This is a genomic window from Brockia lithotrophica (assembly GCF_003633725.1).
Classification (GTDB): Bacteria; Bacillota; Bacilli; order Thermicanales; family DSM-22653; genus Brockia; species Brockia lithotrophica.
In genome coordinates, this window is sequence record NZ_RBIJ01000004.1 from 57,672 (window position 1) to 115,342 (window position 57,671).

The following is a 57,671-nucleotide window of genomic DNA, read 5'->3' on the forward strand; positions in this document are numbered from 1 at the left end:
TTCGTCCTCCTCGTCCTCCTCGGTACCCTGGGGGCGAGAGGCACGCTTGCGGCCGCCGCATCTGGGGCGCGCGTCGTGGGGGAAGCCGCATTGGCCGCGTTTTCTGCCCTTCCCGCGCCGCTTTGCGGAGCTGCTCTCGTCGGTGTGGGTGCCGTCTTCGGGGCGCGTGCAGCTCTCCGCATCGTCCGTCGGAAGTAGGGCGCGTTTAGCGGCGTCCACCTCGAAGGAGGGGAGGTTCGTCGCCGCCGCGCCAGAGGTCCGTAGCTTCCCACCAGGCGGAGAAGGCCAAAAGGAGGTCTTCCCGTCCGCGGGGGGCGAGGACGTGCACCCCGACGGGGAGCACCCTTTCTCCTGCCGAAGGCTCTTGGAACACGTCGGGGTACGCCGTCCCGAGGGGGAGGGAGGCGGCGGGAAGGCCGGCCATGTTTGCCGCCTGAGTGTACGGCGTGCGCGCCGTGAGCGCGGTGACGAAGGCGTGAAGTCGTCCGTCCCTTCGAAGCGCTTCTCCCCCCGAGGCGGCAAGGGAGAGGAGGTCGCCTTCGAGGGCTTCGCCCATGCGCCAGCTGCCGATAGGAGGCGGGAGGATCGCCGCTGCCGGCGTGAGGAAGAGGTCCCATCGGGTGAAAAATTCGTCCAGCCTGGCGGCGAGAGCGTCCCAGCGCTCGAGGAACTCCACGGCTTCCGCGGCCGAGATCGCCTCCCCCAGCCGACCGAGGAGGTAGGTGGCCGCCTCCACCGAAGGAGGGGCGAGGAGGTCTCCGCCGTCGGAAGCGGGGGAGGGGCGGAGGCGCCGCGCAAGGGCGCGGAGGGTACGGTACGTTTCCGCGTACACGAGGGGGAGGAAGCCCGCGACGAGGTCTTCCGACGTGTAGGGCAGGGGGACTTCCTCGACGACAAAGCCGCGTTCCGCGAGGTAGGCCGCCGCCCGTTCCACCACTTCCCGCACGCCCGGATGCGGCGTTTCTCCCGGAAAGGGGTGGGCGGTGGAGAAGGCGACGCGCGGCTTTTGGTGCTCCACTGCCTCCGGACGGGCCGCCTCCGCAAAACTGCCCGCAAAGGGGACACCGGGGAACGCACCGCCGGGCTCGAAGGGCCTCGCCTTCTGCCAGAGCACGTCCAAGACGAGGGCGGAGTCGCGGACGCTTCGCGTGAGCACGTGATGGGCCGCCGCCCCCTGCCAGCCGCGACCGCGGGCAGGACCTATGGGCGTGCGGCCGCGGGATGGCTTGAGGCCGAAGAGACCCGTGTAGGCGGCGGGAATACGGATGGAGCCGCCGCCGTCGCTCGCTCCCGCCAGGGGGACGAGCCGTGCGGCGACGGCAGCCGCCGAACCGCCGCTCGAGCCCCCTGGGGAACGGCCTTCGTCCCACGGGTTGCGCGTAGGTCCGTAGGCCTCGGGCTCCGTGACGACCCAAAGGCCGAATTCCGGCGTATTCGTAAACCCGAGGACGACCGCGCCGGCCTCGAGGAGCGCTTCGGCGAAGTGCGAGGTTCCTGATGCTCTGTGGCCTCGCAGGGCGCGGGAGCCGTGGGTTTCCGGGCAGCCGCGGACCGACTGTCCGAGGTCCTTGAGGAGGATCGGCACCCCCCACAGGGGCATCCTCTCCCGAGCCTCGCGGGGGAGGGCGGCGAGTTCGCGCACGCGGGCGCGCGCCTCCGCTTCGCAGATGTGGACTACGGCGTTGAGCCGCGGGTTTTGGCTGCGGATCCCTTCGAGGGCGGCTTCTACGAGTTCTTCCGGCCCCAGCTCGCCTTCCTGGAGGATTTGGGCGAGACCTAGGGCGTCGTGGGTGCGCAGGGCGCTCCGCACGTCTTCGCTTGCCACCGGACTTCCCCTCCTCTTCGTGCGTTTACGGCCGATAGTTCCCGACTTCCCCTTATCCCCGCGCTTCGTCTGCGGGGAGCCGGGGATTCCTTTCGTCCGGCGACAGCCCGGAGGCCCCCGCGGTCGTCCCGCCTACGGCGTGCGGGGGTATGTCCCGGAGCCAGAGGGGGGTCTTTTCGAGGAAGTCGGCGACGGCGAGGAGGAGATCCTCGCGCCCACGGCCGGACATGAGCTGTACGCCGATGGGAAGCCCGTCCTTCCGTCCGGCGGGAACGCTGGCCGCCGGAGCGCCGGTGAAGTTTGCCAGCTGGGTGAAGGGGACGCGGCCGATTGCCTCGAGGAAGATGCGGGTGAAGGCGCCCAAACGCTCCACGACCCCCTCCAGGCGGAGACGCGCCACGAGTTCGAGGAGGAGTTCCTGCGCCCGCGACCCCCCTTCGCCCAACCGCGGGGCGACGTCCATGGCCGTAGGGGTGACGAGGAGGTCGTAGCGCGCGAAGAACTCGTCTACGGCGAGCGTCGCCCGGTCCCAGAGTTCTACCGCGTCGAGGAAGTCGGCGGCCTTGAGCCTTCGGCCGAGGCGGGAGAGGAGGCGCGAGGCGGCCTCCGTCTCTTCGGGGCGGAAGGACGGTACGAGGGCGGGGAGGCGGTAGGCGTACAGATGGGCGACGTCGGCGAGGTACGCCGTGAGGTAGCTCAGGGTGAGGCGTTCCCCGTCGACCTGTGGGTAGGCTTCTTCCACCGCGTGCCCTTGGTTTGCCAGCGCTTCGGCGACGGCGCGCACGCTCTGCGCTACGGCCGGGTGGGGTTCGCCGCCGAGGGGAGACCGCGTCCAGACGGCGACGCGCAGAGGCTTCCTCCGCCCGATCGCCTCTCCGTTTGCCGCCTCGCGGTACGAACCGTCGAAGGGCGGGGCGACGAAGGCGGCGCCCGGTTCGTAGGGGCGCACCTTGGCCCACAGCACGTCGAGCACGGCGGCGGAGTCGCGGACGCTACGCGTGAGGACGTGGTTGATCCCGAGGCCGAAGAGTGCCCGACCGCGGCCGGGTCCGATGGGGGTGCGGCCGCGGGTCGGCTTGAGGCCGAAGAGCCCCGTGTAGGCGGCGGGGATGCGGATGGAACCACCGCCGTCGTTAGCCCCGGCGAGGGGAACCATGCGCGCCGCTACGGCAGCCGCCGAGCCGCCGCTCGAGCCTCCCGGGGAGTGGCGCAGGTTCCACGGGTTGCGCGTCGGGCCGTACGCCTTAGGTTCTGTGGTCCCCATGAGGGCGAACTCGGGGACATTCGTGATTCCGATCACGAGAAACCCCGCCTCCCGCAGGGCTTCTGCAAAGCGCGAGGTGAAGGAGGCGCGCACCCCCCTCAGGGCGCGCGACCCCATCGTGTGCGGCTCGCCGGCGAGTTCTTGGATGAGGTTCTTGAGTCCTATAGGTACGCCGAGGAAGGGCGCATCCCCGCGATCGGCGGTCCCCCTCACCGCTTTAGCCTCGTCGCATGCGTCGGCTTCGCGGAATGCCTCCTCCCGCACGTAGACGAAGGCGTTGAGCTCGGGGTTTTTCGCGGCGACGGCGGCAAAGGCGAGGTCTACGGCCTCGCGGCAGCTGAGTTCGCCGCGGCGGATCCGCTCGGCGAGTTCTGTTGCGTCCCACTGGGCGTAGGCGTGTACGTCGGACGGAGCGATCCCCATGAGGTTCACCTCGACGTCGGTCGCGTTCCCGCGTTCGCCCACGAACGCGGGAACCTTTGTCCGTATCCTACCACGTCCTGCCCCGTTCCGAACGTGGTTTCCGCCGCCTTTTCGTCTTTCCCGTCGGCCTGTGGTACAATATTTCGCAACTGTTTCATTTCCGCGTACCGACCTTGGCCGAACGTCGCGGACCGGGGGCGCTATTGCAGCGTCTACCGAGAGCGGGTAAGCGGGAAACGGAGGCGAGTTCTGTGCGGGTGTTCGTCACGCGCCGCATTCCCGAGGAGTTTCTCGAGCCTCTCCGCGCCCACGCGGAGGTAGAGGTTTGGCCGGAGGCGGACGTCCCCCCGCCGCCGGACGTCCTGCGCACCAAGGCGATGGATGCCGAGGGCCTCATCACCCTCCTCACCGAGCGGGTAGACCGAAGCCTCCTCGCGTCGGCCCCGAAGCTGCGCGTGGTGGCAAACCTCGCCGTGGGGTACAACAACGTCGACGTCGCCGCCGCCTGCGAACGGGGCGTCGTCGTGACCTACACCCCGGACGTCCTCACGGAGGCGACGGCCGACCTCGTCCTCCTCCTCGTCCTCGGCGCGGCTCGGCGGGTGCGCGAGGCGATCGCACTCGTGGAGGAAAATCGCTGGCGCGGTTGGGCGCCGTTCGACGGCCTCGGCGTCGACCTCGCCGGCAAGACGCTTGGGATCTGGGGGATGGGACGCATCGGCGCTGCGGTGGCCCGCCGGGCGCGGAGCTTCGGCATGGACATCGTTTACCACAACCGGCGTCCGCGGGAAGATCCGACCGTACGCGAACTCGGGGCGCGCTACGTGTCCTTCCCGGAGCTCCTCGCCCTTTCCGACGTTCTGGTCGTGCTCGTCCCCTACGCTCCGGAGCTTCGGCATCGCATTGGCGCGGAGGAAATCCGCGCCATGAAGAGCGGAGCGATCCTCATCGTCGCCTCCCGCGGGGGGATCGTGGACGAGGCGGCGGTGGCGGAAGCGCTCGCGACGGGCCACCTCTTTGCCGCGGGCTTCGACGTGTACGAAGTCGAACCCCTTCCCGAGGATTCCCCCCTCCGTCGGGCGCCGCGCGTCCTTCTCCTTCCGCACATCGGAAGCGCCACGGAGGAGACGCGGGCGGCCATGGCGCGTCTCGCGGTGGACAACGTGGTCCGGGTCCTCCGCGGGCTTCCCCCACAAACTCCCGTTCCCGAGTGTGCGGACCTCGCGGGAAAGTCGTGAGGGCTTTGCGCTAAACGGCCTTCGGCTCTCCTCCGCGGCGAAAAAGAACTTCGAAAGGAACCTTCCGAAATCGTTCCGTACCGAAAAGGGTGAGCCGACGTGTCCCGAGGAACCTTTACCTTTGATGTCTGCGCCGTGCGCGCCGAGGTCTTGCGCACGCTCGATGCGGGCGGGCGGTCCGTGCGGATCGTAGACCTCTCCCGACTGGACGAGCTCACGGACGGCGCCGTACGCCGCCTCCCCTTTGCCCTGCGCATCTTCCTCGAAGGGATCTTGCGCCACCTCCCGTGTCCAACCGCTCCCTACCGTGCCGAAGCCGGAAAGCGCGCCGACTTTGCCGACCTTGCTGCGGCGGCGCGCCGCCTTCTCGCGTACGGGGGATTTGCGGAGGCGGGAGAGGCGACGGCGGAGGGCGGAGACGTCCCCTTCTACCCTTCGCGCATCCTCCTTCAAGACTACACGGGAGTTCCCCTCGTCGCCGACTTGGCGGCGCTGAGGGACGCCGTGGCGGAACGGGGCGTAGATCCGCTGCGCGTAAACCCCGTTCTCCCCGTAGACCTCGTGATCGACCACTCCGTGAGCGTCGAAGCGTACGGCACACCCGACGCCCTCGAACGAAACCGCGAAATCGAGTTCGAGCGCAACCGCGAGCGCTTCCGCTTTTTGCGCTGGGCGCAGAACTCCTTCGCGAACTTCCGCGTCGTGCCCCCGGGGAGCGGCATCGTCCATCAAGTAAACCTCGAGTACCTCGCGCGCGTCGTCGAAGTGCGCGGGGAGGACGAACCTTGGGCCTTTTTCGATACGCTCGTAGGCACGGACTCGCATACGACGATGGTGAACGGGCTCGGCGTACTCGGGTGGGGCGTCGGCGGGATCGAAGCGGAGGCCGCCATGCTCGGCCGTCCCCTCGTATACCGCCTCCCGGAAGTCGTCGGCGTAGAGCTCACCGGACGACTCCCCGAAGGGCGAACGGCGACGGACCTCGTGCTCACGCTCACCCACCTCTTCCGCCGCATCGGCGTGGTGGGCAAGATCATCGAATTCACTGGCTCCGGCGTACAAGCCCTGACCGTCGCCGACCGCGCGACGGTGAGCAACATGGCACCGGAGTACGGGGCGACGGCGGCCCTCTTTCCCGTGGACGACGCCACCCTTCGCTACCTCGAACTCACGGGCCGTGCGCCGGAACACGTCGCCCTCGTGCACGCCTACCTCGAAGCGCAGGGAATGTTCGGCGGAGCGGCGCGGGGAGAAAGGCGGTACGCCCTCGAGATCTCCTTCGACCTCGGAAGCGTCGAGGCGACCGTGGCCGGGCCCAAGCGCCCGCACGAGACGGTTGTCCTGCGCGAGGTGCGGGACGCCTTCCGAAGCGCCCTCGAGCGTCCGCGGGAGGCGGACGGATACGGAAAGTCGGGTGCCGAGGCGACACGCGAGGTGGCCTTGGACATAGGTGGGCGTTCCTACGCCCTGCGCCACGGAAGCGTGGTGCTCGCGGCGATCACGAGCTGTACGAACACGTCCAACCCCTCCCTCATGCTCATGGCGGGGCTCGTGGCGAAGAAGGCGCGTGCCTTTGGCCTCCGCGTCCCCGCGTACGTGAAGACTTCGCTCTCCCCCGGGTCGCAGGCGGTCACGCGCTACCTCCGCGAGGCAGGCCTCCTTTCGGCTTTGGAGGAATTGGGCTTCCACGTAGTCGGGTACGGGTGCATGACGTGCATTGGCAATTCCGGTCCCTTGCCGGAGCCTGTGGAGCGGGCGATCCGCGAGGGAGACCTCGTCGTCGCTTCCGTCCTGAGCGGAAATCGGAACTTCGAAGGGCGGATCCACCCGCTGGTCAAGGCGAACTACCTCGCCTCGCCGCCGCTCGTCGTGGCCTTTGCCCTCGCGGGGCGCGTGGACGTGGACTGGGCGACGGAGCCTTTGGGATTTGCCCCGGACGGACGGCCCGTATACCTCCGCGACCTCTGGCCTTCTTCCGAAGAAGTCGAAGAGCTCCTCTTCCGCGTCGTGACCCCCGAGACGTTTCGCGCGGTGTACTCCCGGATTTTCGAAGGCGACGCGCGCTGGCAGGGACTCGACGCCCCCCGGGACGTCCGCTTCGCCTGGGAGGAAGACTCCACGTACATCCGCCGCCCACCCTTCTTCGACGACCTGCCGCCCAGCGCCCCTCCCCTCGAAGACATCCTCCACGCCCGCGCGCTCCTCGTCTTAGGCGACTACATCACGACGGACCACATTTCCCCTGCGGGGACAATCCCTGCCGATTCGCCGGCCGGGCGCTACCTGCAGGAGCGGGGGGTTTCGCCCCGCGACTTTGGCACATACGGGACGCGCCGCGGGAACCACGAGGTCATGGTGCGGGGGACCTTTGCCCACCTTCGCCTTCGCAACGCCCTGGCGGGTGGCAAAGAAGGGGGGATCACCCGCCACTTCCCGAGCGGCGAACTCCTCTCGATCTACGAGGCGGCGGAGCGCTACCGCGCCGAAGGGGTTCCCCTCCTCGTCTTTGCCGGCAAGGCGTACGGGACGGGCTCTTCCCGCGACTGGGCGGCAAAGGGGACCCGGCTTCTCGGGGTGCGGGCCGTGATTGCCGAGAGCTTCGAGCGGATCCACCGGAGCAACCTCGTGGGCATGGGCGTACTCCCGCTGGAACTCCCCCCTGCCACCAGGGTGTCCGACCTCGCGCTTACGGGGGAGGAACTCTTCGACCTCCGCGGCCTCTCCGCGCTCGAACCCCTCGGTACGGTCGAGCTCGTCGTGCACCGTCCGGACGGAACCGCGGACGTATATCTCCTGCGCGTACGCATCGACAGCGACGAGGAACTCCGGGACTTTCGCGAAGGAGGGCTTCTCCCCGCCGTCGCGCGTGAGATCATCCGTTCCCGAGGGTAACGCGCGAGACGCCTCCGTCCCGCCGGTCGGATTTGCGGCCTCGGGCTCCGAAGGGGGAGCCCGAGGACTCCTATTGCATAACTATGCGTCTCTATGTATACTTACATCCATCGACATCGCCTCGCCTCTGCGGGAAATGCGGGGGCGGTCGTCGCGGCGAAAAAAAAGCAGAGTTTCGGATTTCCGACAGGACGGAACGGAAACGGGGGGATCGCGCGTGCTGCGCGGCATTCGGCTGTCCAAGAGGTCGGCGTTTTTGGGGATTCTCGTCTTCGCCCTCGCCTTGGCCCTCGGGGCTTGCGGGAAAGGCCAGGAGGCGGCAAATTCTCCGGGAAGCACGGCGGCAAACGCAGGCGGTAAGGTCTACATCGTGGGGACGGATGCAGCCTACAAGCCGTTCGAGTACGTGAACGACAAGGGAGAAATTGTCGGCACGGACATCGAGCTCATCAAGAAGCTTGCGGAGATCGGGGGCTTCCGCGTGGACATCCGGAACATCGGCTGGGATGCCCTCTTCCAGGCCGTGCAAAACGGCGAGGTGGATATGGCAATTTCCGCGATTACGATCACGGACGAGCGGAAGAAGACCTACGACTTTACGCAGCCGTACTTCGAGGCCCACCAGCTCATCGTATCCCGTGCGGACCATCCCGTAAGGAGCGTCGAGGATTTGAAAAACGGGACCTTCCCCGTCGGCGTGCAAAACGGCACCACGGGGCACGAGGTCGTCAAGAAGATCCTGGGGGACACGAACCCGCGCATCCGCTCCTTCGAAAACACGCCGTACGCCTTGAAAGAGCTCGAGAACGGCGGTGTAGGCGCCGTGGTGGCGGACAACGCCGTCGTGGACCTCTACGTGAAGGAAAACCCCGGCTCCAAGCTCGTCACCGCCGACGATCCCATGTTTGAAAAGGAATACTACGGGATCATGGTGAAGAAGGGGAATGCGGAGCTCCTCAACCTCCTGAATTCCGCGCTCGACAAGGCCAAGAAGCAGGGACTCCTCAAGCAGATCTTCGGCGCGGGCGCCGTCGAATAAGCCTCCCCGTTCCGGGGCCCCGCCCAAGGAGGTTGGACGAACGATCGGTGGGGAACTCGCGCAACTCGCGGCACTGAACTTTCGCTGGGACATCCTCGCCCACTACCAAGACCTCATCGTACGGGGCATCGGCTACACGCTCTTTTTCGCCCTCGCCGGCGAGGCGATCGGCCTCCTCCTCGGCCTCGTCCTCGCCTTTGCCCGTCTTTCCCGCAATCCCTTCGTGCGGGTGCCGGCGTCTGCTTACGTGGACGTGTTCCGCGGCACCCCGCTTTTCGTGCAGATCTTCATCATCCACTTCGCGGTAATCCCGGCAATTTTTGGGGCTTCTCAGGGCCCCGTGGTAAGTGGCGTCGTCGCCCTGGGTCTCAACAGCGCGGCATATGTGGCGGAAATCTTTCGGGCGGGGATCCAGTCCGTGGCGCGCGGGCAGATGGAAGCGGCCCGTTCCCTCGGCCTCACCCACGGACAGGCGATGCGGTACGTGATCTTGCCCCAGGCCCTTCGGCGCGTCCTTCCGCCCCTCACGAACGAGTTCATCGCCCTTCTCAAAGACTCTTCGCTTCTCGCCGCGATTTCCGCGCCGGAACTCACCTTTGCGGCGCGGACGATCCTCGGAGCGACGCTCCGTCCCTGGGAAGCCTTTTTGCCCGTAGCTGCCCTCTACTTCGTCCTGACGACGATCTTCACGCAGGTTTCGTACGCGCTTGAACGGAGGTTTGCCCATGGCCGAAGCGACGAATGAGCACACCCCTTTTGCGACGGCCGAAAAAGCGGCCGGCGGGGACACGCGGGACGTCCTCATTCGCACGGTCCGTCTGAACAAGTGGTTCGGCCGGCAACACGTCCTGCGGGACGTGGACTTCGTCGTGCACCGGGGCGAGGTCGTCGTCGTCATCGGCCCCTCTGGGTCGGGGAAGAGCACGCTCCTCCGCTGCCTCAACGGCCTCGAGACCTTCCAATCGGGAGAGGTGTACGTAGACGGCGTGCCGTTGCACGGCCCGGGGGTAAACCTCGATGCCGTGCGCCGCGAGCTCGGCATGGTCTTCCAGCAGTTCCACCTCTTTCCGCACCTCACCGTGCTCGACAACCTCACGCTCGCCCCGGTACTCGTGCGCAGGCGCCCGCGTCAGGATGCGGAAGAGGAGGCGCTCGCCCTGCTCGACAAGGTAGGTCTGCGGGATAAGGCGCGGGCGTTTCCCGACGAGCTGTCCGGCGGGCAAAAGCAACGCGTCGCCATCGCGCGCGCCCTCATGATGCGGCCCAAGGCGATGCTCTTCGACGAGCCTACGTCCGCCCTCGACCCCGAGATGGTGAAGGAAGTCCTCGACGTCATGCGGGAACTCGCCCGCGAAGGCATGACGATGGTCGTCGTCACCCACGAGATGGGGTTTGCCCGCGAGGTAGGCCACCGCGTGGTCTTCATGGACGAAGGACGGATCGTCGAGGAAGGTGCCCCCGAAGAGGTGTTCAATCGGCCGCGGGAAGAGCGCACGAAGGCCTTCCTCGGCAAGATCCTCCGGATATAGCCGTATCCTCTCCTTTTCGCCTGTACACGTGTGCCCCATCGGCCTCAGAGGAAGAGGAGAAAGAGGATCCCGAAGGCGAGGAAGTTAGCGATCTCGATCACCCCGACGAACGCCGGGGTGATCTTTTGTGAGCGCGGCGTTCCGAGGTCGCGGGCCAAGGCGGGGAGGAAGAGGAGGGCGTAGGTCGGGCGGATGAGGGCGAACACCAGCGGGACGGCGACGTGGTACGCGTGGGAAGCCCAAGCATACGTCGGGTTGCGCCGTTCGCGGAGGAGGCTCTTTACGTACAAACTTGAACCTACGGTCAGGGCGGCGAAGAGGAAGTACCCGTGCCAGGCGTCGGCGGTGAGCGTCCCGGCGCCCGACGTGGCGAGGAGCGGGTAGGGGAGCGACAGGAGGAAGGCCAGGGCGACGTAGGCGGGCATGGCCTTTTCCCGCCCCCGAAGGACCTCCCACGCGTAGACGAGGGCCGAGAGAATCCCTATGGCGAGAAAGCCGTAGAGCACGGGAACGTGGATGAGGGGCGGAAGGAGGAAGAGGATTCCCGCACCGGCGAGAACTCCCCCCCAGACGAGGGCATGCTCTTCGCGGAAGCGGCTTCGGAGGTAGCGGAGCCAGCCGCCCGCGGACAAAAAGAGAAGCCCAAGCCCGAAGGCCAAAGAGACGTTCCAAGCGGACGGGAAGCGGACGAAGCCGACGACGAGGGGCACGAAGAACATAAACCACGCCCCGTGTTCCCGAGGGATGTAGGCGCGTACGGGTAAGGAAGAGCTCGCCACGGACCTCAACTCCGCTTTGGACGGGTGCACGGCCCATCCGTTTCTTGTACGCTGGTTCTCCGGCATAGCCGAACTGGGGAGTCGGGACCATTGTACCACGAGCGGGCGCCGGACGACACGGCGCCCATTTGCTTGTCAGGATTTTATCCGAACAGGACTTGACTTTTCCCCTTCCCTTCGGTATGCTCTCTTCGTCCTGAGCGAAGTGTGGAGGATGGGGTCGGTGGACGAAGAGGAGCGTTTGCGGCGGAAGGTGGAGGTCGGCGAGCTCCTGGACATCTACGGGGAACTTTTGCCTCCGCGCACGCGGGAGCTCCTCGTCCGCTATTACGAAGACGACCTTTCCCTTGCGGAGCTCGCTGCGGAAGCGGGACGGACGCGCCAGTCCGTACACGAGCACCTGCGGCGCGGCGAGGCGCGCCTGCGCGCCTTTGAAGCCGCCCTCGGGCTTCGGCAAAAGAGGGAGCGTCTGCACGCCCTTCGCGCCGCCTTTGCCCGCCTCCTCGCGCAAGTTCCGCCCCCGTTTCGCGGCGAGGGGCAAAGGCTCCTGGAGGAACTCCGCCGTCTCGCGGAAGGAGACGACGATCCCCGAGAAGCGCACAAGACGTCCCGCGTTCCTCCGCCCGCCGGTCCGAGAAGAGGCGCACGGAGAGGCGATGGGGAGAAGGGGTGAAGAGCGGTGTTCGAGGCGCTTACGGAACGGCTTGAGCGGGCGTTTTCCCGCCTGCGTGGCCGGGGCAAGCTGCGCGAAAGAGATGTGGACGAGGCACTCCGGGAAGTGCGCCTTGCCCTCCTCGAGGCGGACGTGAGCGTGGAGGTCGTCCGGGATTTCCTCGCGCGCATTCGGGAGCGCGCCGTCGGTCAGGAGGTTCTGGAGAGCCTCACTCCCGCCCAGCAGGTCGTCAAGATCGTCTACGAGGAACTTGTGCGGCTTATGGGCGAGGCGCGGGAGGACGTGCGCTGGGCGAAGTCGCCGCCCACAGTCGTGTTTCTCGTGGGGCTGCAGGGGACGGGGAAGACGACGACCGCGGCGAAGCTCGCCTACCACTTCCTCCGCGAAGGGCGCTCTCCCCTTCTCGTGGGAGCGGACGTCTACCGCCCGGCGGCGCGCGAGCAACTTGAGACCTTAGGCGCGAAGGCCGGCGTTCCCGTGTACACGCGCCACGACGTGGACGACGCCGTGCGCATCGCCCGCGAGGGCGTCGCGCGTGCGCGCGAAGAAGGACGAGACGTAGTCCTCGTAGATACGGCGGGTCGCCTCCACGTCGACGAAGAGCTCATGGCGGAGCTTGAACGGATGAAGGCGGAGCTCGCCCCGCACGAAATCCTCTTCACCCTGGACGCCATGGCGGGACAGGACGCCGTACGCGTCGCGCGCGAGTTCCACGGGCGTCTGGCGCTCACGGGCGTCGTCGTCACGAAGCTCGACGGCGACAGCCGGGGCGGAGCCGTACTCTCCGTTCGGGCGGTCACGGGAGCGCCCGTGAAGTTCGTGGCCGTGGGGGAAAAGCTCGAAGACCTCGAGCCCTTTTACCCCGACCGCATGGCCCAGAGGATCCTCGGCATGGGGGACATCCTCACGCTCATCGAAAAGGCCGAGCGCGAGCTCGACGAACGGCGCGCCGCCGAACTCGAGCGCAAGATGCGCGAGGCGACGTTCGACCTCGAGGACTTCCTCGAGCAGCTCCGGAGCCTTCGGCGCATGGGTCCTCTGGAGGAACTCCTCAAGCTCATTCCCGGTGTAGGCGGTGCGCTTCGCGGGGTGAGCGTGGACGAGCGCGAGCTTCGCCGTCTCGAGGCGATCATCCTCTCCATGACGCCGGAAGAACGCCGCCGCCCGGAGATCGTGAACTACAGCCGCCGGAAGCGCATCGCCCGGGGGAGCGGTACGTCCGTGCAGGACGTCAACCGCCTCCTCAAGCAGTTCGAGACGATGCGCAAGCTCATGAAGCAGATGAGCCGCGGCGCGGGCAAGAAAGGTCGCCTTCCCGACGTGGGAGATTTGGGCGACCTGAGCGGCCTTCTCGGAGGGGCAGGGGGATTTCCCTTTGCTGGCGGCAAGAAGGCCAAGCGCAAATTCTGGCGTTAGCTCACGCCTACCGGGCGTGCGCCGCCGATTTCGCGCCGAAACCGAAAAGGAGGCATGTGTCGTGCTCAAGATCCGCTTGCGTCGCATGGGGCGCAAGAAGCGCCCGTTTTACCGCGTGGTCGTTTCCGAGGCCTCCTCGCCGCGGGACGGCCGCTTCGTCGAGGAAATCGGCATCTACGATCCGCTCACCGAACCGGAGACCGTGCGCATCGACGTCGAACGCGCCCTCTACTGGCTGGAACACGGCGCCCAGCCTACGGAAACGGCGCGGAGCCTGCTCCGCAAGGCGGGTGTTCTCAAGGCCTACCACGAGCGGCGGAAGGCGCGCAAGGCGGAAGTCCGGGGCACCCAAGGTTGAGGCGGCGCCGATTCTCCGAGGAGGCTGAGGACGTGCCGGAGGAATCCAAGTCGCGCGGGCAAAGCGGGTACGCGCGCGTAGGTCGCATCGTCGCCCCGCACGGGATTCGCGGCGAAGTTCGCGTCCTGCCGTCTACGGATTTTCCCGCAGAGCGCTTTCGCCCTGGACGCACGCTCTACCTCGCCGGGCGGCAGGTGTCGAACCCGGAGGATTCCGACCTCCGCCCGCTCGAAGTCGTCCGCGCCCGCGCGAGCGGAACCGTGTACCTCCTCGCCTTTCGGGGCATCGAGGACCGAAACGCCGCGGAGGCGCTCCGCGGCCGCGATCTCTACGTGCGCCGCGACGAACGCCCCGCCCTCCCCGAGGGGACGTACTACGTAGACGAAATCGTGGGTCTGCGCGTGCTCGACGAGGCGGGGAGGGAGGTAGGCGTGGTTTCCGAAGTCCTTTCCTACGCGGCAAACGACGTGTGGGTGGTGCGCCGACCCGGCAGGCCCGACATCCTTCTCCCCTTCGTTTCGGAGGTCGTGCGCGAGGTGTCCCCCGCGGAAGGGTACGTTCGCGTGCGGCTCCTACCCGGTCTTCCGGGGCTCGAAGACGAGGAGGTTCGGGGGTCGTGAGCGTTCGCGAACCCGTTCCCCTCATCGTGGACGTCCTCACCCTCTTCCCCGAGGTTTTCCCTCCGGTGTTCGGGGCGAGCATCCTCGGTCGCGCCCAGCGAGAAGGACGGTTTTCTCCCCGCATCGTCGACATCCGCGACTTTGCCGAAGACCGCCACCGGACCGTGGACGACGAGCCGTACGGGGGCGGAAGTGGCATGGTCCTCAAGGTGGAGCCGATCTTTCGCGCCCTCGTCCACGTCTTGGGCGGGGAGGAAGCCTTCGAACGCTGGGCGGAGCTCCCGAAGCCCGAACGCCGTCCGCCGGTGATCCTCCTCACCCCCCAGGGGCGTCCCTTCACGCAGTCCGAAGCCCGACGCCTCGCGAACTTCGACCGCCTCGTCTTCCTCTGCGGTCACTACGAGGGCGTGGACGAGCGGGTGCGCGAGCACCTCGTGAGCGAGGAGCTTTCCCTAGGGGACTTCGTCCTCACGGGCGGGGAACTTGCGGCGATGGTCGTCGTCGACGCGGTCGTACGCCTGCGCCCGGGGGTTTTGGGGAACGAAGCTTCCCCTGCAGAAGAATCCTTTTCCGAGGGCCTCTTGGAGTACCCGCAGTACACGCGTCCTCCGGAATTCCGAGGTTGGACGGTGCCGGACGTCCTGCGCTCCGGCAACCACGGGGAGATCGCCCGCTGGCGGAAGCGGGAAAGCCTCCGTCGGACGCTCGAACGGCGTCCGGACCTCCTTTTGGGCCGGGCGTTTTCTCTCGAAGAGGTAGAACTTCTGGCGGACATCGCCCGGTCTTCGCCGGAGCTTGCCGCGCGTGTGCGCGCCCTCGCCCTTCCCCCGCTTCCGCCGAAGAGGCGCCGCGGCGGTCCCGAACGACCTTGGGCGTTTTCTTGAGGGACCACTCCGTGCGGCGGACGGTGCATCCGCCGGACGCCCGGACGCGGGCATCGGACTGCGAACCCCGCGTTCTTTGCGGGATGCGGAGTTCGCATTTGCTCCGGGCCGAAAAACGGCGTACAATCGCAAGGAAGAGCCTCGTGGTCGCACCGCATTCACCGATTCCAAGGATCGCCGCCAATTGGGCGGCGGTCGTTTCCGGCGTACGTCGGCCGTGTGACGTCGGTAAAGGAGGGATTTTCCCGTGCACCCCATTCTCGAGCGGTTGACGAAGGAGCAACTCAAGAAAAACGTCCCCCACTTTCGCCCGGGGGACACGGTTCGTGTCGCCGTCCGCGTCGTAGAAGGCGGAAAGGAACGCACACAGATGTTTGAAGGTGTGGTGATCAAGCGCCAAGGTCGGGGGATCGCCGAGACGTTTACCGTGCGCAAGATTTCCTACGGCGTCGGGGTCGAGCGCACGTTCCCGCTCCACTCGCCCAACGTCTTGTCCGTGGAGGTCGTTCGTTACGGGAAGGTCCGCCGGGCGCGTCTCCACTACCTCCGGGAGTTGCGGGGGAAGGCCGCCCGCATCAAAGAGAGAAAGCCCAAGCCGTGGGAGATCGCTTCGGCGGCGCCGGGCACCGAGACGGAGGGTGCTTCGGATCGTGGGGAGGGCGCGAAGGCGTAAGGTTCCTTTGCCCTCGTGCGCGTGCGGAGACGCCCGGGCGAGTTCGCGATGGGCGGGATAGGAGGCAGGTCGGTGGACGGGGAAAAGGGACGAGCGGCGGACGTCGTCTCCATCGGAGGGAAGGAGATCGCGTCGCGGTCGGAAACGCGGCGCGGCGGGGAGCTTTGGGAGTGGGGGAAGGCGATCTTCGTCGGGCTCCTCCTCGCCCTGTTCGTTCGGACGTTCCTCTTTCAGCCGACGATCGTGGAAGGGGACTCGATGGCGGAGACGCTCAAACCCCACGAGCGCGTGCTCGTAAACCGCTTCATCTATCACTTCGTTCCCATTCGTCGCGGCGACATCGTGGTCTTTCACGGCATAGGCGGCAAGGAGCTCATCAAGCGGGTAATCGGGTTGCCCGGCGACCGCATCGAGATGCGCCACGACGTCCTGTACGTGAACGGCCAACCCGTTGAGGAACCGTATCTCGCCGAGAACCTCCGTACCTGGGCGGAAAAGGAAAAGCTCCTGGGCTTTTCGCCTCCGCGGCCGTTCACCGAGGACTTTCCCGAAGTCCAGGTACCGCCGGGGAAGCTCTTCGTCCTCGGCGACAACCGTCCCGCCAGTTCGGACAGCCGTTTCTTCGGCTTCATTTCCGTCGACGATCTCGTGGGAAGGGCCGACCTCGTATACTGGCCCTTGGACCGCATTCGCTGGCTCGGCGGGTCCTGAGGCGTCCGATAGGGTAGGGTGGGAGGGAAGGGCGTGTCGGGCACGATTCAGTGGTACCCCGGACACATGGCACGGGCGGAGCGGGAACTCCGGGAGCGGGCGGCGCTCGTGGACGTCGTCCTCTTCCTCGTGGACGCGCGAATCCCGCGGTCGTCGTCTGCCCACCCTCGGGTGGAAGCCGCCCTTGCCGGACGGCCTACGCTTCTCGTGCTCGCCAAGGCGGACCTCGCCGACCCGCAGGCGACGGAGCAGTGGGTTCGCTGGTTTGCCCGACGTGGGCGGACGGCCGTTCCGTTTTCCGCCCGCTCTTCCCGTGGCGTCGCCTCCCTCGTACGCCACATCTTTTCGGCCGCTTCGGCGCGCGGCGGACGTCCGCCGCGCGTTGCCGTCGTCGGCATGCCCAACGTAGGGAAGTCGACGCTCGTCAACCGTCTCGTCGGCCGACGCGCGGCCCGGGTCGGGAGCCTCCCCGGCGTCACGCGGGGCATTCAGTGGCTTCGCGGACCGGAAGGGCTTCTCGTCCTCGACACGCCCGGGATTTTGCCTCCCCGGTTGGACGACCAGGAGTCGGCCCGGCGCCTTGCCCTTCTCGGGCTTGTCCGCGAGGAGCGCGCCCCGCGAGAAGTCCTCGCCGACCTCGCCTTTGCCCTCTTGCGCGGGCGGTACCGCGATCGGCTCGAGGCGCGCTACGGTCCCTTTTCTCCCCAAGCTCTCGAAAGCTCTGGGACCTTTTACCGCGCCCTGGCGGAACGCCTACACTTCCTCCTTCCGGGAGGAGAAGCGGACGCGGACCGCGCCATGCGCCACGTTCTTCGGGAGATCCGCGAGGGCCGCTTTGGGCCCATGACTTTGGAATGGCCGGAAGAGGAGAGCGGAGGCACGGAAGGGGGAGGGCCGTGATCGAACTCCAGGAAATTCCCTTAGGTTTCGGTCGGCGTTCCCCGGCCGAGCTGCGCCTCGTGTACGCAGCGATGCTCGCCCACGAACTCCCCTATTGGGAGCGCGGCCTCCTGGTGGCGGGCGTAGACGAGGCGGGGAGGGGCCCCCTCGCCGGTCCCGTTGCCGCCGCCGCCGTCGTCCTCGATCCCGAGCGGCCGCTCTACGGCGTGGATGACTCTAAGCGCCTCTCTCCCGCACACCGCCGCGCCCTCCTCCCGCGGATCTATCGTCTCGCCCGCGGCGTAGGAGTCGGGTTTGCCGAGGCGGACGAAGTCGACCGCTGGGGGATCGCGGAGGCTACGCGCATCGCCATGCGCCGCGCGCTGGCAGCCCTCCCCTTCGTCCCGGACGTCGTTCTCGTGGATGCCTTTCCGCCGAAGAGCGGGTTGCCCGAGGTACCCCTCGTGCGCGGGGACCGGCGGAGCGCTTCGATCGCGGCGGCGAGCGTGGTCGCCAAAGAGCTTCGCGACCGCCGGCTGCGCGCTTACGGCGGCCTCTATCCACACTACGGGTTCGAACGCCACGTCGGCTACGGTACGGAGGCCCACCGGGAGGCGCTCGTGCTCCACGGTCCTTCCGCCGTGCACCGCCGTTCGTTCCTCCGAAACATCGTCTGGTCGGCGGATCGTGCGGGAGACGACGGGGCTGAGGGGGAAGTGCCCCATGCGCGCCTTTGAAACCGGCCGCCTCGGCGAAGCCCTCGCTCGCCGCTACCTCGAGGAACGCGGGTACCGCATCGTGGGGCAGAACATCCGCTTCCGCTTCGGAGAAATCGACCTCGTGGCGACGAGAGACGACTACCTCGTCTTCGTCGAGGTAAAGACGCGGCGTCGGGAGGGGAACTTTGGGACGGGCCGCGAAGCGGTCACCCCGCGGAAGTCTTCGCGCCTCGTACGCCTCGCCCAGGCGTACGTTCTCCGGTACGGGTGCGACGGGCGGCGGATCCGCTTCGACGTGATCGAGGTGGTTCTCGACGTTCGCCGGCGAAAGGCGCGGGTTCTCCATCTCCCCAATGCGTTCGAAATGTGAGGTCGCCTTTTCAGACAGAACGTGCGCCCAACGGCACGCGGAAAACGGGCGGAGGAAGAAAGGGGAAGCGAGGGTGGACGTCTTTGAAGCCATTCGCACGCGGCGGAGCGTGCGCAAGTTCAAACCCGATCCGGTGGAGGAAGAAAAGATCGCCAAAATCCTCGAAGCGGCGACGTGGGCGCCCAACCACGGGCTGACGCAGCCGTGGCGGTTTTTCGTCCTCACGGGGGAGGGGAGAAGGCCCCTCGGCCGGTTGTTCCGCGAACTCCGACGCCGAGAAATGGCCGATCCGGATACGCCGGAGAACCAAGAAATCCTCCGGCGCGAAGAGGAAAAGCCGTTTAAGGCCCCCGTCGTGATCGTCGTCGCCGTAGAGCCCAAGGACGAACCCGGCGTAATCCCCCAGGAAGAGCGGTCCGCGGTGAGCGCGGCGGTGCAAAACATGCTCCTCGCCGCCCACGCCCTCGGTTTGGGGGCAAAGTGGAAGACGGGGAAGCGCGCCTACCACCCGTACGTCGCCCGCTTTTTCGGGCTGAGCGATCGGGCGGAGATCGTGGGCTTTATCGACGTCGGCTACCCGCGGGAAGTCCCCCCGCCCCCGCCCCGCGACCCGTACACCGTGTACACGAAGTGGATTTCCGAGGACCTTCCGTACGACCGCGTGCCGCCGCTCGCCCGCAAGGAAGAGACGGATGCCGACGGAGAAGGGAGTTCCCCCGTTCGCGCCACGGTCCTCGGGGGAGGAATCTCCTCCACGGCCGACGAAGAAGAGTAGCAAAGCGGCGCGGGAGGGGTGGGGTGTGGCGGCCGGGGGACGTTCGGAGGGATTTGCCCGCATTCGCAGCGCGGCCGTCGTCGGAATCGAAGCCTATCCGGTCGACGTCGAGGTGTCCCTTGCGCGCGGGCTTCCCGCCTTCGACCTCGTGGGTCTACCCGGAAACGCGACGCGGGAGGCGCGGGAGCGCGTGCGCGCCGCGTTGGGAAATTCCGGGTTTCCCTTCCCCCTGGCGCGGATCACGGCAAACCTCGCCCCCGCGGACCTTCCGAAGACGGGGAGCCACTGGGACCTGCCCTTGGCCGTAGGGATTCTCGTCGCGTCGGGCGGCGTGCGGCCGCTGGCCCGGCTGGACGACGTGGCGTTTCTCGGAGAACTGTCGCTCGACGGAACGCTTCGACCCGTGCGCGGGATCCTCGCCTTTGCCCAGGCGGTGCGACGCGCAGGCGTCGAAGCGTTTGTCCTTCCTGCGGAAAACGAGCGAGAGGCGCGCCTGCTCGGTCTCACCGCGTTTCTCGCCCGAAACCTCGCGGAAGTTGCGGCCTTTCTCGAACGTCCGCGGAACTTCGTGAGCTACAAGGGAGGTTCGGACGAAGCGGCGGACGCCGAAGGAGAGGCCGGGGACTATGCGGACGTATACGGGCACGAAGACGTCAAGCGGGCCCTCGTCGTCGCTGCGGCCGGATTTCACAACGTACTCCTCGTCGGCCCTCCGGGCTCGGGGAAGACGATGCTCCTCGAACGCCTCGGCACCATCCTCCCACCCCTCACGCCGGAGGAATCCCTCGAAGTCTCCACGATTTACGACGTCGCCGGCCTTCTCAACGGTTCGGGGCTTCTTCGGAGGCGCCCTTTCCGCGCCCCGCACCACACGATCTCTCCACAAGGTCTCGTAGGCGGGGGCTCCGTTCCCGTACCCGGGGAGGTGACGCTCGCCCACCGGGGCGTCCTCTTTCTCGACGAACTCCTCGAGTTTCCGCCGCGCCTCCTCGATCTCTTGCGCCAACCTCTCGAGTCCGGAGAGGTGGTGTTGGCGCGGGCGCGGGCGCGCGTGCGTTACCCCGCGCGATTTCTCCTCGCCGCGGCGACGAACCCATGCCCTTGCGGGTACTTCGGTTTCGAGGACGAGGTGCACGCGTGCCGGTGTACCTCGCAAGAAGTCGGGCGGTACCGGAACCGCCTTTCGGGACCCCTCAAAGACCGCTTCGACATCCTCCTCGAGGTACCGCTCCCCCGGTACCGGGATATCCTCGACCGCAGGCGTACGGAAACTTCTGCGGAAATGGCCGAGCGCGTACGCGAGGCGGCGGCGCGTGCCGCACGGCGGCTTCCCGACCTTCCCCTGCCGGCCAACGGATTTCTCGGCCCCCGGGAGGTGGCCCAGGTCGTCCCCTTGTCGCCTCCCCTTCGCGCCTTTCTCCAGGAGCTCCTCGTGGGGTTGGGGCTTTCCGCCCGTGCCGTACACAAGCTCCTCAAGGTCGCGCGCACGATCGCCGACCTCGAGGGCGAGGAGAACGTAGGCGAAGCCCACCTCCTCGAGGCAGCGGCCTTGCGCCGGGAGGTGATCTGAACGGTCTATACGGCAAGCGGAGCAAAATCGCACGCTCGAGAAATCGAGAGCGCGGCGAGATTTTGTTTTTGGGATGCATAGGGCCCCTGTGGACCCACTCTTCGACAAACTTTTACTTGACATTAAGTATGAAATGCGTTATGTTTGATGCCGTACCTTATGCATGAGAAACGTTGTCCGTCCGCGCTATCGGAGATGCGCGAGAGGGTTCTGAGATCGTGTCCTGCGCCGCGGCCGCGGCGATCCCTTTGGGACACAGGGGGCGGTTCGCGGGAAGGGCGAGGGAGACGTCGGAAGAGGACGGGCGACGGACGATCCCGTATTCCGCAGCGCGGGACCTCGAACTTGAGAAACGGGCTTCAGAAACGGGAACAGGTACGGGACGGAAACAAGCCCAGAAGTGAGGTAGGGAAGAGGAGAAGAGGAAAGGAAATGAAAGGAAATGCGTAAACGGTTACTCGTCGTTTGGCGGTTGCTTTGGGGGTGACCGGGGTGGAAGTGTTCGCGCGGGACATGGGGGAAGACTCCCTCCGAAACGACTCCTTTCGCCTCACGTTCATGACGACGGCGAACCTTTCGGGTGTGCCCGTACGCAAGGGGTCGCGCGTTTCCGAAGAAGGGGTGGCGTACGGAGAGCGGAAGGGCGATTCCGACGGAGAGGGCTTCGAAGAGGACGAGGAGTTGGAGCGGCTTATCTTGGAAATCGTCCGCCTGCGCTTCGAGCTTTTGAAGCTCGCAGAGTCGACGCGTTCCCTCACCGACCCGGAGATCGTCCGTCTGAGCCGCCTGCTTGACGAAAAATTCAACCGTCTCTAGGAAATCCCGAAGTTGGGACGTGCTGGATTTCTTTGCGCGATTTGTGGTAGAATGAATTCGGCATAGAGAGAGCCATTTGCGGCAAGGCTTTGGGTGGAGGTGGTAGCCATGCGGTCCGTATTTACGCGCGTTCCCGAGGAAGACGCGCAGATTGCCTGGCAGAAGCAGGTGATCGGCGAGGAATTTCGCGAACTCGTCGGTAAGAGGTACTTCCGCTTCGCGGGACGCAAGGGGATTCTGAATGCAGAAGAACTCGAGGCGATGCTCGAACGCCGCCGCGAGCGGGAAGGAAAGAAAAAGGTGTTCGAGGAGCGCATTTTTTGAAAGCGCTCTCGCAGAGATTCGGAAGGAAAAGGGGCCGGCCGTGAGCCGGCCCGCATGTTTTCCAGGGAAACGAAGGGTCGGCGGAGGGAAACCGGGTGACGGAAGCGGATCTCCTCGCGGCCGCGGTATTGCACGGCGTACACGGCGTAGGGCAGAGGCGTCTCTGGCGGGTGTACGAGCTCCTTTCCGGCGCCTTTCACCTCCTCTGCACCCGGGAGGGGTGGGAGCGGGTGCGCGCAGGGCGTGCCCTTCCTGAGGATGTCCTACGGGCGGCGGAGGAGCATTTTGCACGCATTTGCGGCGGAGGGGAGGTCCCACCGAAACCTCGAGATGTGCGCATCCTGTGGTGGGGCGATTCGGAATACCCTCGGGGACTTCGGGAGATCTCCGACCCTCCCTTCCTTCTCTACGCCCGCGGCGACCTCGACGCGCTCGCGCTTCCCCCGGTAGCTGTGGTAGGGACCCGGAGGCCTACGGCTTACGGCCTCCTCGTCGCCGAACGGTTCGCCGCGGGTTTTGTCGCCGAGGGGGCCGCGGTCGTAAGCGGCATGGCCTTCGGGATCGACGCTGCGGCGCACCGCTCGGCCTTACGGGCCCGAGGCCGGACGGTCGCCGTCCTCGCCTCCGGGGTGGACGTGCCGACGCCGGCGGCGCACCGGCGGCTGTACGAGGAAATCCTCGCAGGGGGAGGGCTCGTCCTCTCCGAAATGCCTCTCGGAACGGCGGCGGAGCGCGGCCTTTTCCCCCTGCGAAACCGCCTTTTGAGCGGCGTAAGTCGCGCCGTCCTCGTCGTGGAGAGCCGCCCCCGCGGCGGAGCGATGCTCACCGCGGAGTGGGCGCAAACACACGGCCGTCTCCTCTTCGCGGTTCCCGGGCCCGTGTTTTCTCCCGCAAGCGAGGGGCCGAACCGCCTTCTCGCCGCGGGAGCCCGTCCCGCCCTCTCCCCGGGCGAAGTCCTCGCGCACCTTTCGTCCGAGAGCCCGGGAGAATTCCGCCCTTCCTCGCAGGCCGAGGGAGCGTTTCGCCCTCCGCCCCCGCAAGACAAAGAAGCGGGTGCCGCACCCGAGTCGCCGTCCGCCCGCCGTGCGTTTGCCCCGGAAGAGCAGGCGATTCTCGCCCGGCTCGGCGCGGCGCCTCGAACGATAGAAGAGCTCCTCCGCGAACTCTCCTTGGAGCCATCGGCGCTTTACGCCCTCCTCATCCGCCTCGAACTTGCGGGGCTCGTCCGGCGGCTTCCCGGCGGGCGCTACGCCCGCGCGGAGGAGAAGTAGCCGGATACGCGCGCGTTTCTGCCGCTTTGCGCGATTGACAAACGGAATCCCCCCTTTCATAATTAGGTGTGAATTTTTTTCCGGTACGCGCGCGTACACCTAGGGTGAACGACCGTAGCTCCGTCAAGGAGGATGGGCGTCTTTGGGAGAGGCGTTGGTCATCGTCGAGTCGCCGGCCAAGGCCAAGACGATTGCGAAGTTCCTCGGGCGCGGCGTGCGCGTCGTGGCGTCCATGGGCCACGTACGCGACCTACCGAAGAGCCAGCTCGGGGTAGACATCGAAAACGGGTTCACCCCGAAATACATCACGATCCGCGGGAAGGGGCAGGTGCTCAAGGAACTCAAGGAGCGCGCGAAAAAGGCGGAGAAGATCTACCTCGCCTCCGACCCAGACCGCGAAGGTGAGGCGATCGCCTGGCACCTCGCCCAGTACCTCGGCCTCGACCCCAATTCTCCGATTCGCGTCGTCTTCCACGAAATCACGAAGCCGGCGGTGCAGGCGTCCTTTCGCGAACCGCGGGCTATCGACCAGCGGCTCGTAGACGCGCAGCAGGCGCGCCGGATTCTCGATCGCCTCGTGGGATACAAGCTCTCGCCTCTTCTCTGGCAAAAGGTCAAGCGCGGGCTTTCGGCGGGGCGCGTGCAGTCTGCGGCCCTCAAGCTCGTCGTCGACCGGGAGCGAGAAATTGAGGCGTTCGTTCCCGAAGAGTACTGGACCCTCACGGCCTACCTGCGGGCGGGCGAAGGGGAGTTCTCCGCGGAATTCGTGGGCTTCGGCGAAGACAAGGTCCCCCTTCGTTCCCGGGAGGACGTGGACGCCGTCCTCCGGAAACTCGAGGGTGCGGAGTTCGTCGTCGCCGCCGTGGAGACGAAGCCGCGTCGGCGCTCGGCGCCGCCGCCGTTTACGACGAGCACGCTGCAACAGGAAGCCTCTAAGCGCTTGGGCTTTCGTCCGGCGCGCACGATGCGCGTGGCCCAAGAGCTCTACGAAGGTCTTCCCGTAGGCGACGAGGGCCCTGTGGGTCTCATCACCTACATGCGCACGGATTCCACCCGCCTTTCTCCCCTTGCCGTCGAGGCGGGCCAGGCCTTCATCCGCGAGACGTACGGTTCGGAATACGTGGGGCAGGTGAGCGCGGGCAAAAAGCGCGAGAACGTCCAGGACGCCCACGAGGCAATTCGCCCTACGGACGTCCGGCGGACGCCGGAAGCCGTAAAGCCGTACCTCTCTCGCGACCAGTACCGCCTGTACAAGCTCATCTGGGAGAGGTTCGTGGCGAGCCTCATGGCTCCGGCGGTGTACAACGCTACGAGCGCCACGCTTGCCGCGGGAGAGGCGCGCTTTCGGGCGAGCGGGTCCGTCCTCGTCTTCCCCGGTTTCCTCCGGGTGTACGCGGACGTAAAGGAAGACGCCGCCGAAAAGGAAAGGGAAGAGGAACGCTCCCTGCCGCCCCTCGCCGCAGGGGAACGTCTCGAACTCCTTCGCTTCGAGCCCAAGCAGCACTTCACCCAACCGCCCGCGCGCTACACGGAAGCGCAGCTCGTCAAGGCCATGGAGGAACTCGGAATTGGACGCCCGAGTACCTACGCCCCCACCCTCGAAACCCTGACGAAGCGGCGCTACGTGGTCCTCGAAGATCGCCGCCTCCGTCCTACGGAACTCGGGCGCCTGGTCACGGAGCTCCTCGAGGGGCACTTCCCGGAAATCGTCGACGTAGGCTTTACCGCCAACCTCGAGTCCCAGCTCGACCAAATCGAGGAGGGTAAGCTTCCGTGGCGCCGGGTGCTCGAGGAGTTTTACGCGTGGTTTTCCGAACGCCTTCGGGAGGCCGAACGCACGATCGCCCGCGTCGAACTCGCGCCGCAGTACGCGGGGGAAAATTGCCCCGTGTGTGGACGCCCGCTCGTCATCAAGGAAGGCAGGTACGGGCCCTTCTTGGCCTGCTCCGGCTACCCCGAGTGCACGTACACCCGCCCGCTCCTTAAGTCCCTGGACATCCCATGCCCCAAGTGCAAGCAGGGGGTGCTCGTGGAACGCCGGAGTCGCAAGGGGCGGGTGTTTTACGGGTGCAGCCGCTACCCGGAGTGCGACTTCGTCGTGTGGCAAAAGCCCGATCCCACCCCTTGTCCCGTATGCGGCGGCCTCCTCGTCATCGAGCGCAACGGTCGACTCCGCTGCACTTCCTGTGGGGCCACGTTCACCCGAGAGGAGCTCGAACGGGGCAAAGCTCCGGAGGTGGAGAGCCCGGAACGCCCCCTCATCTCAGAAGGAGCGCACACCGACGAGGCGCGCGAAGCCCTTTCGGCGGGATCGCCGGAGGGGAGAAAGGGTTCGGCAAAGCGGAAGGGTTGAGCTTGGGGAGCCGTAGGGAGTTCGATCGCTCGGCCCGCGTCCGCCTGCGTCCCCGCGGGGGGAGTCCGGTTCGGGGAAGCGTCAAACCTGAATCCTCGGGTACGAAAAGCGTGAAACAACCGGAGATCGAGAAAACGAGATCTCTCCTCTCGGATCTTGCATTGGATTCGGAACTGTGATACGATTTGTCTACGGAGGCGGGACACGTGAGGCGAGATCTCGAGCTTTGGCGCACGCGTTTTCTCCACGCCCTCCGGTACGAGCGCGGGCTTGCCCCGCGCACGGTGCGCGCGTATGGAACGGACGTGGCCGATTTTCTCGCCTTCCTTCGCGCGGTGGGCGGCGATCCGGGAGGAGAATCCCCCTCCCCATCCGGGGAAGGCGAGGCTCCGTCCGGTACGTCCATCGGATTCCCTGGAGAACCCCGGGAAACTCGGACGTTGGCCCGGCGTTACGTCCGGCAGATGCTCGAGCGCGGACGTAGCCGGACCACGGTGGCGCGGCGCCTCGTGTCCTTGCGGGCGTTTTTCGCCTACCTCGTAGACCAAGGTGTCGTGGAAAGCAATCCCTTCCTCGGAATCAAGCCCCCCAAGCCGGGGAAGCGCCTCCCCAAGGTGCTCGCCCCGTCGGAAGTCCGCCGGATGCTCGAAGCGCCCGATCCGCGCTCACCCGTGGGGCTCCGCGACCGCGCGCTTTTGGAAACGCTGTACTCCTCGGGGGCACGTGTGGGGGAGGTCGTCGGCCTGCGCGTCGGAGACCTGGACCTTCGGGAAGGCAAGGCCCGCGTCCTCGGCAAAGGGGGAAAAGAGCGCTTGGTTCCTCTGGGAAGGTATGCCGTAGAGGCGCTCGACCTCTACCTCGTCGCGGGACGGCCTAGGCTTTTGGGCGATCGCGAAGACCTGGGGTACGTCTTCTTGAGCGTTCGCGGTCGGCCGTTGGGGGATCGCGACGTGCGGCGTATCGTAGAACGTACGGCGCTCGGAGTGCTGGGCGCGGAACCGGTTACACCTCACACCTTCCGCCACACCTTTGCCACGCACCTGCTCGACGGGGGGGCGGATCTCCGCACGGTACAGGAGCTTCTCGGCCACGCGAGCATTGGCACGACGCAAGTCTACACCCACGTATCCCAAGCACGGCTGCGGGAAACGTACAGGCGGACGCATCCGCGCGCGTAGGAGGTGATGGGGTGCGCATTCACGGTACGACGATCGTCGCCGTGCGCAAGGACGGAAGGGCCGCTATGGCCGGCGACGGGCAGGTGACCTTCGGTCAGGCGACGGTCCTCAAGCACGGGGCGCGCAAGGTACGTCGGCTGTACGGAGGTAAGGTGCTCGCCGGCTTTGCCGGTGCCGTCGCCGATGCGATTACCCTCTTCGAACGCTTCGAGGGCAAACTCGAGGCCCACCACGGGAACCTCGCCCGCGCCGCCGTCGAGCTTTCCAAGGAATGGCGAACGGACCGTTACCTCCGGCGTCTGGAAGCGCTCCTCGTCGTCGTGGACCGCGAGGCGATGTTTCTCCTCTCGGGAAGCGGGGAGGTGCTCGAGCCCGACGACGGAATTCTCGCCGTCGGCTCCGGGGGAGCCTACGCCCTCGCCGCCGCCCGGGCCCTCATGCGCAACGCTCCCGATCTCACCGCGGCGGACATCGCCCGGAAGTCCCTCGAAATCGCCTCCGAGATCTGCGTGTATACGAACGACCGCATCGTCGTCGAGGAGCTCGGGTAGGAGACGTCGGTCGGGTGTCGCGCGCGGACGGCGGTGTCCCCTCGTCCGCCCTGGAAGGGATCGGAGCGCCTACGTGACAAAACATGTCGAAGCGGGAGGAGTCGGTTCCCGTGAGTGAACGCGAACTCACCCCCCGGCGCATCGTGGAGGAGCTCGACAAGTACATCGTTGGCCAGCGGGCGGCGAAGCGGGCCGTCGCCGTAGCCCTGCGCAATCGCTACCGCAGGAGCCTCCTGCCGCCGGAACTTCGCGAAGAAATCGCCCCGAAGAACATCCTCATGATCGGCCCCACGGGTGTGGGGAAAACGGAAATCGCCCGGCGACTCGCGCGCATCGTAGGCGCCCCTTTCGTGAAGGTAGAGGCGACGAAGTTCACGGAAGTCGGCTACGTCGGCCGCGACGTGGAGTCCATGGTGCGGGATCTCGTGGATACGGCGGTGCACATGGTGCGGGCGCGCAAGGTGGAGGCCGTTCGCCGGCGCGCGGAACTCCTCGCCGAGGAACGGCTCGTGGATCTCCTCACGGGCGGACCTAGGGTGCAGAGGGAGTTCCGCAACCCTTTGGAGGTCCTCTTCGGCGGTGGTGAGGCCCCGCGCGAACGGGTACAAGACGCTGCGAACGAGGAGGCGCGTCGCAACGTGCGCGAGGCGCTGCGCGCCGGCCGGATGGAGGACGTCCTCGTGGAGGTGGAGGTCGAAGAGGAAGGGAATGCCTTCTTGTTCGACTGGTTTCAAGGCCAGGGGCTCGAGCAGATCGGCATGAACATGCAGGAGATGCTCCGCAGCATGTTTCCCCGCCGCACGAAGCGGCGCAAACTCACCGTCCGCGAGGCACGCCCCCTCCTCATTCAAGAGGAGGCGCAAAAGCTCATCGACATGGACGAGGTGCGGGACGAGGCGCTTCGCCTAGCGGAAGAGCACGGGATCATCTTTCTCGACGAGATCGACAAGATCGCGGGGCGGGAGGGGAGCGTAGGTCCGGACGTCTCCCGCGAGGGCGTACAGCGGGACCTCCTCCCGATCGTGGAGGGGTCTACGGTGATGACCAAGTACGGTCCTGTAAAGACGGACTTCATCTTGTTCATCGCCGCAGGCGCCTTCCACACCGCAAAGCCGAGCGACCTCATTCCCGAACTCCAGGGGCGGTTTCCCGTGCGCGTCGAGCTTGAACCCCTCACGGAAGAGGATTTTGTGCGGATCCTCACGGAGCCCGAAAACGCCCTCATCAAGCAGTACACCGCCCTTTTGGCCACCGAGGGGGTTACCCTGGACTTCACAACTGATGCAATTCGCGCAATTGCTCGTTTGGCGGCAGAAGTGAACGCCCATACTGAAGACATCGGGGCGCGGCGCCTCTACACCCTTCTGGAAAAGCTCCTCGAGGACGTTTCCTTTGAGGCTCCCGAACTTCGGGGCCAGACCGTTCCCATCACGGAAGCCTACGTCCGGGAAAAGCTCGGTCCGCTCGTCGAGCGCAGGGATTTGAGCCGCTACATCTTGTAATAGCGAGAAAGCCTCTAAAGCAAATGCCGATGTTGCCGATGCTATCGGGCGGTGGCGGAATCCCGGCGATTGGGCAAAACTTGTAAGCGAGTAAAGGGGGTTCAACCGATGAGCCTGCTGCAAAAGGTGCGAAAGATCAACCGACTTCTTCAGACGTCTGCCACTACGCACGTAAACTTTCACGAGATGGCCGAAGTCCTCCGGGACACGATCGAGGCCAACGTGTACATTTTGAGCCGCAAGGGGAAGGTGCTCGGGTACTCCCTGCACCACGAAATCGAAAACGAGAGGATGAAGGAAATCCTCTCCGAGCGCCGCTTCCCCGAGTGGTACAACGAAGAGCTCCTCAAGGTCACGGAGACGCGGACGAACATCCCCATTGAGGACGTGCTTACGGCTTTCCCCGTGGAAATGAAAGACGAGTTCAAGGACGGGCTTACGACCGTCGTCCCGATCGTGGGCGCCGGCGACCGCCTGGGTACGCTTGTCCTTGCCCGACTCCACAAAGAATTTACGGAGGATGACCTCGTGCTCGCCGAATACGGGGCGACCGTCGTCGGCACGGAAATCCTGCGCGAGCGCGCCGAAATGATCGAACAAGATGCGCGCAACCGCGCCATCGTGCAGATGGCCATAAGCTCCCTTTCCTACAGCGAGCTCGAAGCTGTGGAGCACATTTTCGAAGAACTCGGGGGTACGGAGGGTCTCCTCGTGGCGAGCAAGATCGCCGACCGCGTGGGGATTACCCGTTCCGTGATCGTAAACGCCCTGCGCAAGTTGGAAAGCGCCGGCGTGATCGAGTCCCGTTCTCTGGGGATGAAGGGGACGTACATCAAGATCCTCAACGACAAGCTCCTGGAAGAGCTCGCCAAGGTGCGGAGCTGATCCCTCGTCGTCGTGGCTAAGGGTGTAGGCGGGATTCACGGAGGAGGACGTGGGTCCCGCCTTTTTCTTTTTCTTAGGAAATTCTTCTCTCATACAATGTGCCGGTATTTCGAGTCTTAGGACTTTGGGCCAACGAAGACGGGAAATCTCGGGGGATTTGAGCCTTTTAATCTATTGCGGGACGGAAGGAGTTTCCATACCCTTAGGCGTAGAGGATTCGGTCTCTTTGTGTCGAAAAAGGATGTACAAGGGCGGGCCGGGGGTGAACATCCAGCCAAAGGAGGGAGAGGATGGGCGTAAGTCCCGTGACCGACGCCCTACACCGTGCGGTTCGCGTTTCGTTTGCCGTGCGCGACGTCGCGGCGCACAACCTGGCCAACGCGGATACCCCCGGGTACAAGCGGTTTGCCGCGGTGTTGGCGGAGGTAGACCGCGGCGCAGAGGGAAAAGGTTCGTGGGAGGCCCGCCGCACGGACGTTCGACACTTTCCCTTTTTCGCAGAGAAATCCGGAGAGGCTCCTCCGGTACGCGTCGTCCGGGACGAGACCACGAGCGCGCGGCTCAACGGAAACAACGTAGACGTGGATGCGGAGCTCGTCCGTCTCATGGACGAGCAGCTCCGCGCCTACACCCTCCTCGGTCTTCTCGGGCAGACGTACGCCCGCTACCGCGATGCCTTGCGCGGTTCGTGAGGTGCGAAAGGCCCTTCGCGCGCAAGGCGCTTTCCGCCGAAGGACGCAGGGGGTGAAACGCGGTGTTCCTCTCCTCGTTTCGCATCAGCGGGTCCGCGATTACGGCGGGACGGCTTCGCCTGGACCTCATTGCGGAAAACCTGGCCAACGCCGATTCGACCCGGGTAGACGGGCGGGAAGGCCCGTACCGGCGAAAGCTGGCCGTATTTGAAGCGGTCGAAGGGGGAGGCTTTGCCGACGCCTTGGCGGCCGCCTCGTCTTCTCTCGGGGGAGTACACGTGCGGGCCGTCGTAGAAGATCCCGCCCCGCCCAAGTTGGTCTACGATCCTGAGCATCCGGACGCGGAGGCGGACGGCTACGTACGCTACCCCAACGTCGACGCCCCCAAGGAAATGGCCGATCTCTTGGCGGCGCAAAGGTACTACGAGCTCAACGCAAACGTCCTCGACGCGTCCAAGGCATTGGTTCAGCGGCTTCTCGACCTCGGCCGTGCCTAGGCCCGAAGGAGGTGGCGTCCCGAGGAGTTGTGCCTCGGGCATTCGATGGACAAGCTCGTTTCCTTACCCGGAAGCGCTTCCGGCCTTCTGCGCCCGATCGAAGGGGGCGCGAGCTCCTCGAGATTTGACGAAGCGTCGGGCTTTGCCGCGAACCTCCGTGATGCCCTACGCGAAATCGAAAGAAGCGAGCGTGAGGTTGCCGCGCTTTCCCAACGCGTGGCCGCCGGGGAACCCGTGCCCGTGGAGGAAGTCATCCTCAAGAGTCAGGAACTCACCTTCCTCGTACTTGCGGCGGCGGAGGTGCGCAACCGCGTGATCGAGGCGTACCACGACCTCATGCGCATGCCGCTCTAGGCGGGGGTTTCGGGGATGGGAGAAATCGGACAAAGCATCCGGCAGATCGCGTCGCGGTTGGTGTCGTGGTACGGATCCCTTTCCCGAGGAGCGCGGATCGTCGGGATCTTCGGCATCGTCTTTTTCTTTCTCCTTCTCGTGTACCTCCTCTACGCCGTAAAGCACGTGGACTATGTCCCCACCTATCGCAACCTATCGGAACGGGAAACCGGTGAAATCGCCGCCCGCCTTAAGGAACTCGGGGTACGCTATCGCATCACCGCCGACGGTCGCGGGATCGACGTCGAGCGCGACCGGGCGACGGAAGTCAAGGTCGCCCTCGCCAAGGAGGGAATCCCCCATCAGGGGACGATCACCCTCGAGGATCTCCTCAAGGGTTCCCCCTTCGGGTATTCCGAACGCGAGTTCAACGCTCTCACGCGGGAGGCGCGGCAGAACGCCTTGCGCAACCTCCTCGTTCGTGGGATTCGGGGGATCCGCGACGCACAGGTCCTCCTCGTGGAGCCGGAGCCGAGCATCTGGGTGAGCGACACCCCCCGAAGCGCTTCTGCGTCTGTCGTCCTCACCCTCGAGCCCGGGGTGGTCCTCACCCCCGAACAGGTGCGCGCCATCTACCACCTCATCGCCCACAGCGTTCCCAACCTCCCCGTGGAGAACATCGCCCTCACGGACCAAAGCGGTCGCCTCCTCGATCCGGGGGACGGGGTAGGGGGCGTGGACCAACTCCTCGCCGTGCGCCGACGTCTCGAGCAGGAAACCCAGCAGAGCATCGAACGCCTTCTCGCGCCCATGCTCGCCGGTCGGGGGGAAGCCACCGTGCAGGTGACGTTGGCGCTCGACTTTTCCAAAGAGCAGCGCGAGGAGCAGCGCGTCGAACCTCAGGGCTCGGGAGACACCGGAGTGGTTTTGAGCCGGGAGACGCAGGAAGAAACGTGGAAGGGAGGGCCGCCGCCCGCGGCAGGGGTGCCCGGGGTCGGTGCCAACGAGCCGCCCACGTACCAGGCTCCGGCGGGAGGCGGCGGAGGCGGCGAAGGGTCGAGGCGCAGCGAACGCGTGAACTACGAGGTGACGCGCGTCCACCAAATCCGGGAAGCCCAGCCCTTCCGCGTACGCAGCGTGGCGGTGAACGTCGCCGTCGGTCTCCCCGATCCCACCGCTCCGGAGGCGCAGAGGCTCAAAGAAGATATCCAGGCGGCGGTAGGCCAAGTGGCGGGCGCCCTTGTCGACACGCCGGGAGGGAGCGCCCAGGCCACCGTCCTCTTGTACGCCCGGACGTCACACCCGGCGCAGGCGCCCGGAGCGGCCCCCGGAGGTTGGCCGGGCGGTGTGTGGGTGTGGGCCTTCGGCGCGGGGCTCCTCCTTCTCCTCGCTGGCGGTCTCTTCTTCCTCCGCCGTCGGCGGGAGGAGGTTTCGGTACCGCCGCCCTCCGCGGTCGAGGTTCCGCCGAAGGAGGCCGCGCGGAGCGAAGAACCTCTCGTCCTCGAGGTTACCGACGAGGAGCGGATGCTTCGGCAGCTCGCCCGTCTGGCCGAAGAGCGGCCCAAGGAGTTCGCTCAAATCTTGCGCGCCTGGCTTAAGGAAGAAGCCTGAAGCGGCGTTCAGGGGGTGGCAGAGATGCCCCGCTCGACTAAGGAACTCACGGGCAAGGAAAAGGCGGCGGTGCTCCTCATAGGCCTCGGGCCGGAGGTTTCGGCCAAGGTCCTTCGGCACCTCACGGACGAGGAGATCGAGGAGCTCACCCTCGAAATCGCCGCCACGCGGCACGTCCCCTCCGAACTCCGCAACCAGATCATCAAGGAATTTCACGAACTCGTCCTCGCCCAGACCTACATCGCGGAAGGCGGAATCTCCTATGCCCGCGAGGTGCTGGAAAAGGCGCTCGGTCGCGACAAGGCCGTGGATATCCTAAAGCGGCTCACCTCCATGCTCCAGGTGCGCCCCTTCGACTTCCTCAAACAGACGGATTCCATGCAGCTTCTCCACTACCTCCAGGAAGAACATCCCCAGACGATCGCTCTCGTCCTCTCGTATTTGGAGCCAAAGCAGGCGGCGGAAATCCTCGCCTCGCTTCCGCCCGAACGCCAAGGGGACATCGCCTTTCGCATGGCGACGATGCGCGGGGCGAGTCCGGAGGCGATCTACGAGGTGGAGCGGATCCTCGAGCAAAAGCTCGCCTCTACGGGAATCGCGGACATCACGCAGGTGGGCGGCGTGGACGCAGTCGTGCAGATCTTGAACCTCGTCGACCGCTCCACGGAGCGCGCGATCCTCGAGCAGTTGGAAACGACGGACCCCGAACTCGCGGAGGAAATCAAGAAGCGGATGTTCGTCTTCGAGGACATCGTGCTCTTGGACAACCGCTCGATCCAAAAGGTGATCCGTGAAGTGCCGCAGGAAGACCTCGTCCTCGCCCTCAAGGGGGCGAGCGAAGAGGTGCGCCAGCTCCTCTTTCGAAACATGTCGCAGCGCATGGCGGAGAGCATCCGCGAGGAGATGGAGTACATGGGCCCCGTGCGCCTCCGCGACGTAGAAGAGGCACAAGGCCGCATCGTCGGCGTGATCCGCCGGCTCGAGGAACTCGGCGAGATCTACGTGCGGCGCGGAGGGGAGGATGAGCTCATTGAGTGAGGCGACGGGTCTCTTCAAAGGTCCCGGGGTCGAACGGGCGTCCCCTTTGCGCCTCGACCCACCGGCCCCCTTCCGCGAATTTCCGGAGGATCGGAAACCGCAGGCGCCCGACGGAGCCGGCGGATCGCGTCTCGAGTCGCTCCTCCGCAAACGGGCGCTCCTCGAGCGCGAGCGCATCTTGCGCGAGGCGCGGGAAGCTCTGGCCCGCGAGGAGGCAGAGAGGCGGCGCGTTTGGGAGGAAGAGGCGCGCCGCGTGCGGGACGAGGCCCGCCGGGAAGGATACGCCGCCGGCTTTGCCGAGGGGAGTGCCGCGGCGCGCCGCGAGGCGGAGGCAGTGCTCGCCGAACGCCTCGAAAAGCTTGCGGAAGCCCAGGAGGCGCTTCTCGCCGAGTGCGACGCGATGCGCAGGGCGCTCCTCCGCGAGGCGGAAGAGGCGGTGTTTCTCCTCGCGGAAACCGTCGTGCGCGAGGCCCTACGGGACGAAGAACGGCTCGTTCGGTACGTGCGGGCTCAGCTCCGCGAGCGGCTCGAAGGAGGACAGGCGATCCTCTACGTCGCTCCAGAAGACTTTCCCGTGGTGCGGCGGCTTTCCGCCGAGGGAGAGTTGTCTTCGGACGTCGGACCTCTTTCTCGCTTCGAACTCCGCATCGACCCCCGGCTGGCCCGTGGGGATTTCCGACTCGAGGTCGCCCGCGGGGTATACGAGGGAAGCGTGCACGCGCAAGTGCACCGGCTCCTCGAGGCTTGGAAGCGGTACCAAGAAGTCGGCGGCGACCCCGGTCGGGAGGGGTGAAGATGGGCTACGTGTTTTTCGAAGGCTTGCGCGAGGCCGTGCGCCGCGTCGATCCCGTAGAACTCGTCGGGCGGGTGACGAGGGCTGTGGGTCTCATGGTGGAGTCCCTCGGTCCGGACGTGCGCCTAGGGGAAACCGTGCGCATCGTGTCCGACGACGGCGAAGTCCTCGCGGAAGTCGTCGGGTTCGAAGGGGAGCGCGTCCGCCTCATGCCTCTCGGGGAAGTGGGGGCGATTGCCCCGGGGGCGCGCGTGCACGCCTTGCGGCGCCCGCACACCGTGGAGGTGGGGTCGGACCTGCTCGGCCGCGTGCTCGACGGCTTGGGTTGTCCCATGGACGGCCGCGGGTTTCGCCCGCCGTTCTTCCGCTTGCGCCTCGTCCGCGAACCACCCCGCCCCCTCGAAAGGCCGCCGATCGACGAACCCCTCCCGGTAGGCGTACGGGCCATCGACGGGCTCCTCACCGTAGGGCGCGGGCAGCGCGTGGGGATCTTCGCCGGAAGCGGGGTGGGGAAGAGCACGCTCCTGGGAATGATCGCCCGGGGGACGACGGCGGACGTGACGGTCATCGGGCTCATCGGCGAGCGGGGTCGGGAAGTCCGGGAATTCCTCGAACGAGACCTCGGTCCCGAGGGGTTGGCGCGTGCCGTCGTCGTTGCGGTGACCTCCGACGAGCCGCCCCTCCTCCGCCTCAAAGGGGCCTACCTCGCCACGGCCCTTGCCGAACACTTCCGCGATCAGGGTATGGACGTCCTCCTCCTCCTCGACTCCGTGACGCGCGTGGCCATGGCGGCACGCGAAGTCGGACTTGCCGCAGGCGAACCGCCCACGACAAAGGGGTACCCGCCGTCTGTGTTTGCCCTCCTTCCGAGGCTCATGGAACGGGCGGGTACGGCGCCGCGAGGATCGATCACCGCCTTTTACACCGTCCTCGTGGAGGGCGACGACCTCGCCGATCCCGTGGCCGATCACGCCCGGAGCATCTTGGATGGGCACATCGTCCTCAGCCGGTCTCTCGCGCAAAAGGGCCACTTTCCCGCCATCGACGTCCTCGCGAGCACGAGCCGCCTCATGCACGCGCTCGTGTCGCCGGAGCACAGGCTCTTGGCCGCGCGCCTTCGCCGGCTTCTCGCCGTCTACCGGGAACACGAAGACCTCGTGCACATCGGGGCGTACCGGGCGGGGCAAAACCCGGACCTCGACGAGAGCTTGGCCTACCTTTCCCGCATCGAACGTTACCTCGTCCAAGACCGCGACGCGCCGACGACGTTTTCTGCGGCCGAAGAGGGGCTCCGGGAAGTCTTTGCCGACACCTCGTAGGCCGTCTGGGTGCGCAAGGACTTTGGCTCCTCGCGCAAAGCTCGAGGAGGGATTGCGGTGAACCGCTGGTACCGACTCGAACATCTCGCCCACGTGGAGTCCCTCGTCCGCGCCGGGGAACTTCGCAGTCTCCGGGATTGGGCAGAACGCCTCGAGGACGACCTCACGCGCCTCCTCGAAGAGAAGCACCGAACGGAATACGCCCTTACCCGTACAGGACCCGGCACCGTATTGGACATGCAGACTGCCTATTCGTACCTTGCCGAACTCCGCGGGACGGCCCAAGCCCTTGCGGGGAGGCTCGAAGAAGCGCGGCGCAGGGCCGAGGAGGCCGAAGAAGCCGTACGGGAAAAGCGTACGGAGCGCGAGCGCTACCGAGTACTCCTCGGCTGGGAGGCGGAACGGGTGCGCCGGGAAACCCTCCGGCGTGAGCAGGGGGAAATCGACGCTCTGGCGGTGCGCTTCGTCCGCATGCGCTCGCCGGGCGCGGATTCGGAGACGTAAGGGGGGATCTCCGTGGAAGCTCAGGAGGACGTGCGGGCGAGCACGTGGGAAACCGTCCTCTTTCTCGTCGTCTTTCCCCTCATCGTCGCCTTGCTCCTTACGGCTGCGGTTCTACTCGCCTTCGGGATCGACGTCGTAAGCCCCGTCCTCGGAATGTTCCACAAGGCACCGGCTCCCGACGACGTTCGTCTCGAAGAGGCCGCCCGCACGCTTCAGGGGCTTCCGCCGGATGCGGCGGCAAAGCTCCTGCAAAACGTCGCTCCGGAGACGGCGGCGCTTTGGATGGAAAAGATGGACCTCGACTCCCGACGCCGCTTTTTGGCCGCCTTGCCCCCGGACGTCGCCGCCCAGCTCCTCGTCTTGCTCGTCAATCCGCCGAAGGCGCAAGGGGGAGAGGCGGAGCTCGTCCGCCTCGCCGGCGAGCTCGCCACCGTCCGCGCCCGGGCGGCCTCCCTCGAGGGGGAGAAGGCCGACCTCATGCGGCAGACCGCCGAACTCCAGAGCCGGATCCGCGACCTCGAGGCGAAAAACGCCTCCCTCCAGGGGAACCTCGATCTCCTTCGGACGCGTCTGAGCGTCTTGGACGGACGCCTAGGGGCCCTGGACCAAGATCTGGCGGCGCTTGCCGGGCGCAAGGACCCGTCGGCAAATGAGTCGGCGCTTCGCGAAGAAATCGCTGCCGTGCGCGCCGAGCTTTCCCGCCTTCGCGAGGCCCTCTCTACTCTTCCCGGTCCGTAGGTGCCCCTGTCTTCGGGAGCCTTTGGGAAAGGAGGTGAAGAGCTGTGATGAGCGGATTACCCGACGGGTTTGGACTTTCCGCCCTTCCCTCTTCGGGCGGTGGGCCTCTCGGTCCTCGGACGCCGCCTCTTTCGGTAGGCGAGGCGGACTCCGCCCTCGTTTGGGAAGAATTCGCGTTTGTCCTTGCGGATGCGGCGGAAGATTTCCCCGCCTTCCGGCCTTTGGACGACCCTCCGTCCGAAGAGGGGGCCGTGCGTGCAGAAGACAGAAGCGCCCCGGAAAAGGCGAAAGAAGGGGACGGCGGCGTTCTTCCGGAATACCGGAACGTCGAAGCCCAGTTCCCCGCATTTGCCGTCGTCGTCGTGCCCGTTTCCGGAGTCGCGCCGTTCTCCTCCGCCGCGCGCGGCCTTTCGGGCGGAGAGGAGGGCGTCTCCGCCGGGCATTCTCCCCCCTTGTCGCCGCTTCCCGTTTCGGGGGTGAAGGCAGACGGCACAGGGAGTTCGAGGGGATCTGCGGGCTTTCCCGGGACGCCCTTCGTCTTCGAAGGGCGGGGGGCGGGCGCCGCGGCTCTGCCGACCGACCTTTTCCCCCTCCCCTCTGCCCTCTACCTCGCCCTCAAGGCGGAACGGTCGCTCGAAGCCGTAAGGGGGTCGTACGCTCTCCTCGAAGGCGGGCCGTCCCTTTCCTCGGATGGAACCGCGCCGACCTTTGCGGTACGGCAAGAAGGTCCCACGCCGGTCCCGGGAGATTTGGCAGAAGCGGCATCTGCCGCGACTCCGGATTTTGCCCCGGAGCTTGCGCGTTCCGCGCGCCCCGGTTTCGCCCCTCCCGCGAACCCAGTCTCCGCACCAGAATCCGCTCCTTCCTCGCCTTCGGGATCCGCGTCGGAATCCGCCCCTGTGCAGCCGGATTTCGCGTCGGAATCCGCTCCACGTCCGCGGCCGGTGTCTTCGGAAGGTCCGAGCGTTTCTCCCAAAGCGGATTCCGCGTCGGAGTCGCGGCCCCCAGATCGGCCGCTTCTTCAGCAGGGCGCCCTTTCGGAAACGGCCTTGCGCGTTTCGGACGGATCTCCGCCATCTCGGGAAGCGCTTCTCAGGGAGGGCCCCCTTCGCGCATCGGGGGGAGAGCCTTCGGCCTCCGCCGATCCTTCCCCGGGTTCGGGACAGATGCCCCTTTCCGCGGGTACGGACGGGGTCTCGCGCCTGGCGCTTTTTTCCCGAGGTGAAGCATCGGTCTTTGGGCGCGGCCCCCGCGATTCGGGGCACGCCCCGACGTCGGATGTGCCCTTGGAGGGTGGGGAGGCGGTCTTTCTTTCGAGGGGCGTTCCCCCGGACTTGCCGCCTCGGCCGCCGGAGGTTCCTCCTTCGTTCGCAGGGGGGTCCGAGGTCTTCGCGCGCGTGCTCCGTCTCGCGACAAGTGCGTACCGCACGGGCGGCGGGGAAGCGGTGCTCCACCTTTCGTTCGGGCCGGATGCCCTCTTCGTCCACGTGAGCGTGCGCGAGGGGCGCGTGTACCTCTCCCTCTCGGGGTCTTCCGAACACCTCGTGCGGGAATTCCTCCGTCAGGCGGCGGAACTCGAGGGAGCCTTGCGCCAAGCGGGGATCGGCTTCGGCGGCTTCGCGCACGTCGGACGTATCGACGGAGATTCTCCGCGGCGGCGCGGGGACGGAAGGCAGCGACCATTTGCGCAAGAAGGGGCCCTTTCCCTATCGCACGCGCAGGGAGGTGAAGGCGGTGGAAGTTTCCGGGATGTCTTGGGTGCAGGCCCCCTCCCCGGTTCCCTCTTCGGGTAAGGGGGAGACGATGAACGTCTTGGGGAAGGACACCTTTCTCAAGCTTTTCCTTACCGAACTTCGCTACCAGGACCCCCTTTCCCCGGCCGACGGGAAGACGTTCCTCACGGAACTCGCCCTCTTTTCCGTCGTCGAATCCGTTCTCAAGCTCACGGAGCTCGTCCGGGAAATCCGCGACCGCCTAGAAGGCGGTGGGGGTTCTCCCCCGTCCGGAAGCACCCAGGGCCCGCCCGTTCCTTCTGGGCCTTCGCCGGAAGCGTAACGGGAGAGCCGGGTCAGGCGGACCTTCGACTCTTTTCCGGGAGGCGATAGCCGTGCTTCGTTCGCTCTACAGCGGGATTTCGGGACTTCGGAGTTTCCAGACGAAACTCGACGTCGTGGCGAACAACATCGCCAACGTGAACACGTACGGCTTCAAGGCGAGCCGCACGACCTTTGCCGACCTCATGAGCCAAACGCTCGTAGGTGCCGCCCAGCCGCAGGCGAACCGGGGCGGGGCAAACGCCGTCCAGATCGGCCTCGGCGTCCGCGTCGCCTCTACGGACCTCCTCATGACGCAGGGAAGCCTGCAGTTTACGGGCGTCACCCTCGACCTCGCCGTGGACGGGAATGGATTTTTCGCCGTGGAAAAGGAAGGAGAACGCCTCCTCACGCGTTCCGGAAACTTCTACCTCGACGCGAACGGCAACGTGGTGACCGCTGGCGGTGCCTTTCTCCTCGATGTGAACGGCAACCGAATTCAGATCCCGGCGGATGCCGAAAGCTTTTCCGTAGACCTCGGAGGTACCGTACGCGCGGTGGTGGGCGGTGCTGTCCAAGAGGTGGCTACGATCGGCCTCGTTCGGGTGCCCAACCCTCAGGGATTGGAAAAGGTGGGCGACAACATGTACCGCCTCACGACCAACGCGACGCCCAACCCCGCCGTCCTCGACCTTGGGGCTCCAGGTACTGGCGGCCGCGGCCTCGTGCGTTCCGGGTATCTCGAAATGTCCAACGTCGACCTCGCCCAGGAATTCACGGAGATGATCATCGCCCAGCGGGGATTTCAGGCCAATGCCCGGATCACAACCACGTCCGACGAGGTCCTCCAAGAACTCGTGAACCTGAAGCGTTGATGTTCGGCCGCGTGAGGCACGCCACGTGAGGCGCCCTTCGCCTCTGCGGAAGCGGAAAGCGGGTGTGAGGCCTTGATCTTGCTTACCCGACTGAGCGGGGAGCCCTTTTTCCTCAATCCGTTCCTCGTCGAGGTGGTCGAAGGCGGCCAAGAGGCCGTGATCACCCTTGTCACCGGGAAGAGGCTCCGCGTGGTCGAACGCAAGGAAGAGGTGGCGGAGCGCCTGCGTGCCTTTTTCCTCGAACTCGGGGCGCCGCAGGCGCCCCTCCGTTCCCTCGTTCGGCCGGCGGAAGAAGGGGAGGATCGTCCGTGAACCGCAAACAACTCGTCCTCCTGAGCGTAGGGTTCGTCCTGGCCCTCGTCCTCATCGCCGCGGCGATCGTCTTCGTCGGAAAGGTCCTCCTCGCCCCGGCCAAGGAATCGCCGTCGGCCGCGTCGGATCGCCCGAAGGTTGCCCCCGCCGACTACGCAAAGTACTCCGTGGAATCCGGCGACATCACCACCGACCTCAAGGACAACCACTACGTCGTCGTAAACTTCACGATCGTGGCCGACTCGGCGCAGGCGCAGGACTTCCTCAAGAAAAACCTCTTCCTCGTCCAGCGGGAGATCCTCGGCGTCCTGAGCGAGTGCAAGGCGGAAGAGTTCAAGACCGACAGCGGATTGCGCTCCGTAGAGGAACGCGTCGCCCAACGACTGGACGGTGTGGTGGAGGGCGGCCACGTCGTCAAGGTCTTTGCGACGAAGAAGATCGTCCAGTGAGCGGGGAAGGGAAGGGGGGAGCGCCGTGGAAGAGGTCCTCTCGCAGGCGGAAATCGACGAACTCCTCAAATCGCTCACTTCCGGTGGGCCCCCGCAGCCGCCGGCTTCGGAAACAACCAAGGAGCGCGTGCGTCCTTACGACTTCAAGCGCGCGCTCCGCCTCTCCAAGGAACAACTCCGCTCGCTCAACCGCCTGAACGAGCATTTTGCGCGCCTTCTCTCGACGGCGTTTTCCGCGGCATTGCGGACGTACGTCCACGTCTCCTTGGCCGCCGCCGATCAGGTGCCCTTCGAAGAGTACGTCCTCTCCGCGCCCAAGTTCACGGTCGTAGGGGTATTCACCGCTTCCCCGCTCAAGGGTCGGTTCCTCGTCGAGTTCTCGCCGACGATGGCCTTCGGCATGCTCGACCGCTACCTCGGGGGTCCTGGGATCGCGGAGGTCAAGGAATCGGGGCTGACGGAGATTGAGACGCGGATCCTCGAGATGCTCTTTCAACGCACGGGAGAGAGCTTTCGCGAAGCTTGGCAGAGCCTGGCGGACCTCGACGTGCAGCACGAGGCCATCGAGACGAACCCGCAGTTCCTCCAGATCGCCTCGCCCAACGACATCGTCGTCGTGTTTTCCTTTCAGGTCAAAATCGGGGAGACCACGACGGTGATGAACGTCGTCCTTCCCCACTTCATGCTCGAACCGCTCATGCCCAAGCTCTCCGCCCGGCACATGTTGGAGGGGTTTCAGGAGGGCGACGACCCACGCCCGAGCGAGGAACTTAAGGCGCGACTCGCGTGGACGTGGGTCCCCATCCGCGTGATCCTCGGGCAGACTGCGCTCCGCTTTGCCGACGTCCTCCGTCTGGAAGTCGGAGACGTGATCCGCCTCGGAACGCGGATCGACGAACCGCTCGTCGTAAAGCTCGGCGACCGCGATGCCTTCGTCGGACGTCCCGGCATCTCCCGCGGTCGTGTGGCCGTGCGCATCGAAGGGATTCTCCCGAGGGAGGAGTGACCGCCGTGGAAGAACCTCGCCTTCCGTTCGACGATACCCCCCCGTCCGCAGGGAATCCGCCGTCTCTTCCCGAAGGATCGCAGGCGGAAGACCTGGTACGGGAGCTCGAGGGCGGGCTTTCGACCCTCGAACAAGATGCCATAGGGGAAATTGGCAACATCGCCTTCGGCACGGCGGCGACGACGCTCTCTACGCTCCTCGGGCAGAAGGTGGAGATTACGACGCCGAACGTGCGTCTTCTCAAAAAAGACGTGCTTGCGCAGGAGTTTCCCTACCCCCACGTGGGGATTACGGTGGACTACACCGAAGGACTGCGGGGAAAAAACGTCTTCGTCCTTCGGGTGTCCGATGCGCTCATCATCTCTTCCCTCATGCTGGGGGAGGGGCCAAAAACCGAAGGGGAACTTGACGAACTCCGCCTGAGCGCCGTGCAGGAAGCGATGAACCAAATGATGGGGTCGGCCGCCACGTCCATGGCGACGCTCTTCGGGCGCCGCGTGAACATCTCGCCGACCAGCGTGAAGCTCCAAATGATCCCTCCCGAGGGGGAGGCGCTCCCCGACCTCCCCAACGGTACGCTCGTCGTCGTCTCCTTTCGCCTGAAGATCGGTACGCTCGTGGACTCGTCCTTCGTCCAACTCATCCCCTTGAGCTTTGCGAAAGAGATGACGCGTGCCCTCTTCGAACCCCACGGAGAAGGGATCCCGGGTTCCCTTCCCTCAGCGGAGGAAATCCCCCTTTCTCCCTCTGCGTCTTCCGCATCGGGGAAGGTACCCCCTTCGCCCCCGGAGGGGAAGGAGGTTGTGACTTCCGCACCCAAAGCGGAAAGCGGACCTACTCCCTTGTCGGGAGGGTCAGGCGCCTCGGCGGAACACGTGGGGCGTTCCTCTGCCTCCGAACCCCCGCGGGCCGCGTCTGCGGGCGGGCAGGTGGTCGTCCGGCCGGTGGAGTTTGCGCCCCTCGAAGGAGGAAGCGGGGAGGGGGACGTCGACGAGCGCAACCTGGGCCTTCTCTACGACGTGGAGCTGGAGGTCACCGTAGAACTCGGGCGAACGCGGCGTCGGGTTCGGGACATCCTCGCCTTTCGCCCCGGTTCCATCGTAGAGCTGGACAAGCTCGCCGGCGAACCCGTGGACATCTACGTGAACAACAAGCACATCGCCCGCGGCGAGGTCGTCGTGATCGACGAAAACTTTGGCGTCCGGATCACGGAGCTCGTGGGGAAGCTCGAGCGCGTGCGCTGACGGCCGGACGAAGCTTCGCGGAAGGAGCGTGGACCCGAAGATGTCCAAGCGAATCCTCATCGTCGACGACGCAGCGTTCATGCGCATGATGCTCAAGGACATCTTGAAGCGCGGCGGATACGAAGTCGTCGGAGAGGCGGCCAACGGCGTGGAAGCCGTGGCCCTCTACCGCGAGCTTCGCCCCGACCTCGTCACGATGGACATCACGATGCCGGAAATGGACGGCATCGCCGCGCTCAAGCAGATCCGCACCCTCGACCCCGAAGCCAAGGTGATCATGGTGTCGGCCATGGGCCAACAGGCGATGGTCATCGAGGCGATCCAGTCCGGAGCGCGCGACTTCATCGTGAAGCCGTTTCAGGCCGAGCGCGTGCTCGAAGCTGTGCGCAAGGTCCTCGGGTGATCGGGTGCGCGGAAAGGCGGTGACCTCCTTGCCCGTTTTCGCTTTGGGCGGCGGTCCTACGGTGGACGAGTGGCTCCGGGGAGCCCCGAACTCGGGCGAACCCCCGCTTCCCGCCGCGACGGGGGAACCCCTCTTTCTCGTCCTCGTCAAGGTCTTTGCGTTTTTCCTCCTCTTGGGCTTCCTCGGCTGGATTGCCCTTCGCCTCGCGCGCCGAAAGGCGTGGGGAGATTCCCCCGAAGGTGCCGAAGTCCTCTTTCGCGTGCCTGTGGCGCCGGGGAAGTACGTCGCCGCGCTCCGCCTGGGAAGGTCGGTCTACCTCCTCGGCGTGGGCGAGGACGTCCACCTCCTCGAGGTTCTCGCGGCCGAAGAGGTCGAGCGAACTTCTCAGCCACCGCCTTCGGGTGGATCTTCCCTTCCCGCGTGGGGAGAACGCTTTTTCTCCTTACTTGTAGGTGCCGCGGAAAACGCCGCGACGAAAGAAGGAAAGGGAAGGGGAACCCCCCTTCCTTCGGGGAAGGGACGCGAAGGTGCTGAAGGGGGCGAATCCCTTGCGGTCACCGAGGAAGAGCGCCGCCTCCGCGATCTCTTCCGAAGGGGGGAGTAGAGGTGCCCATCCCGCCGGAGCTCCTCCGACCGGAAACGGCTCCCACCGCCGTTCAGTTTCTCCTCCTCATCACCGTCCTTTCCCTCGCCCCGGCGATCGTCATCCTCATGACGAGCTTTACGCGCATCGTCGTCGTCTTCGCCCTTCTCCGCAACGCCTTGGCGACGCAGCAGGTTCCGCCCAACCAGGTGCTCATCGGCCTTGCCCTCCTCCTCACCGTCTTCATCATGGAGCCTACGGTGCAGGAGGTGTACCGGACGGCTTACGTCCCCTACGTCGAAGGGCGGATCACGACGGAAGAGGCGATTCGGGCGGCGGAAAAACCGCTCAAAGAATTCATGGCCAAAAGCACGCGGCAAAAGGACCTGGCCCTCTTCCTCGAACGGCGGGGGATCACCGCCGTCCGCTCGCTGGACGAAATCCCCTTTTTCGCCCTCCTTCCCGCGTATGTCCTGAGCGAACTCACGACCGCCTTTCAAATGGGCTTTCTCCTCTACCTCCCCTTTCTCCTCATCGACCTCCTCGTGGCCAGCGTCCTCATGGGGATGGGCATGCTCATGCTTCCGCCCGTGATGATCTCGCTTCCGCTCAAACTCCTCCTCTTTCTTTCCGTGGACGGGTGGAACCTCGTCGTCGCCACGCTCCTCCGAAGTTTCTCCGGATGAGGCGCCTTTTCGGGAGACGGTGGGAGGGACGCGCATGACGCCGGAAACGGTGCAGTACGTCTTCCGCGAAGTTTTGGGGACGCTCTTTCTCCTCCTCACCCCGATCCTCGGTGCGGGACTCGTCGTGGGGGTTCTCTTCGGCATCCTCCAGGCCGCTACGCAGATTCAGGAGCAGACCTTGGCGTTTGTGCCCAAGCTCTTCGCCATGTTTCTCGTCATCGGCCTCCTCGGAAGGTGGATGCTGGGGGTGCTCGTGGAACTCACGTACCGGTTGCTCGCCCTGGCGGGGCACCTGGGCGGATAAGGGGGGATGGACGTGGATCCGTGGACCGCGTGGGTGGCGGGCGGACTTCTCGCCTCGGCACGCGTTCTTCCGCTCTTTCTCTTCGTCCCCCCTTTTTCCTTCCCGGCCTTTCCCGTGCAGGTGCGGGCGCTCCTTGCCCTAGGGCTCGCCTTCTTCGTGGCCGCGCCGGAACTTCCTTCGGACGCCACCGCCCGTCTTCTCGCAGGGGGACTTGCGGCGTTCGTCCTCTCCTTTCTCCGCGAGCTCGTCTTCGGCTTTCTCCTCGCGCTTTCCCTCCTCTTCCTCTTTTCTCTCCTGCAGACGGCGGGGAACCTCCTCGACTTCGAAATGGGACTCGCCATCGCCAACGTCTTCGATCCCCAAAGCGGGGCGAGCGTTTCCGTCCTCGGGCACGCCGTCACCCTCTACGCGGCGGCGCTCTTTTTCGCCTCAGGGGCGTACCGCACGGTGATCCGCGGGCTCTTCCTCACGTTCGACGCGCTGCCACCCGGTGCGGATTTTGCGCCCTTCGGAGGTGTGCGGCACCTCGTGTCCGTGGCGGGGGAGGCGCTGGTGGGAGCGGTCCTCCTCACGTTCCCCTTTCTCGTGCTCCTCTTCTTCATCGACCTCACGGCGGCGCTCCTCGCCCGGGCGGTACCCCAGCTCAACCTCTTCGTCCACGGACTTCCCCTCAAGCTCCTTGCGGGAAACTTCCTCCTCGTCCCGTTTGCAGGGGTGCTCGCGTTTGCCTTCTTCCGCATCGCCGACCGGTTCGTAGAGGAGATGCTCGTTTTGACGCGCTTGGCCGGGGGATGAGGCTTGGCCGCGTGAGTATGCGAAGGAGGTGAAGGCGATGCGCGGCGCGGGAGAGCGGACGCTCCGCTACCCCTATCCCGTAGACCTCCGCTTCTTCTCGGAGGAGAAGACCGAACCGCCTACGCCAAGGCGGCGCGAGGAAGCCCGCCGCAAGGGTCAGGTGGCGCGGAGCCACGACCTCACGGTGGCGCTCGGTCTCCTCTTCGCCGTCTTCCTCGTCTCCGCGGGGCAGCGCCCGCTCGCCGCCGCGCTTGCGGACCTCTTTCGCCACGGGCTCGTCCTTTCTTCTCGGCAGTCGCCGACGGAAGGGCTTCACCGCTTCGCGGAACTCGCCCTCCCCGTGGGCCTTTTGGGCGGCGGCTTTCTCCTCGCCCTCTTTGCCTTTGGATTCTTTGCGTCTTATGCCCAAACCGGCTTTGTCCTCTCATCGGAGGCCGTCGGGTTCGACTTGGGACGCATAAACCCCGTGCAGGGACTAAGGCGCATCTTTTCCCTCCGCTCCCTCGTCTACCTCGCCTTCGCCCTCCTCAAATCTGCCGGGGCGGTGGCCCTCGCCGCCTTCCTCTTTCGCGGGCTTTTGCGGGATGTGCGGGTTCCCCCGGACGTGGAGACGGCGGCGGCGGAACTCGCGGGCGCCTCCTTTCGTCTGCTTTTGTCCGTCGGGGGTCTTTTCCTCGCGCTCGCGCTGTTGGACTTCGCCTACCAGCGCTTCGAGCACGAGCGGGGGCTGCGCATGACCCGCACGGAAGTCAAGGAAGAGTTGCGGAAGACGGAAGGCGATCCCCTCCTCCGGAGCCGTCAGCGCGAACGGATGCGCTCCCTAGCCCGAAGCCGGATGATCCACGCCGTCCCCAAAGCGGACGTCGTCGTGACCAACCCCACCCACGTAGCCGTCGCGCTGAAGTACGAAGCGCGGGCGATGCAGGCCCCCACGGTCGTGGCCAAGGGGAAGGGCGTCGTAGCCTTGCGGATTCGAGAGGTTGCCCAAGAACACGGCGTCCCCCTCGTCGAACGTCCCCCGCTCGCCCGCCTTCTCTACGACCGCGTTCCCTTGGGGGCGCAAATCCCTCCTGACCTCTATCGGGCCGTCGCCGAAGTCCTCGCCTACGCCTATCGCATTCGCGGGCGAAACGTAGGGGAGAGGGGGTGAGCAACCATGGTGTTTGCCGAGCTCCGCGGCATCGGGTTTTACCTCGCCGTATTGGGCGCCGTGCTCCTCATGGTCGTCCCCGTGCCGCCGCCCGTGCTCGACGTGCTCGTCCTCTTCAACTTTTCCCTGGCGATCACCGTCCTCCTCGTCGCCATGCAGGTGGAACGGCCGCTCTTCTTTAGCTCCTTTCCCACCGTCCTCCTCCTCGCCACCCTCTTCCGCCTCGCCGTAAACATCGCCACCACGCGCTCCATCCTCGCCCGGATGAACGGTGGCACGGTGATCCACACCTTTGGCGATTTCGTCGTCGGCGGCGAGCCGGTCGTGGGGTTCATCGTCTTTCTCATCCTCGTCCTCGTCCAGTACCTCGTGATCACGAAGGGCGCCGAACGCGTGGCAGAGGTCGCCGCCCGCTTCACGCTCGACGCCCTCCCCGGAAAGCAGATGAGCATCGACGCCGATCTCTCTTCCGGTCTCATCGGCGAAGAGGAGGCGCGGCGTAGGCGCCGGGAGCTCCAGCGCGAAGCCGACTTTTACGGCGCGATGGACGGGGCGAGCAAGTTTGTGCGCGGAGAGGCCATCGCCGCCCTCGTGATCCTCTTCATCAACGTGTTGGGCGGGTTCCTCATCGGCATGCTCGTCCACGGAAAGACCTTTCAGGAATCCCTCCACATCTACACCGTGCTTTCCGTCGGCGAGGGGCTCGTCCAGCAGATCCCCGCCCTCTTCGTCTCTGCCGCCACGGGAATTCTCCTCACGCGATCTGCGGGAGACGCGCGCCTCGACGCGGTGCTCGCCCGCGAGTTTCTCGCCTTTCCCCGGAACTTCTACCTCGTGGCCCTCATCCTTCTCGCCCTGGGCCTCTTTACCCCGATCCCCTTCGTACTCCCTGCGGCCCTTGCCTTCCTCTTTTTTGCCGTCGCCCGGCGCATGGAACGCCGAACGCGCGAGGAGGCCACACCCCAGGAGGTCGAGGAAAAGCAGGAACGCGCGCTTTGGACGCCCGAGGGTACGCTCGAGGTGCTCACGTACGATCCCGTGGAGTTCGAGTTTGGCTACGGCCTCGTGCCCTTGGTGGATCCGAAGCACGGCGGGGATTTCCTCGAGCGGATCCTGCTCATTCGCCGCCAGCTGGCGCTCGAGCTCGGATTCGTCGTTCCCACGGTCCGCGTGCGGGACAACCTCGCCCTCCCGCAGAACCGCTACGTCGTAAAGATCCACGGCGGGCGTGTGGGTGAAGGGGAGGTGTATCCCGATCGCCTCCTCGCCGTGGGCGTCGGCGAGGCGGAGGCACGGGAATTGGGAGGACTCGCCACGAAAGACCCGACGTTCGGACTTCCGGCGGCGTGGATCCCCCCCGAAGCGCGTTCCGCGGCGGAGGACCGAGGGTATACCGTGGTGGACGCCTCGACGGTTCTCGCCACGCACTTTACGGAGATCCTCCGGCGCCACGCCCACGAACTCCTCGGCCGCGAGGAGACGCGCGCGCTCCTCGACCACGTGAAAAAGACGCACCCCACGCTCGTCCAAGACCTCGTCCCAGGAACCCTCACCCTCACGGAAGTGCAAAAGGTCCTGCGCAACTTGCTCAAGGAGGGCATCCCCATCCGCAACCTCGTCACCGTGCTCGAGGTGCTCACGGAGTACGCGCCGCGGACGAAAAATCCGGACGAACTCACGGAACACGTGCGTCAGGCGCTCGCCCGCGTGATCACGGAACGCTACGCGCCGGAAGGGGAGCTCAAGGTGATCCACTTTGCCGCCGAGGCAGAGGAGCGCCTCCTCGGGGCGCTGCGCGCGCGCGACGGTTCGCCGACGCTTCTCTTGCCTCCGGAAGACGTAGAACGCCTCTACCGTTCTCTGGGCGACGCCCTTCGGCGGAGCGAGGCGCTCGGCGTTCGCCCGGTTCTCCTCACGTCTCCGGCGGTGCGTCGGGCCGTTCGGGAGCTCGTGGAGCGCGTCTTTCCCGACCTTCCGGTTCTCTCGTATGCCGAACTTCTCCCCGACGTGCGCGTCGAGGGGGTAAGCGTGATTGCGATCTAGTCCCGAACCCCGCGGAACGAAAAGGGGGTTGGTTTCCGTGCCCGTTCGCAAGATCGTGGGCAAAAACGTCGAAGAAGCCATGGCCCGGGCCCGCGCCGCGTACGGCGACCGCGCCTTCCTCTTGGAAAGCCGCCGAAGGCCCGCGTCCCCGTGGAGTCGCCTCTTCCCCTGGAAGAGGGAGGAGGAAGTCGAACTCCTCCTCTACGTACCCGACGGACTTGAGGGAGAGGGGACCCTTAGAGGTTCGGGGAAGATTCGGGCCGTCTCCGGGACTTCCGATCCCGGCGTGCGTGCGGGCGGTGGGCCCGACGTGGCCCCGTCCTCCGGAGACGTGCTCCGGGAGCTCGAGGGACTTCGGCGCTTCGTGGAACGGCTGGCGGAAAAGGCTCCGCCGGAGTACCCCGGAGATTTTGCGGCGTGGGCCGAGCGCCTGCGCGCCCGCGGCATGGGGGAAGCCCTCCTCGCCGCCCTCTACGAGGCCTATCGGGAGGAGGCGGGCGATCCTCAAGAGAAGCTCCGTCGGGCGTTTCGCGCCCGCTTCGCTCCGGCGGTCTGGCAGGGGCGCGTGCGGGATCGGCCGACCGTGCTTGCCTTCGTCGGGCCGACGGGGGTGGGGAAGACGACGACGCTTGCGAAACTCGCGGGTCAAGCCGTTCTCCGAGGTATGCGCGTCGCCCTCCTCACCGCGGATACGTACCGCATGGCGGCGGTCGAGCAACTCGGCAAGTACGCGGGGATCCTCGGGGCGCCCATGGCCGTCGTACGCACCCCGGCGGAAGTGGCGAGCGCCTTGGAAGAGTGGGGGCGGGAACGGGAACTCGTCCTTTTCGATACTTCGGGACGGAACTACTTCGAAGAAGACCCGGGCCGGACCATGGAGCTCCTCGCCCCCGCACGATCTTGGGGCGCGGTCTACGCCTTTCTCGTCGTCTCCGCCACGCAGATGCCCTCCGACCTCGAAGCGCTCTTCTCCCGGTTTGCCGAACACGCCCTCGACGGATTGGTCCTCACCAAGGTCGACGAGACGCGCACACCGGGGCACGTCTTGGACCTCGTCCTTCGCGGCCGCCTTCCCCTTGCCTACTTCGCCTGCGGGCAGAGCGTTCCGTTCGACCTCGCCCGCGCTTCGCCAGAACTCTTGTTCGAACTCTTCCTCGCCCCGGGTCCCGCCCGCGAAGCCTGTGGTCGGTTCAAAGACCAGGACGTGTTCCTTCGCGAGGGGAGCCCTCCGCACTTTGGGGCGTTAGAGCAAGGAGGAAAGTCCCATGGACGACTTTGACCTTTCTCAGTACCTCGCCCTCTTTCTCGAAGAAAGCCGCGAAAACCTCGACGCGCTCAACGAAGGGCTCCTCCGCCTCGAGCGCGAGCCGGAAAACCTCGGGGTCGTCGCCGACCTCTTCCGCGCCGCCCATACCCTCAAGGGAATGGCCGCGACCATGGGGTTCGAGGCGATCGCCGCGCTCACCCACGAGCTCGAAGACGTCCTCGACCTCGTGCGCTCCGGGCGGCGGACGGTGGATTCTGCACTCGTGGACGTCCTCTTCCGCGCCGTAGACACCCTCGGCGCGATGCTCGACGCCGTTACCCGAGAAGGGAAGGACGACATTCCCCACGCCGACGTCCTCCAGCAGCTGCGCCTCCTTCGCGAAGGAGAAGATCCCGCCGCCGCACCCCCGCCCATCGCCGAAGAGGGACCTTCGGGTTCGGACTTTCCCGAAGTTCCTGCGAGCTCCTTTCCTCCGTACGTCCAGGTCGTCGTCCGCGAGGCGCTCCGCAAAGGGTACGGTGTCTACCGGCTGGACGTCGAGCTCGTTCCGGATGCCCTTTTGAAGTCCGCCCGAGCCTTTCTCGTCTACCGTACGGCGGAGGAGTACGGCGAGGTGCTCCATACGGACCCTTCCGTGGAGGACATCGAGGAGGAGCGAATGGGGACGGCCTTTTCCCTCCTCATCGCCACCTCCGCCCCTCCCGAGGAGCTCCGCCGAAGCGTGGCCAACGTCTCGGAGGTCGCTTCCGTGGTCATCTCTAGGGTGATCGCGGAGGGAGCCCAAGAAGACGATGCGCCTGCCCGCAAAGACGACCGCGCCCCGGAGTCCGGCGGATCCGGTCCAACTTCTCCGGAGGAAAGCGGCGCACCCCGGGATTCCCTACCCGAGCGGAAGGAGCGAGGGCCTTCCTCCGAAGGGCGGGAAAAGCTCGCGCAGCGGCGCATCCTGCGCGTGGACGCCGAGCGGTTGGACAAGCTCATGAACCTCTTCAGCGAGCTCGTGATCGACCGAGGCCGCCTCGAACTTCTCGCCCGCGAGTCGGGAAACGTGGAACTCCAAGAGGTCGTCGAGCACATGTACCGCGTGATGGGCGAGCTGCAAATGCTCGTCCTGGGGATTCGCATGGTCCCCCTCGAGCAGATTTTCCACCGTTTTCCGCGCATGGTGCGCGATCTAGCAAGAGAATTGGGGAAAGAAGTCGAATTTGTAACGAGAGGGGAGGAGACGGAGCTCGACCGTACGGTGATCGACGAGATCGGCGATCCCCTCGTGCACCTCTTGCGGAATGCCGTAGACCACGGGATCGAAACCCCGGAGGAACGGCGTGCGGCAGGGAAGCCCCCGGTGGGCCGCATCGAGCTCGTGGCTTACCCTTCGGGAAGCCACGTCTACATCGAGGTGCAGGACGACGGCCGCGGAATTTCCCGGGAAAAGGTCTTGCGCAAGGCGATTGCGCGGGGCTTCGTCCGCCCCGAGGAGGCGGAGGCGCTGGACGAAGAGGCGGTCTACCAGTTCCTCTTTTACCCCGGATTTACGACAAAAGACGACGTAAGCGACGTCTCCGGACGCGGGGTCGGCCTCGACGCGGTAAAGAACAAGATCGAATCCCTCGGCGGAAACGTGAGCGTCTTTTCCCGCGAGGGCCGCGGTACGCTCTTCCGCATTCAGCTCCCCCTCACGTTGTCGATCCTCACGACGATGCTCGTCGGCGTCGAAGGGGAGACCTACGCGATTCCCGTGGGTGCCATTGTCGAGAGCCTGCGCGTGCGCCCCGAAGAGGTGCGGACCGTGGGGGGACAACCGGTCGTCCTCGTTCGCGACCGTCTCGTCCCCCTCGTCGACCTCGCCGCGCACTTCGGACTCCGGTCTCCCGGGGAGTCGCGCGCACCTGATGAGGAGGGAGAGCGCCTGGTCGTTGTCATCCGCCGCGGCGAACGCTTCGTCGGGCTCGTGGTCGACCGCTTCTTCGGACAGCAGGAGGTGGTCCTCAAGCCCCTCGGCAGCTACCTCGCCCACATCCCCACGTTTTCTGGGGCGACGATCCTCGGCGACGGCCAAATCGCCCTCATCCTCGAACCGGCAGCCTTTTTCGCCCACTAAACCGGAATTTGCGAGCGGGAGGGAATTCCCATGGAACTGTTGCGCACGGAGGGCAAGGAAGGACGCGAGCGAGAGTCGAAATTTGTCTTCTTCCGTCTCGGGAGCGAGATGTACGGCGTCGACGTGCGGTATGTCCGGTCCATCGAACGATTGGGGGCCGTGACGCGCGTCCCCCACTCCCCACCGTACGTGCGCGGCGTGATGAACTTGCGGGGTTCCGTGATCCCCCTCGTCGACCTCCGCCTTCGTCTCGGGTTGCCAGCGGGGGAGACGAGCGAGCGGACACGCGTGCTCATCGTGAACCTCGGCGACAAGGAGATCGGCTACATCGTCGATGAAGCCAACGACGTGCGTGACCTCACAGAGGCGTCCGTAGAGCCCACGCCTGAGGTGGCGAAGACGGAGCGCGCCCGGTACCTTGCGGGTGTGGCGCGCATCGGAGAGGAGCTCGTCCTCCTCCTCGACCTCACGCGCATCCTGAACGAAGAAGAAACGCAGGAGTTGGAGGAGATGCGATGACCACCGGACGCTATCCCCCGCTGGCGCTGGACGCCCTTCGGGAGATCTTCAACATCGGGGCGCATCACGCCGCGCGGGCATTGGGGGAACTCCTGCAGGTCACCGTGCGGATTTCCGTCCCCACCTTGCGCGAGGTGGACTTTGCGGAGGTCGATGCGCTTGTCGGGGGCGAAGAGCCGCGCGTCGGGGCATACCTCCGCTTTCAGGGGGATCTGGAAGGGAGCCTCTTTTTCCTCCTCTCTCCTCGGGACGCCCGCGCGCTCGCGCGGCGCATGACGATGCTCCTCGCAGGGAGTACGGAAGTTCGCACAGATCGCGCAAACGGAAAAGAGGGGGACTTTACGGAACTCGAGTGGAGCGCGTTGGCGGAGATCGGCAACATCCTCGCGGGGAACTTCGTTGCCACCCTCTTTTCCTTCACCTCGCTCGAAATGCGGATGAGCGTGCCCGGCCTCGCGTACGACTACGCCCTTGCCATCCTCGCCGAGGGGATGCTCGCCGTCGGGGAGAGCGCAGACGAGATCCTCCTGGGCGATGCCCGCCTGAGTGCCGGAGAGCAGGAAATTCGCGGGGAGCTCGTCTTCCTCCCGCATCCTCGCTCCGTGGACGTGCTCCTCGCCGCCCTCGCGGTGGACGGGAAATGAAGGCGGGAGGCGTAGAGAGGTGTACGGGCGGGACTTGGCAGAACGAAAACGCGGCGCGGAGAACGAGCTGCCGCGCGGATGAGGGGGGCGAGGTATGGTGATTCACGTACCCATCGCCCACATGGCGGTGGCCCGTCCTCCCGCCAAGCTGCGAACGACGGGACTAGGGTCTTGTGTAGGGGTTGTCCTGTACGATCCATGGGCCCGCGTCGCCGGCATGGCGCACATCATGCTCCCCCAGGCGACCGAAGGACGCGAAGGCCCCCCTGCCAAGTTTGCCGACACGGGGATCCCCGAACTCGTGCGGCGCATCGAAGAGGCGGGCGGCGTGCGTCGTCGGCTTCGGGCCAAGATCGCCGGAGGGGCGAACATGTTTCCCCAGCTCTCCAACGACTTCTTTCGCATCGGGGAAAAGAACGTGCTCGCCGTGAAGGCGGCTCTGCAGGAACTCCGAATTCCCGTGGAAGCGGAGGACGTGGGAGGGACTGTGGGACGGACGATCGAGTTCGACCCGGAGAGCGGAAAGCTCACGGTTTGGACCATTCGGGGGGAAGTAGCGGTGTTTTGAGGGGAGGGGAGGAACGTGGGGGATTCCATCCTGGAGGAGCGGAGCGAGGAGCGGATCCTTTGGGAGCGCTACAGGCGCACGAAAGACGTTCGGACGGAAGAGGAGCTCGTACGCCGCTTCCTGCCGCTCGTAGATCGCGTCGTGGGTCGGGTGGCGTCGCGGCTTCCCTCGTTCGTGAGCCAAGAAGAGCTCCGGAGCTACGGGTACGTGGGGCTCCTCGAGGCCGTCCGCAAATTCGAACCCGATCGGGGGATTTCCTTTTCCACCTACGCGATGTGGCGCATCCGCGGGGCCATTTACGACGGCCTCAGGGATCTCGATCCCTACACGCGCTCCCTGCGCGAAAAGAGCAAGAAGATCGAGGAAGTCCAATCCCTCCTCGAGCAAAAGCACCTCCGGCGCGTGGGCGACGAGGAAATCGCTTCAGAGGCGAACCTCTCCCTTCGCGAGGTGGCGCGCCTGCGCCGCGAGGAACCGGAAGGTTCTTTCCCGGAGCTCGAGGACGACGAAGGGCAAAAGCTCCCCCTGCCGTGGTCGGATCCCAACGCCCCCCTCCCCGAGGAAGATGTCGAGAGGAACGAGCTCCGGGACGAGCTCGCCCGGGCCATCGAAGGACTTCCCGAGCGCGAGCGGCTCATCCTTTCCCTCTTTTACTACGAAGGACTCAAGTTCCACGAAATTGCCGACCTTCTGGGCCTTTCTCCTTCGCGGATTTCCCAGCTCCACGGGCGCGCCCTCGCCCGCCTGCGCCCCCTCTTGGAGCGCTATCTAGAAGGCAGGTGATCCTCCCCTATACGGTTTTTCTCCGTCGCCCGATTCCCTTCCGGGGACGGACTCTCGGACGCCAAAGTAGCGGTCTCCGGCCGCCGTCTGCGGGCGATTCCGCCTCCGTCCCGGGAGGGGGAGGGACGTGCGTCTCGTCGAGCTCCAAATCGCCCTGACGCGCACGCTGTACGAGGGCGTGGTACGGTCCCTCGAACTTCAGGCGCGCGAAAGCGTCCAGCCGTACCTCCGGGAGCGGATGGACGCTCGCCAAAACGAGGCAAACCTCACCCTTGCCGCATCCCTTTCCGGCGATCGCGGCCTTCTTCCAGGAAGTGCCCCTTCCCGTGCGCGGGGGGCAGGGAGCGGATCGGGGCTCGCCCCGTATCGCGCGGGCGGCGAAGGCGGGCGGAAAGAAACCGGGGGAGGAAAGCGGGAAGGGAAACACCCTTCTCCCGAGACTTCCGAGAAACCTTCGTCGGGGCGGGGGATAGGGCTTCCGCCTTCTGCGGGGGCGTTGTTGGACGAACGCCTCTAGGGTTTCCCGAAGTTCCAAAGCCGCACGCGTCGGCCCCTTTCCTTGCGGGGAGGAAAGGGGCTGTGCTATAGTTACACAGGATTTACCCACCACGCACCGTCTCCCAAACTGGGGTGCCGCGCGGGCGGTCGGGGGACGGAAGGGAACCCCATCTGGAGGGAATCGCATGGCCGTCGTATCCATGAAGCAGCTGTTGGAAGCCGGAGTGCACTTTGGCCATCAGACGCGCCGCTGGAACCCCAAGATGGCGCGCTACATCTTCACCGAGCGAAACGGGATCTACATCATCGACCTGCAGAAGACGATGAAGCTCCTGGAGGAGGCCTACCGCTTTCTCCGCGACGTCGCGGCGGAAGGGGGAGACATCCTCTTCGTAGGTACGAAGAAGCAGGCGCAGGAGGCCATCCGGGAGGAGGCCGAGCGGGCTGGCGTGTTTTACGTAAACCACCGCTGGCTCGGGGGCACACTCACGAACTTTCAGACGATCCAAAAGCGCATCGCCCGACTTCATGAACTCGAGCGGATGGAGGAGGACGGCACGTTCGACGTCCTTCCGAAAAAGGAGGTCATCCTCCTTCGCAAGGAAAAGGAGCGCCTCGAGCGTTTCCTCGGCGGGATCAAGACGATGAAGCGGCTTCCGGACGCGATGTACGTCGTCGATCCGCGGAAAGAGCGCATTGCCGTGTCGGAGGCGCGCCGCCTGGGGATTCCCGTGGTCGCCATCGTGGATACGAACTGCGATCCTGACGAGGTCGATTACGTCATCCCCGGAAACGACGACGCGATTCGCGCCATCCGCCTCATCACGTCGAAGATGGCCGATGCCGTCCTCGAGGGGCGCCGCGGACTCACCCCCGAAGCGGCGGGGAAACCCGCGCAGGCCGCGGAGGAACCCGCCGCCGAGGAGGACGTGCAGATCGACGAGGCGTTTTTTGCCCGGCCGGAAGGCGACGCCGAAGTTTGACCCGTCTTCGGCCGGATTCCCCGATCCCGCCGCCGACAGACGGAGGCGGCGGGGAGATCTTTCGAGGAGGGACACTGCGTGACCGTACGCGCCGATCAGATCAAGGAGCTTCGCGAACGCACAGGCGCCGGGTTTCTCGACTGCAAAAAGGCGCTCGAAGAAGCAGGCGGAGACATGGAGCGCGCCATACAGATCCTGCGCGAGAAGGGGAAGGCGCAGGCGGCAAAGAAGGCGGGCCGCATTGCCGCCGAAGGCGTCGTCGAGGCGTACATCCACGCCGGCGGGCGCATTGGCGTCCTCGTGGAGGTGAACTGCGAAACGGACTTCGTCGCCAAGACGGAGATTTTCCGGCAGTTCGCCCGGGAGATCGCCATGCAGATTGCGGCCTTTAAGCCGCGTTACGTGCGGCGCGAGGACGTCCCCGCGGAGGTCATCGAACGGGAAAGGGCGATCTACCTCGAACAGGCCAAGAACGAAGGAAAGCCGGAGAACATCGCCGCCCGCATCGCCGAAGGCAAGCTGGAAAACTTCTTCAAGGAGGTCGTCCTCCTCGAACAGCCGTACATTCGCGACGCAAACCGCACGGTAAAGGACCTGCTCGAGGAGACGATCGCCAAGACGGGCGAGAAGGTGGACATCCGCCGCTTCGTCCGCTACGAGCTGGGCGAGGGGATCGAGCGGGAGACCAAGGACTTCGCCCAGGAAGTGATGTCGCAGTTGGGCCGTGAAGGGTGAGAGAGCGTGGGGGAGGAAGAGCGCAAAGGGACGCCGAAGTTTCGCCGCGTCGTTCTCAAGCTGAGCGGAGAAGCTCTGGCCGGGGAAAAGGGCTTCGGCATCGACCCCGACGTGCTCACCGCCGTGGCGGAGGAAATCCGCAGCGCGCGGGATCTCGGGGTAGAGATCGCCGTCGTCGTCGGCGGGGGAAACTTCTGGCGAGGGCTTAAGGGCGCGGCCCGCGGGATCGACCGGGCGACCTCGGACTACATGGGGATGCTCGCGACCGTGCTCAACGCCCTCGCGCTGCAGGACGCCTTGGAGCGCCTCGGCGTGCCCACCCGTGTGCAGACCTCCATTGAGATGCGCGAGGTGGCGGAACCGTACATTCGCCGGCGGGCGATTCGCCACCTCGAAAAGGGCCGCGTCGTGATCTTCGCCGCAGGTACGGGGAATCCCTACTTTTCCACGGATACCACCGCGGCGCTGCGCGCGGCGGAAATCGAGGCCGACGTGATCCTCATGGGGAAGAACCGGGTAGACGGGGTGTACTCCGCCGATCCGGCGGTGGATCCGACGGCGCAAAAGTACGACCGCCTCACGTATCTCGACCTTCTCAACAAGAAGCTCGGCGTCATGGACTCCACGGCATCTTCTCTCAGCATGGAT

General features: G+C 65.9%; 61 protein-coding genes and 1 pseudogene (2 of these 62 cut by a window edge). 59 read left to right on the forward strand and 3 right to left on the reverse strand.

Going from position 1 to position 57,671, the window contains the following annotated elements:
* Window positions 1-198: the 3' end of an ABC1 kinase family protein gene (locus C7438_RS06630; RefSeq protein WP_121444582.1), read on the forward strand. It extends 1,548 nt beyond the left edge of the window; the window shows 198 of its 1,746 coding nt (coding positions 1,549-1,746); its start codon lies off the left edge, out of view; its stop codon occupies window positions 196-198.
* A 7-nt stretch (window positions 199-205) separates the two neighbouring features.
* On the opposite strand, the gene C7438_RS06635 is transcribed toward C7438_RS06630, so the two are convergent.
* Complete coding sequence (locus C7438_RS06635; RefSeq protein WP_170143618.1) at window positions 206-1,825, reverse strand: amidase; 1,620 nt, start codon at window positions 1,823-1,825, stop codon at window positions 206-208.
* A gap of 52 nt (window positions 1,826-1,877) precedes the next feature.
* Entirely contained in the window at window positions 1,878-3,554 is a 1,677-nt protein-coding gene (locus C7438_RS06640) for an amidase (RefSeq protein ID WP_121444584.1), read from the reverse strand.
* A gap of 209 nt (window positions 3,555-3,763) precedes the next feature.
* On the opposite strand from C7438_RS06640, the gene C7438_RS06645 reads away from it, so the two are divergent.
* From C7438_RS06645 to C7438_RS06665, 5 genes are all read left to right on the forward strand, one after another.
* The gene (locus C7438_RS06645) at window positions 3,764-4,750 is read left to right on the forward strand and encodes a 2-hydroxyacid dehydrogenase (protein WP_121444698.1); all 987 of its coding nucleotides are present in this window, start codon (window positions 3,764-3,766) and stop codon (window positions 4,748-4,750) included.
* 99 nt (window positions 4,751-4,849) lie between these two features.
* On the forward strand, window positions 4,850-7,642 hold the full coding sequence (acnA, locus tag C7438_RS06650) for an aconitate hydratase AcnA (protein ID WP_211322121.1): 2,793 nt from the start codon (window positions 4,850-4,852) through the stop codon (window positions 7,640-7,642).
* A gap of 217 nt (window positions 7,643-7,859) precedes the next feature.
* Window positions 7,860-8,681, forward strand: coding sequence for a basic amino acid ABC transporter substrate-binding protein (locus tag C7438_RS06655; protein WP_211322122.1), 822 nt, complete (start codon window positions 7,860-7,862; stop codon window positions 8,679-8,681).
* 115 nt (window positions 8,682-8,796) lie between these two features.
* Window positions 8,797-9,426: an amino acid ABC transporter permease gene (locus C7438_RS06660; protein ID WP_353653313.1), complete on the forward strand. Its 630-nt coding sequence runs from the start codon at window positions 8,797-8,799 to the stop codon at window positions 9,424-9,426.
* Window positions 9,407-10,210 (forward strand): amino acid ABC transporter ATP-binding protein, encoded by an 804-nt coding sequence (locus C7438_RS06665; protein WP_121444587.1) that lies wholly within the window; start codon window positions 9,407-9,409, stop codon window positions 10,208-10,210. The genes C7438_RS06660 and C7438_RS06665 overlap by 20 nt, the downstream gene beginning before the upstream one ends.
* A 44-nt stretch (window positions 10,211-10,254) precedes the next feature.
* Here the strand turns inward: C7438_RS06665 and C7438_RS06670 are convergent, their stop codons facing one another.
* Window positions 10,255-10,989 (reverse strand): YwiC-like family protein, encoded by a 735-nt coding sequence (locus C7438_RS06670; RefSeq protein ID WP_170143619.1) that lies wholly within the window; start codon window positions 10,987-10,989, stop codon window positions 10,255-10,257.
* A 223-nt stretch (window positions 10,990-11,212) separates the two neighbouring features.
* On the opposite strand from C7438_RS06670, the gene C7438_RS06675 reads away from it, so the two are divergent.
* From C7438_RS06675 to pyrH, 53 genes and pseudogenes are all read left to right on the forward strand, one after another.
* Window positions 11,213-11,662: a sigma factor-like helix-turn-helix DNA-binding protein gene (locus tag C7438_RS06675; protein WP_170143620.1), complete on the forward strand. Its 450-nt coding sequence runs from the start codon at window positions 11,213-11,215 to the stop codon at window positions 11,660-11,662.
* 6 nt (window positions 11,663-11,668) lie between these two features.
* Window positions 11,669-13,078, forward strand: a complete 1,410-nt coding sequence (ffh, locus tag C7438_RS06680; protein WP_121444590.1) for a signal recognition particle protein — start codon at window positions 11,669-11,671, stop codon at window positions 13,076-13,078.
* Window positions 13,079-13,139: 61 nt separating this feature from the next.
* Window positions 13,140-13,436, forward strand: a complete 297-nt coding sequence (gene rpsP, locus C7438_RS06685; protein WP_121444591.1) for a 30S ribosomal protein S16 — start codon at window positions 13,140-13,142, stop codon at window positions 13,434-13,436.
* Window positions 13,437-13,468: 32 nt separating this feature from the next.
* Complete coding sequence (rimM, locus tag C7438_RS06690) at window positions 13,469-14,056, forward strand: ribosome maturation factor RimM (RefSeq protein WP_121444592.1); 588 nt, start codon at window positions 13,469-13,471, stop codon at window positions 14,054-14,056.
* Window positions 14,053-14,940, forward strand: a complete 888-nt coding sequence (gene trmD / locus C7438_RS06695) for a tRNA (guanosine(37)-N1)-methyltransferase TrmD (RefSeq protein ID WP_121444593.1) — start codon at window positions 14,053-14,055, stop codon at window positions 14,938-14,940. Before rimM ends, trmD begins: the two co-directional genes overlap by 4 nt.
* Before the next feature lie 247 nt (window positions 14,941-15,187).
* Window positions 15,188-15,523, forward strand: a pseudogene (gene rplS, locus C7438_RS06700) (50S ribosomal protein L19); the annotation flags it as partial.
* A 216-nt stretch (window positions 15,524-15,739) separates the two neighbouring features.
* Complete coding sequence (lepB, locus tag C7438_RS06705; RefSeq protein WP_252393335.1) at window positions 15,740-16,324, forward strand: signal peptidase I; 585 nt, start codon at window positions 15,740-15,742, stop codon at window positions 16,322-16,324.
* Between the two features lie 33 nt (window positions 16,325-16,357).
* Window positions 16,358-17,224 carry a ribosome biogenesis GTPase YlqF gene (ylqF, locus tag C7438_RS06710; protein ID WP_121444595.1) on the forward strand — a complete coding sequence of 289 codons (867 nt, stop codon included), beginning with the start codon at window positions 16,358-16,360 and terminating at the stop codon, window positions 17,222-17,224.
* Window positions 17,221-17,940, forward strand: coding sequence for a ribonuclease HII (gene rnhB / locus C7438_RS06715; protein WP_245956550.1), 720 nt, complete (start codon window positions 17,221-17,223; stop codon window positions 17,938-17,940). Before ylqF ends, rnhB begins: the two co-directional genes overlap by 4 nt.
* Window positions 17,927-18,292 (forward strand): YraN family protein, encoded by a 366-nt coding sequence (locus C7438_RS06720; protein WP_121444596.1) that lies wholly within the window; start codon window positions 17,927-17,929, stop codon window positions 18,290-18,292. Before rnhB ends, C7438_RS06720 begins: the two co-directional genes overlap by 14 nt.
* Window positions 18,293-18,365: 73 nt before the next feature.
* A complete protein-coding gene (locus C7438_RS06725; RefSeq protein WP_121444597.1) occupies window positions 18,366-19,067 on the forward strand; it encodes a nitroreductase family protein in 702 nt (233 codons plus the stop codon).
* Window positions 19,068-19,092: 25 nt separating this feature from the next.
* A complete protein-coding gene (locus C7438_RS06730; RefSeq protein ID WP_211322124.1) occupies window positions 19,093-20,637 on the forward strand; it encodes a YifB family Mg chelatase-like AAA ATPase in 1,545 nt (514 codons plus the stop codon).
* Window positions 20,638-21,129: 492 nt separating this feature from the next.
* Window positions 21,130-21,453 carry an aspartyl-phosphate phosphatase Spo0E family protein gene (locus C7438_RS06740; protein WP_147402011.1) on the forward strand — a complete coding sequence of 108 codons (324 nt, stop codon included), beginning with the start codon at window positions 21,130-21,132 and terminating at the stop codon, window positions 21,451-21,453.
* A gap of 108 nt (window positions 21,454-21,561) precedes the next feature.
* Window positions 21,562-21,777, forward strand: coding sequence for a hypothetical protein (locus tag C7438_RS06745; RefSeq protein ID WP_121444601.1), 216 nt, complete (start codon window positions 21,562-21,564; stop codon window positions 21,775-21,777).
* Window positions 21,778-21,872: 95 nt separating this feature from the next.
* A complete protein-coding gene (dprA, locus tag C7438_RS06750; RefSeq protein WP_121444602.1) occupies window positions 21,873-23,048 on the forward strand; it encodes a DNA-processing protein DprA in 1,176 nt (391 codons plus the stop codon).
* A 142-nt stretch (window positions 23,049-23,190) separates the two neighbouring features.
* On the forward strand, window positions 23,191-25,401 hold the full coding sequence (topA, locus tag C7438_RS06755) for a type I DNA topoisomerase (protein ID WP_121444603.1): 2,211 nt from the start codon (window positions 23,191-23,193) through the stop codon (window positions 25,399-25,401).
* A 206-nt stretch (window positions 25,402-25,607) separates the two neighbouring features.
* Window positions 25,608-26,579, forward strand: a complete 972-nt coding sequence (locus tag C7438_RS06760; RefSeq protein WP_121444604.1) for a site-specific tyrosine recombinase — start codon at window positions 25,608-25,610, stop codon at window positions 26,577-26,579.
* 11 nt (window positions 26,580-26,590) lie between these two features.
* Window positions 26,591-27,130, forward strand: a complete 540-nt coding sequence (gene hslV, locus C7438_RS06765) for an ATP-dependent protease subunit HslV (protein ID WP_121444605.1) — start codon at window positions 26,591-26,593, stop codon at window positions 27,128-27,130.
* A gap of 110 nt (window positions 27,131-27,240) precedes the next feature.
* Window positions 27,241-28,632, forward strand: a complete 1,392-nt coding sequence (hslU, locus tag C7438_RS06770; protein ID WP_245956553.1) for an ATP-dependent protease ATPase subunit HslU — start codon at window positions 27,241-27,243, stop codon at window positions 28,630-28,632.
* Between the two features lie 108 nt (window positions 28,633-28,740).
* Window positions 28,741-29,517, forward strand: a complete 777-nt coding sequence (gene codY, locus C7438_RS06775; RefSeq protein ID WP_121444607.1) for a GTP-sensing pleiotropic transcriptional regulator CodY — start codon at window positions 28,741-28,743, stop codon at window positions 29,515-29,517.
* Between the two features lie 290 nt (window positions 29,518-29,807).
* Window positions 29,808-30,209, forward strand: a complete 402-nt coding sequence (gene flgB, locus C7438_RS06780) for a flagellar basal body rod protein FlgB (RefSeq protein WP_121444608.1) — start codon at window positions 29,808-29,810, stop codon at window positions 30,207-30,209.
* A gap of 62 nt (window positions 30,210-30,271) precedes the next feature.
* Window positions 30,272-30,706 carry a flagellar basal body rod protein FlgC gene (flgC, locus tag C7438_RS06785; RefSeq protein ID WP_121444609.1) on the forward strand — a complete coding sequence of 145 codons (435 nt, stop codon included), beginning with the start codon at window positions 30,272-30,274 and terminating at the stop codon, window positions 30,704-30,706.
* Between the two features lie 27 nt (window positions 30,707-30,733).
* Entirely contained in the window at window positions 30,734-31,060 is a 327-nt protein-coding gene (gene fliE, locus C7438_RS06790; RefSeq protein ID WP_147402012.1) for a flagellar hook-basal body complex protein FliE, read from the forward strand.
* A 15-nt stretch (window positions 31,061-31,075) separates the two neighbouring features.
* Window positions 31,076-32,650 carry a flagellar basal-body MS-ring/collar protein FliF gene (gene fliF, locus C7438_RS06795; RefSeq protein ID WP_121444611.1) on the forward strand — a complete coding sequence of 525 codons (1,575 nt, stop codon included), beginning with the start codon at window positions 31,076-31,078 and terminating at the stop codon, window positions 32,648-32,650.
* Between the two features lie 24 nt (window positions 32,651-32,674).
* The gene (gene fliG / locus C7438_RS06800; RefSeq protein WP_121444612.1) at window positions 32,675-33,688 is read left to right on the forward strand and encodes a flagellar motor switch protein FliG; all 1,014 of its coding nucleotides are present in this window, start codon (window positions 32,675-32,677) and stop codon (window positions 33,686-33,688) included.
* Window positions 33,672-34,481, forward strand: coding sequence for a FliH/SctL family protein (locus C7438_RS06805; RefSeq protein ID WP_121444613.1), 810 nt, complete (start codon window positions 33,672-33,674; stop codon window positions 34,479-34,481). The genes fliG and C7438_RS06805 overlap by 17 nt, the downstream gene beginning before the upstream one ends.
* 2 nt (window positions 34,482-34,483) lie before the next feature.
* Entirely contained in the window at window positions 34,484-35,800 is a 1,317-nt protein-coding gene (locus C7438_RS06810; RefSeq protein WP_121444614.1) for a FliI/YscN family ATPase, read from the forward strand.
* A gap of 57 nt (window positions 35,801-35,857) precedes the next feature.
* Entirely contained in the window at window positions 35,858-36,304 is a 447-nt protein-coding gene (locus tag C7438_RS06815; protein WP_170143621.1) for a flagellar FliJ family protein, read from the forward strand.
* Between the two features lie 12 nt (window positions 36,305-36,316).
* Window positions 36,317-37,042, forward strand: a complete 726-nt coding sequence (locus C7438_RS06820) for a magnesium transporter MgtE N-terminal domain-containing protein (protein ID WP_121444616.1) — start codon at window positions 36,317-36,319, stop codon at window positions 37,040-37,042.
* 47 nt (window positions 37,043-37,089) lie between these two features.
* On the forward strand, window positions 37,090-38,835 hold the full coding sequence (locus tag C7438_RS06825) for a hypothetical protein (protein ID WP_147402013.1): 1,746 nt from the start codon (window positions 37,090-37,092) through the stop codon (window positions 38,833-38,835).
* Entirely contained in the window at window positions 38,792-39,097 is a 306-nt protein-coding gene (locus C7438_RS06830) for a flagellar hook capping FlgD N-terminal domain-containing protein (protein ID WP_147402014.1), read from the forward strand. Before C7438_RS06825 ends, C7438_RS06830 begins: the two co-directional genes overlap by 44 nt.
* Before the next feature lie 52 nt (window positions 39,098-39,149).
* Window positions 39,150-39,950 (forward strand): flagellar basal body rod protein FlgG, encoded by an 801-nt coding sequence (gene flgG, locus C7438_RS06835; protein WP_121444619.1) that lies wholly within the window; start codon window positions 39,150-39,152, stop codon window positions 39,948-39,950.
* A gap of 78 nt (window positions 39,951-40,028) precedes the next feature.
* Window positions 40,029-40,262 (forward strand): flagellar FlbD family protein, encoded by a 234-nt coding sequence (locus C7438_RS06840; RefSeq protein ID WP_211322125.1) that lies wholly within the window; start codon window positions 40,029-40,031, stop codon window positions 40,260-40,262.
* Window positions 40,259-40,711: a flagellar basal body-associated FliL family protein gene (locus C7438_RS06845; protein ID WP_121444621.1), complete on the forward strand. Its 453-nt coding sequence runs from the start codon at window positions 40,259-40,261 to the stop codon at window positions 40,709-40,711. Before C7438_RS06840 ends, C7438_RS06845 begins: the two co-directional genes overlap by 4 nt.
* Before the next feature lie 25 nt (window positions 40,712-40,736).
* Complete coding sequence (fliM, locus tag C7438_RS06850) at window positions 40,737-41,717, forward strand: flagellar motor switch protein FliM (RefSeq protein WP_170143622.1); 981 nt, start codon at window positions 40,737-40,739, stop codon at window positions 41,715-41,717.
* A 5-nt stretch (window positions 41,718-41,722) separates the two neighbouring features.
* A complete protein-coding gene (gene fliY, locus C7438_RS06855) occupies window positions 41,723-42,961 on the forward strand; it encodes a flagellar motor switch phosphatase FliY (RefSeq protein WP_170143623.1) in 1,239 nt (412 codons plus the stop codon).
* Window positions 42,962-43,001: 40 nt separating this feature from the next.
* A complete protein-coding gene (locus tag C7438_RS06860) occupies window positions 43,002-43,364 on the forward strand; it encodes a response regulator (RefSeq protein WP_121444702.1) in 363 nt (120 codons plus the stop codon).
* 28 nt (window positions 43,365-43,392) lie between these two features.
* On the forward strand, window positions 43,393-43,968 hold the full coding sequence (locus C7438_RS06865; protein WP_170143624.1) for a flagellar biosynthetic protein FliO: 576 nt from the start codon (window positions 43,393-43,395) through the stop codon (window positions 43,966-43,968).
* Between the two features lie 2 nt (window positions 43,969-43,970).
* A complete protein-coding gene (fliP, locus tag C7438_RS06870) occupies window positions 43,971-44,633 on the forward strand; it encodes a flagellar type III secretion system pore protein FliP (protein ID WP_121444625.1) in 663 nt (220 codons plus the stop codon).
* A gap of 34 nt (window positions 44,634-44,667) precedes the next feature.
* Window positions 44,668-44,937: a flagellar biosynthetic protein FliQ gene (locus C7438_RS06875; RefSeq protein ID WP_121444626.1), complete on the forward strand. Its 270-nt coding sequence runs from the start codon at window positions 44,668-44,670 to the stop codon at window positions 44,935-44,937.
* Window positions 44,938-44,949: 12 nt separating this feature from the next.
* Window positions 44,950-45,732, forward strand: a complete 783-nt coding sequence (locus tag C7438_RS06880) for a flagellar biosynthetic protein FliR (RefSeq protein WP_170143625.1) — start codon at window positions 44,950-44,952, stop codon at window positions 45,730-45,732.
* Window positions 45,733-45,769: 37 nt separating this feature from the next.
* Window positions 45,770-46,882 carry an EscU/YscU/HrcU family type III secretion system export apparatus switch protein gene (locus C7438_RS06885; RefSeq protein WP_121444628.1) on the forward strand — a complete coding sequence of 371 codons (1,113 nt, stop codon included), beginning with the start codon at window positions 45,770-45,772 and terminating at the stop codon, window positions 46,880-46,882.
* Between the two features lie 6 nt (window positions 46,883-46,888).
* Window positions 46,889-48,925: a flagellar biosynthesis protein FlhA gene (gene flhA, locus C7438_RS06890; protein WP_121444629.1), complete on the forward strand. Its 2,037-nt coding sequence runs from the start codon at window positions 46,889-46,891 to the stop codon at window positions 48,923-48,925.
* 37 nt (window positions 48,926-48,962) lie between these two features.
* Window positions 48,963-50,204, forward strand: coding sequence for a flagellar biosynthesis protein FlhF (locus C7438_RS06895; RefSeq protein WP_147402015.1), 1,242 nt, complete (start codon window positions 48,963-48,965; stop codon window positions 50,202-50,204).
* A complete protein-coding gene (locus C7438_RS06900) occupies window positions 50,191-52,293 on the forward strand; it encodes a chemotaxis protein CheA (RefSeq protein WP_121444631.1) in 2,103 nt (700 codons plus the stop codon). The genes C7438_RS06895 and C7438_RS06900 overlap by 14 nt, the downstream gene beginning before the upstream one ends.
* Window positions 52,294-52,323: 30 nt before the next feature.
* The gene (locus tag C7438_RS06905) at window positions 52,324-52,812 is read left to right on the forward strand and encodes a chemotaxis protein CheW (protein WP_121444632.1); all 489 of its coding nucleotides are present in this window, start codon (window positions 52,324-52,326) and stop codon (window positions 52,810-52,812) included.
* The gene (locus tag C7438_RS06910) at window positions 52,809-53,456 is read left to right on the forward strand and encodes a chemotaxis protein CheC (RefSeq protein WP_121444633.1); all 648 of its coding nucleotides are present in this window, start codon (window positions 52,809-52,811) and stop codon (window positions 53,454-53,456) included. Before C7438_RS06905 ends, C7438_RS06910 begins: the two co-directional genes overlap by 4 nt.
* 94 nt (window positions 53,457-53,550) lie before the next feature.
* Window positions 53,551-54,024 (forward strand): chemotaxis protein CheD, encoded by a 474-nt coding sequence (locus C7438_RS06915; RefSeq protein WP_121444634.1) that lies wholly within the window; start codon window positions 53,551-53,553, stop codon window positions 54,022-54,024.
* 15 nt (window positions 54,025-54,039) lie between these two features.
* Window positions 54,040-54,807, forward strand: coding sequence for a FliA/WhiG family RNA polymerase sigma factor (locus C7438_RS06920; protein WP_121444635.1), 768 nt, complete (start codon window positions 54,040-54,042; stop codon window positions 54,805-54,807).
* A gap of 127 nt (window positions 54,808-54,934) precedes the next feature.
* Complete coding sequence (locus C7438_RS06925; protein ID WP_121444636.1) at window positions 54,935-55,324, forward strand: hypothetical protein; 390 nt, start codon at window positions 54,935-54,937, stop codon at window positions 55,322-55,324.
* A 166-nt stretch (window positions 55,325-55,490) separates the two neighbouring features.
* Window positions 55,491-56,288, forward strand: coding sequence for a 30S ribosomal protein S2 (gene rpsB, locus C7438_RS06930; protein WP_121444637.1), 798 nt, complete (start codon window positions 55,491-55,493; stop codon window positions 56,286-56,288).
* Between the two features lie 78 nt (window positions 56,289-56,366).
* Window positions 56,367-57,023, forward strand: a complete 657-nt coding sequence (gene tsf, locus C7438_RS06935) for a translation elongation factor Ts (RefSeq protein WP_121444638.1) — start codon at window positions 56,367-56,369, stop codon at window positions 57,021-57,023.
* A 6-nt stretch (window positions 57,024-57,029) separates the two neighbouring features.
* On the forward strand, window positions 57,030-57,671 hold the 5' portion of the coding sequence (gene pyrH / locus C7438_RS06940) for a UMP kinase (RefSeq protein WP_121444639.1). 120 nt of this gene lie beyond the right edge of the window; 642 of the gene's 762 nt are visible here — the first part of the coding sequence; its start codon is at window positions 57,030-57,032; its stop codon lies off the right edge, out of view.

Bases quoted from the DNA above. Each gene is read 5' to 3' on its own strand.
- C7438_RS06665 (WP_121444587.1), top strand. From the start codon at position 9,407: ATGGCCGAAGCGACGAATGAGCACACCCCTTTTGCGACGGCCGAAAAA.
- C7438_RS06720 (WP_121444596.1), top strand. From the start codon at position 17,927: ATGCGCGCCTTTGAAACCGGCCGCCTCGGCGAAGCCCTCGCTCGCCGC.
- C7438_RS06745 (WP_121444601.1), top strand. From the start codon at position 21,562: ATGCGGTCCGTATTTACGCGCGTTCCCGAGGAAGACGCGCAGATTGCC.
- codY (WP_121444607.1), top strand. From the start codon at position 28,741: ATGAGCCTGCTGCAAAAGGTGCGAAAGATCAACCGACTTCTTCAGACG.
- flgB (WP_121444608.1), top strand. From the start codon at position 29,808: ATGGGCGTAAGTCCCGTGACCGACGCCCTACACCGTGCGGTTCGCGTT.
- fliF (WP_121444611.1), top strand. From the start codon at position 31,076: ATGGGAGAAATCGGACAAAGCATCCGGCAGATCGCGTCGCGGTTGGTG.
- fliG (WP_121444612.1), top strand. From the start codon at position 32,675: ATGCCCCGCTCGACTAAGGAACTCACGGGCAAGGAAAAGGCGGCGGTG.
- C7438_RS06805 (WP_121444613.1), top strand. From the start codon at position 33,672: ATGAGCTCATTGAGTGAGGCGACGGGTCTCTTCAAAGGTCCCGGGGTC.
- C7438_RS06810 (WP_121444614.1), top strand. From the start codon at position 34,484: ATGGGCTACGTGTTTTTCGAAGGCTTGCGCGAGGCCGTGCGCCGCGTC.
- C7438_RS06825 (WP_147402013.1), top strand. From the start codon at position 37,090: ATGAGCGGATTACCCGACGGGTTTGGACTTTCCGCCCTTCCCTCTTCG.
- C7438_RS06830 (WP_147402014.1), top strand. From the start codon at position 38,792: ATGTCTTGGGTGCAGGCCCCCTCCCCGGTTCCCTCTTCGGGTAAGGGG.
- C7438_RS06860 (WP_121444702.1), top strand. From the start codon at position 43,002: ATGTCCAAGCGAATCCTCATCGTCGACGACGCAGCGTTCATGCGCATG.
- C7438_RS06875 (WP_121444626.1), top strand. From the start codon at position 44,668: ATGACGCCGGAAACGGTGCAGTACGTCTTCCGCGAAGTTTTGGGGACG.
- C7438_RS06885 (WP_121444628.1), top strand. From the start codon at position 45,770: ATGCGCGGCGCGGGAGAGCGGACGCTCCGCTACCCCTATCCCGTAGAC.
- flhA (WP_121444629.1), top strand. From the start codon at position 46,889: ATGGTGTTTGCCGAGCTCCGCGGCATCGGGTTTTACCTCGCCGTATTG.
- C7438_RS06900 (WP_121444631.1), top strand. From the start codon at position 50,191: ATGGACGACTTTGACCTTTCTCAGTACCTCGCCCTCTTTCTCGAAGAA.
- C7438_RS06905 (WP_121444632.1), top strand. From the start codon at position 52,324: ATGGAACTGTTGCGCACGGAGGGCAAGGAAGGACGCGAGCGAGAGTCG.
- C7438_RS06910 (WP_121444633.1), top strand. From the start codon at position 52,809: ATGACCACCGGACGCTATCCCCCGCTGGCGCTGGACGCCCTTCGGGAG.
- C7438_RS06915 (WP_121444634.1), top strand. From the start codon at position 53,551: ATGGTGATTCACGTACCCATCGCCCACATGGCGGTGGCCCGTCCTCCC.
- rpsB (WP_121444637.1), top strand. From the start codon at position 55,491: ATGGCCGTCGTATCCATGAAGCAGCTGTTGGAAGCCGGAGTGCACTTT.